The sequence below is a fragment of the Amycolatopsis sp. NPDC050768 genome, assembly GCF_040654155.1.
Classification (GTDB): Bacteria; Actinomycetota; Actinomycetes; order Mycobacteriales; family Pseudonocardiaceae; genus Amycolatopsis.
Genome location: NZ_JBFAHL010000012.1, coordinates 1 through 56,177, shown reverse-complemented (window position 1 = coordinate 56,177; position 56,177 = coordinate 1). Strand labels below are relative to the sequence as shown.

Here is a 56,177-nt window from a genome sequence, read left to right as displayed (position 1 = left end):
CGTTCCTCGGGATCATGGGCGTCGCGGTGGCCGGCGACCGACGGCCTCACAGCGTCCCCCCGGGGCCACACGGCGGCAACCTCGACATCCGGCTGCTCACCACCGGCGCCACCCTGTACCTGCCGGTGCAGGTCGACGGGGCCCTCGCGTACGTGGGCGACCCCCACTTCGCCCAGGGCGACGGCGAGGTCAGCCTCACCGCACTCGAGGCCAGCCTGCGCGCCACCGTGCGCTTCGACGTGATCCCGCACGAGAGCGCCGTACGGGACTTCGGCGACCTCGTGGCCCCGATCGCGGAGACAGCGGAGTTCCTCATCCCCACCGGCCTCGACGAGGATCTCGACGTCGCGATGCAGAGCGCCGTGCGGGCCGCGATCGCCCTGCTCGGCATTCGCTACAGCATGGACGCACCCACCGCGTACGCCTACCTGTCGGCCGCCACCGACTTTCGCATCTCCCAGGTCGTCGACGTCGTCAAGGGCGTTCACGCCACCATCCGGAAGGCGGACTTCCCCGGCACGTGAGGGCCATCGCGAGCGGAGACTCTGGGCCAGGCAATTTTCGCTGGGAGGAAACAAGATCGCGCCAACGGTGCGTAGGTGCGTAGGTGCGTAGGCAGGAAGCGGTCGCAGGGGGAAGGTCGCTCAGTGCTCTCGACGGTGATACCGGCTTGCGCTGGACCAGGTCGTTCGACGAACTGTGGCTAGCGCGGCCACCAGCGTCGCCGGGCCAGCGCCGCCGCGTGCCGGCTCTTCGGTGCTGCGGTTCCGCGTACCCGTCGGCGGACTGACCCGTCGGCCGCATGTGGGGTCGGATCGCTCAGGTGGTGAGTGCGAGTTGAGGGATGCGAAGGATGCTCTTGTAGTACGGCTGGGCATTCGGTGGGAACGCGTCGATCGAGCGCTGAAGTTCGTCAGCAGTTCGTGTGCGGCCCGGGCCAAGCGAGTCCGGTCCGGTTCGGACAGTGAGCCGGTGGATGCCCTGGTTGCCCAGCCGTAGATGTCGGCATCGATCATCACCGCATCTACTTCCCCATAGGTAACTCCGACCGACTGCCAGTTCTGCGGGGTGCGTCGTCGTGGCGGTCGCACCCCGGCGACCGGGACGTAGGGGCGGGAACGTGGTACTGCGGGAGGTTGCCCGTGACCTTCGGCAGGTCACGTCGACCGGCCGCCGAGGTGCTGGTGGAAGTTTCGTGCTGTGGCCAAGCTGCTGAAGATCACGGTGGAGGAGCTCGACGAGCTGTTGCACGACGTCGTCGAGGTAGGCGTCTCGAAATCTGGAAAGTCTGCCTCCGAGCCGAGCGCCGGCGGGTTGGTCCCCGTTATGGTCGAAGGACAGGCGGTGTGGCTGCCGGTCGACCCCGGCGTGTTCGCCGAGTCCAAGGCTGGTGCCTGTTTCGGCGGCGGAGGCGGCGTACGTACGGTCGCGCGGGTGGCAAGCGTTCGAACAGGAGCTCACCAAGCACGATCCTGATCTCATGGACCCGGGTCGTCCCGAGCTGTTTCTCGCCTGAGTGCTTCAGGATTGGCCGTTGTGACGTGGGCACCGGTCGTGCCGCTCGGCAGTGAACCCCGCTATCGGCCAACGGCATCAAGATCATGCTTCGCCGACGCGGGTGAGCATCGCCTCTTCGTTCGCCGGCTCGCGGACCTCCCTTTCGCGGCAGCGCATCGACAACAGGTAACGCGCTACGGTGACCTTCTCCTCACGACGGGGCGGGTTCCTCCCGCATCGACCGCCTCGACCGGACAATCGTTGGCTGACAGTGTCCCGGCTACTTCCCGCAGCGACGCGCGGGACAAGCCCGAATCGGCCCCGCGCCCGCCGGGCACGTGCGCACTGTCTTCGCTACCAAACCTGCACTGGTCAGGCGATCGACGTTGAGGGCGCAGGAGACGTCGCGGCGAAAACCTCCCGCGCGTAGGCATCCAGAGTGCGCGGAGCGTGGCCGGTCAGCCGCCGCACATCGTCGGTGACGCCGTCGAAGACGTCGGCGCGCACGAAGACGAACAGATCCATCATGTGGTCGACCCACGCGTTCGGACGACCCGAGCGGGCGAAATGCGCCCGGTGCGCCTCGAGGTCGGCGTCGACGTGACGGATGGCCCGCCCTGACGCGCTGGACAGCGTGTCGGCCACTTCCGCGAACGTCAGGGACTGAGGGCCGGTGAGGTCGTAGCCGTGGCCGTGATGGCCGTCGGTCGTCAGGACCGCGACGGCCGAGTCGGCGACGTCGCGGGTGTCGACGAAACCCGCGCGATGGCCTCCGCTTCCCGCGTAGAGCTCGGCGTCGTCGCGGATCGCCCTGGCGTACACCGCGTCGTCCTCGTCGAAGTTCTGCATGAGCCAGTTGGGGCGCAGGATCGTCCAGTTCCGGCCCGACTCCCGCACCACGTGCTCGACTCGCGCGCGGGGAGCGGCCTCCGGTGCCTTGTCGACCCCGAAGGCGGACATGAGGACCACGTGATCCGCCTGCGGGGCGGCGGCGATGAGACGCGCGAACAACGAGGCCGCGTTGTCGAGGACGTCGAGACCCTTCAGGAACAGGGCGTCGGCGCCGGCAACGGAATCCGCCCACGTGGACTCGTCGGCCCAGTCGAACAGGACCGGGGTGACACTCGCCGTGGGTGCGCCCGGATGCCGGGACGCCGCCCGCACCGAAACGCCCGATGCAGCGAGCGCAGCCGCAACGCGCTTGCCCGCCTTACCCGTTGCGCCTTCAACCCATACCGTCTTCATCGTCATCTCCAGTTCGCGATCAATGAACACTGACGCCAGATTATGACGATCCCAAGAGACAGAAAATGATTGATGGTCGTGTTTCTTTGTCTCATCGTCTCGCAGTTGTAGACTTCCGGCATGGACGTGCTGGCCGACATCCTGACGGCGATGCGAGCGGGTCGGCCGGTCGCCGCTCTCACCGAGGTCCACGCACCGTGGGGTCTGCGCTTCGATCAGGTCCTGGGTGCCGCGTTCCACGTTGTACTGCAAGGCAGTTGTCAGCTGGCTCCCCTGGACGGGGCCGCGTTTGCGGAGGTTCAGCTGGGGCCTGGGGATGTGGTGCTGCTCGGCCGGGGTACTCCGCACGCGATCGTCTCCGCACCGGGCGCGGACCTCACTCCGTTCGCTCCCGTTCGTGACACGCCGGGCGGATCGTTCGGGCGGTTCGTGCTGCCCGGGCCCGGGGCTCGGTCGACGATCGTGTGCGGCGCGTACAAGCTGGTCCGCCGCCGTCCTCATCCGCTGCTGCGGGATCTGCCGGAGGTTGTCCACCTGCCTGCCGCTCCCGGACGTGATCCGGGTCTGCGGGCAATGGTGGACCTGCTCGGCGCCGAGCTGTACGAGGCGCCGCCCGGGGCGGCCGCCGTGGCACCGTCGCTTGTGGACGCTCTGCTGGTGTATCTGCTCCGCGCGTGGATGGCCGGCTCCGAAAACACTGCAACGAGTTGGTCGGCCGCGTTGACCGACGCCGTGATGTCCCGGGTGCTGGCGGCCATGCACGCCGAGCCCAGCCGAGCGTGGACGGTGGAGCAGCTCGCCGCGGTCGCCGGGCTTTCGCGCGCGGCTTTCGCGCGCAGATTCGCCTCCGTGGTGGGCGAACCGCCGTTGACGTACCTCACGCGCTGGCGGATGACCACCGCGGCTCAGCTGTTGCGCACCACCGACAAGACGCTGGCGCAGGTCGCGTCCGCCATCGGGTACAGCTCTCCGTTCGCCTTCGCCAAAGCGTTCCGGCGAGAGTACGCGACCACCCCCGGCAGTTACCGGGCCGACGCCGCCGGATGACTGCTTTCCCGTACGGCGCAACTGCCATCGTGCGTGAACTGCACCTGGTCAGGGTCGTCGGGAAAGCCCGCCGCGCCGACCAGTTCCGGGTCGAGGAAGGTCGTGATCGACGCCAGGTGCGTGGTGTCCGCGGTCAGCACGGCCAACCCGAAGGGCCGGAAGGGCTCGTCGGTCCGCTCCCGGTAGTAGGCCACGGCGGCCGGCTGGTCGTTCGCGACGGTCGGGTACATCCGGTACAGCCCGGGCGCGGTGAGCACGTGCTCGGCCAGGAACGGAACGCACGAGCGTTTCCCGGACAGGGACAACCCGGACGGAACCACCTCGAGGGTGGCGTCGTCGCGCAGCAGGCGGGTCAGGGCCTCGACGTCGGCGGTTTCGAAGGCGGCGATGTAGGAGTTCAGGACGTCGCGCGCCGCGGGCGAGTCCGGCTCGGCGAAGTTCTCCGGCGTCGGCGTCAGTTCGTCGAGCCGGGCGCGTGCGCGTTGGAGGGCGCTTTTGACTGCGGGCACGCTCGTGTCGAGCACCTGGGCGATCTCGGTGGCCGGCATGGCCAGCACTTCGCGCAGCAGGAACGCCGCGCGTTGCCGCGGCGGCAGGTACTGCGCGCTGGCGACCAGGGCGAGCCGCAGCATCCTGCGTTGTTCGGCCACCTGGGCCGGGTCACCGAGCCACGGCGTGACCCAGAGGACCTCGGCCGTGGCCAACGGGACGTCCGGGTCCTCACCCGGGGCGCCGAGTCCGGCCGGCAGTACTCGGCGGCCCCGCCCTTGCAGCGCCGTCAGGCACACGTTCGTGGCGATCCGGTACAGCCAGGTACGCACCGACGCGCGTTCTTCGAAGGAGGCGCGGCTGCGCCACGCTCGCAGGTAGGTCTCCTGCACCAGGTCCTCGGCCTCGTGCGCCGAACCCGTCATCCGGTAGCACAAGGCGACCAGCTCCGGCCGGTACTCCTGGAGATCGTCCCATGTCTGCGGCATGTCCGTCATCCTCGTCGTGGCCGGTAGTGCAAGGACACCAGTCCCGGATCGGCGCCCGGGCCCGCGCTGAGCATCTCCCAGGCGCTCGGCGCGTCGCCGGGGTCGGAAAAAGAGGCGCCGTCGGGGACGATCACGGGCACGACGGTCACCGCCAGCTCGTCGACCAGCCCGGCCGCGGTGAGCGTCCGCCCGAACCGGCCGTGCCCGTAGACGATCAAGTCCCCGCCCGGTTCGCGCTTCATCGCGGCGACGGTTTCGGTGATCTCGGTGTCGAGCACGGTGGTATTGGTCCAGTGCGGATCTCGCAGGGTCGAGGAGAACACGTACTTCGGCATGGCGTTGAGGTGGGCGGCGTAGTCGCCGGGGGTGTCCGGCCACTGCCGGGAGAAGTCGTCGTAGGTCCGCCGGCCCATCAGCATCGCCGAGCAGCCGCGCAACGCCGCCAGCGACGCCGTCGCGCTGCCCGGGCCGAAGTAGGGCCCGGCCCATGCCATCGGTTTGCTGATCACGCCATTGAGCGAAACCAGAGTGCTGAGCACCAGGCGTCGCGAAGAGAGCGTCGTCATGGGTGGTTGGACCCGGCCGGGTCTGAAAAGGAATCGGTCCGGCCCCGGTTCCTTCGCGGATCGAGTGGGTTACTCGACAAGAACACACGAAGGTCCGATCCCCGACGCTCTGAGGGCGCGTCTCGGCCTCGACGCCGAACCGATGCGCCACCGCGCAGGCAGCACGCTCAGCGTGCTCGAGCTCGTCGCCGCGAGGGTCGGTATCGCGCTGGTCCCGGATCGGGCCGACCGGATCGCGTTACCCAGTGTCGTCTACCGCCCACTGTCCGGACTGGGGGCGAAGGCCGAATTCTCCGTCGTCCAACGCGCCGACGAGACGAACCCGGCCGTCGTCGCCTTCCTCGAGAACGCCCGGCGACGGTCCGGCGGCACCCGGCCGCCGGGGAAATCTCGGCGGCGCTCGGCACCGGCCCACCGGAGGGCTCCAGTTGCCGCGCGCGGTCCACTCAGGCCGAGTGCGCCGTCCGCCTGGCCGGCCAGATCGGCAGCAGGCCCCGTCCGCTGACGTCGTTGAGGACGATGGCTGAGCACAGGTAGAACGCGACGAAGGAGTCGAGGAGGCCGACCCAGCCGCCGGCCTTGGTCAGCGCGATCGCGGTGGCTCCCGATCCGATGAGGTTGGCGAGGCCCAGCAGCACGTAGACCACGACCAGCAACACGAACGCGGTGAACGCGGGTGCGTTGACCACCCGTGCCCCCACGGCGAGCATCGCGGTGAACAACGCCCACACGATCAGGTAAGCGCCGAACATGCGGGCGAAGTTCGCTGCTCCCGCCGTGTCGGTGATCATCGGTGCGTAGAACTGCACGATCAGCGCCGTGGTGAACAGGAAGCAGGCATACGCCGAACAGAACGTCGCACCGAACAGGTTGTTGCCGCGGAACTCCCAGATCCCGCCGACGAGCATGGCGAGCGCGCCAGTGCCCATCGCGACGGGAACGAACAGCGTAGCCGTCCGCTGGTCCACGACACCTGTGTTGGCCAACGACAGAATCGTCAATGAGAATCCGAACCCCGCCAGCGCCAGGGGCACCCCGCTGGCTGTGGGGGCGAAGGCGGTCGTGGCGGGCTCACCCGCACGCGGCGGCGGCACTTGCGGAGCGGCTCCCGGAGGAGCGGTTCGTTGTGCGTATTCTGCGCTGCTGGTCATGATGCTCCCTCCAGGCTGCGCAGGAATGCTCCGACACGGACCGGGTGGAACCGCGTCGAGGCCAGGCGGATCAAACTTCCGTGGCGAGCAGTTCCTTGAGGCCGTTGTCGATGAACCGGGTGTCCTCCGGGTTGAGGCCGCCACCGGCGAAATGTCCCCACGCTCCCGGGATGACGCGCAGTTCCGCCCGGTGCATGTGCTTGACTTCCCACTCGTTGTCCTCGGGCGGGAAGTACAGGTCCTGCTGCGCAGGCATCACGATCGCGGGCGCCCGGATCGCGCCGAGCGCGTCCTCGACGCTGCGCATTCCCGGCGTGTTGCCGATGTCGGCGTGCTGCCAGGTCCACAGCATGGTCAGGAGGTTGTTCGCGTCGCGCTTGAGGAACAGGCCCTCCCAGAAGGCCACGAGGAAGTCTTCCAGGGACGCGTAGCCCAGTGGCTCGCGCTCGTAGATCGTCTCCCGGTAGAACTGCTGGCAGAAGCCCCAGCCGGCGTAGACCCGCGCCATGGCGCGGAGCCCGATGTCGGGTTGCTTGTCGTACCGGCCGCCGTTGTAGGCCGCGTCCGCGGTAAGCGCCGCCCTGACCCCTTCCAGGAACACGAAGTTGTGCAGGCTGGTCTTCGCCGATCCGCAGAATGGCAGGATCCGCTTGACCATGTCGGGGAAGCTGACCGCCCACTGGTAGGTCTGCCCGGCGCCCATCGACCAGCCGGTGACCAACTCCAGTGTCCCGATGCCGAAGCGCTCGGTCACCAGCCGGTGCTGGAACTGGACGTTGTCATACATGGTCACCCGGGGAAACGACGCGCGGTCATGCGGCGCGGGCGTGTTGCTCGGCGACGATGACAACCCGTTGCCCAGCATATTCGGAATGATGATGAAGTATCTCGCCGGATCGAGCGCCATCCCCTCGCCGATCAGCCATTCATTGTCGTAATGCTGCCCGGAGTACCACGTTGGGTAAACGATCGCATTGCTCTTGTCACCGTTGAGCTCGCCGTATGTCTTGTACGCGAGCTTGGCATCGCTGAGCGTGGCGCCTTCTTGTAACCTGACGGTACCAAGGTCGAACATTTCGTAATCCACGAGAGCCTCCTTGCCGGCTTCTCCGGCTGCGCGCTCCTCGTGGTCCACGATACGCCGCCACCGGGTAGGCGGTGCGGGCCAGTTGAACTGTATCGCGCCAGTTCCCGCCCCGGTCGACCGGCGCTGGTACCGGTGGGATTCTCGATGTTCAAGTTGTGCACGTCGAGCAGTTCGCGGTCCGTCCGCGACGGACTTCGACCGTCCCCAGGACCCAGAGCGACGACCTGTCACTCTGGGTCTTGTTCGAGCTCACCAGGTGCCTCCACGCCGGTGCCGCTCAAGCCTTCGGCCCCGTTGAGACGGGCCTCGCTCTTCGCCACGCGTTCGGCCGTTCGAGTGCAGGTCTTGCAGCAGGCGCAGTGGCCCGTGACCCTCCCGATCGGGCGTGGGCGGTAGTAAGCAGCCGCCGCCGCGGGGGACCGCACGTGCCTGGATGTAGCCCTCACTAAAGGGGGTGGTGTCGGGGGCGATCCGATAGTCGCATATCAGCGCCATGTCCACCTGGCTTCGAAAGCGGGCCACGGACGGCGGCGGTCAAGGGCTTGCTGAGATCCCCACCGGCGCAGAACGCTGTCCCGGTGGCGCGCAGCACTGCCATGCGGATGGCGCGTAGGTCGTCGAGCGATCGCGCGATCGTTGATCTGTTCAGGGCGGTGCTCGCTCGTGTGTCGTCATTGGTCAATCTTTGCGCGGTTTCGGTTTGGGACCGGCGGAAGGAGAGGTAGTGGGCGGGTTGACTGGTGCGGGGTTTGCAGGGGCTGTGGCTGCTCGGCGTGGTGTGGCACGTACGTCCGAGCGGGAGCCAGGCGGTGTGCGTTTTGCGTTTTACGGGCGGATGTCGACCAGCGAGTTCCAAGACCCGCGGACGTCTCGTGCGTGGCAGCGCGCGGTGGCGGATGAGTTGGTCGAGGGTGTCGGCGAGGTCGTGGTCGAGTTCTTCGATGAGAGCCGGTCGCGGCGGTGGTCGTGGCCGGACCGTCCGGCTGCGTCTGAGTTGTTGGCGGTTGCGGAGAGCCGGGATCGTGCGTTTGATGCTGTGGTGGTGGGTGAGTACGAGCGGGCTTTCCACGGTGACCAGTTCCGGGAAGTGGTCGCTCGGCTGGATGCGGTGGGTGTGCAGGTGTGGTTGCCTGAGGCTGGCGGCCCGGTGTAGCTGGGCAGTCCTGTTTATCGAGGGTTGATGACGCTGCTGGGCGCTCAGGCGCAGCGTGAGGTCGTGCGGACTCGGTACCGTGTCATGGCAGCGATGCGTGCGCAGACACGGTTGCAGGGGCGTTTTCTTGGCGGTCATCCTCCTTATGGGTATCGGTTGGCTGACGGCGGGCCTCATCCGAACATGATCCACGCGCGATGGGGTCGGCGTTTGCACAGACTTGAGCCGGACCCGGAGACCTCGCAGCGGGTGCGATGGATGTTCGCCGAGCGCGCCTGCGGGCCGGTCGATCGCGTCGTTGGCGCGGGAGTTGAATGAGCGTGGTGTTCCGTGCCCGTCGAGCGCGGATCCGGCGAGGAACTCCCACCGGTCGGGGGCGCGGTGGATTGTTCGCACCGTCGGGATGATCTTGGAGAACCCGAGGTACACCCGACCCCCGGTATCGCCGGTAGTTGATCACGTTGTCGCGGTGCAGGTGATTGCGGCGTCGCAACCTGAGCGGTTTGCCCGACCACCGGGGCCCAAGCCGAGCCAGGTCCGTCGGCACGTGCCGGCCGGACGTTCATCGAAGGTCGAGCTAACCCGAGGCAGGCGCTGTCATCCCGGACCATCGGGATGGGCGAGGTCATGGGCACGGGAGACCTTCTGCGGGACCACCATCCACCACGAGCTTGTGAGCCTCGGCAGGATCCAGCGCAGCAAGCTCGACGTGCACCCAGTTGAACCGCATATCCGACTTCGACGGCAGCCAGAACTTCCCCGGCTCACCGGTGACCAACGCGGCGCGCTCCTCTTTCGGGAACGCGAACCCCATCACCGTCTCGTCCAGGAAACGCGACATCCACGATCTGCTTGACCCGGAACCTCAACCGGCCCCGCACGTACCCCGGATAAGAACGCTCAAGCTCCGAACCCAGAGCATGAACATCCTCGATCACCGCCAGGACGCACCTCTCCACCCCAAGGCAAAAGATGCCAGGCCGCGAACAGCGCGCGGGATGCCGGTTGCCCTGATTCGTCCCAACACCAGGGCGCCCTCGACCAGCAGACGCAGCCAGATGCCCCCACTCGACGCCGGCGTGGCCCTCATTCTTCCCGCCGGTGGCCGGCGCCGTGATCCTGCCCGTCGCGCTGGCAAGCTTTCTGGCACAGTGTTCGGCCGGTGGATCGGCGACGAAGACGCCACACTGGGAGCTGCTGGCCGCCCCTCTACTGAACTCGATACTCGGGGTCGTGTTTCCCGCCCTGGGCGGCAGCCAGGCGGCGTGAGTGCAGGTACTTGACGCGGTGGGGGTGCGGTGGGTCTCTGGGAGTGGCTGGCTGAGGTAGCCACGTGGTTGGGCCAGTCAGGTCCGGACATCGCGGTGAACTTGATCGCGGCATGCATCGGCGGTATCGCCGTATGGGTGACCGGTCGGACGCGGCGGCAGGCGCGACGGTGGCGTGCCCGACGTTTCTGGAAGAACATGGGCGACCGCGGCGTCACGGTCGTTGTCGGTGTGCACGAGCGAAACCAGCTGTACGTGTGGGAGCGATCCGGGTTGATCGGCCTCGGTGACGCAGAGGCCATGGCCTCGGTTGAGGAACAGTTGCGGTCGTTCGGTTTCGATTCGACGGTGAGGCCGACGGGCGACATGCCGAGTTCGGAGTTGCGCCGCGATCTGGTACTGGTCGGCGGTCCTGACGGCAACAGGGTAACTGCTCAGATGATTCCGCGCCTCAGGCCGGCGTTGACGTTCGGGTTCCCGCGTTGGACTTCGCATGAAGTGGCGGTGGCGGATAGCGCGACAGGCCACGAGTACTACCCGGAGTATGACGACGATGGAAGTCTTGCCGCCGACTACGGCGTGGTGGTCCGGGCATCGAATCCCTTGGCCGATGACGGCACGGAGATCGTGATCCTGGCGGGTTGCTGGGGCAACGGCACTGCCGCCGCGGCGGATTCGTTGCGTGGCATGGCTGTCCATCGCCATGGAGTCTCCACCCGCCGTTCGTTCGAGGCGCTCGTGAAAGTAGCCGTCGTGAACGGGCGCAACCACGTCATCACTGTGGTCGACGTGCGCGCCCTTCAACATGCTGATATCAGCGCTGTGTGAACAAGCGCGAAGCTATACAGACTGGACGGCGGCCAGGTGACGTCGGTGCGACCGTCGTCCGGGCAGCTGCTCCGTGGTCCGAGCAGGCCCATCACGGCGTCGGCGGTGTGGAGCGCCGACGGCGTGCCAAACACGAGGTGTGTCAGCCAGAACACGGGGTTGGACCACTCCGCATTATTCGGCGGACTCGATAACGGCCCTGGTCAGCACTCGCAGGCCAACGCACGAGTGCGTGGCGATCGCGAGCGCGGCCATCACGCAGACGAACACGACCGTGGCCACTGTCAGGCCCGACGCGGAAGCAAGCAAGCCTGCGGCAATCGGACCGAGCCACTGAATCGAAGTCGACGCGACGCTCATCGAGCTCTGCACCCGTCCAATCAACTCGTTCCGGGATGATCTCCATCTCGTAAATCGCGAAGACGACGTTGAGGGGCGAGAGGAGGAACATCATCACGGCAACGAGCGCACCGGGCTGCGGTCTCGCACCGTTAAAATCGATCGCGAGAGCGGCGGAGCATCGATTCGTGGCTGGTTCGTTCGTCGTAGAGGCAGACGGGCCGAACGGAGGCCCCGAACCGATGGGATGCGTGAGATGGCGAAGTACCTGCTCCTCATCTATGGGGACGACCAGATCTGGGAAGCGGGCTCCCCGCAGGAGAGGGCGGAGGTCGAAGCGGGACATGCCGCGTTCAACGCCGCGGCCGGCGCCGCAGTCCTCTCCGGCCACGAGCTTCTGCCGACGGCGACCGCGACGAGCCTGCGCGGCAGCGTGAGTGGCCGACCGACGCCGACCGACGGACCGTTCCTCGAGTCCAAGGAAGCGCTCGGCGGCTACTACGTGGTGGAGGCACCCGACCTGGACGCCGCGGTCAAACTCGCCGAACGGCTTCCCGAGCTCAGGGTCGCGCACAGCGGGGTCGAGATCCGGCCGATCAACGAGCCGGGCTAGACCGGTTCGGCGCGCCTTGACCGGGAACGTCGACGTCACGGAGGCGGTCGCGCAGGCGCACCGTCGCGAGTGGGCCAGAGTGCTCGCCGCGACGGTGCGTGTCGTGCGCGATCTCGACCTTGCCGAGGAGTGTGTCCAGGACGCGTACACCCAGGCTCTGCGGAAGTGGACGGTGAGCGGAGTGCCGGCCCGGCCGGGCGCGTGGCTGACCAGTGTCGCGCGCAACCGGGCGAAGGACCTGCTGCGGCGGGAGTCGGTCCTGCGCTCGGCGTTGCCGTTGCTTGTCACGGACGACGTTGTGACCGGGCCGGAGGACGGGGCCGACCCGCAAGCCGTCGGCGACGACCGGTTGCGGCTCATTTTCACCTGCTGCCACCCGACCCTGTCCCGCGATGCCCAGGTGGCGCTGACCCTGCGACTGGTGTGCGGGCTGTCCACGACCGAAGTGGCTCGGGCCTTCTTGGTGCAGGACGCAGCGATGGCGGCGCGGATCACGCGGGCGAAGAGGAAGATCAGCGGTGCTCGGATCCCCTACCGGATGCCCGACCCCGGTGACCTTCCCCGACGTGTGGACTCCGTTCTCGACGTCGTGCACCTCGTCTTCACGACTGGCCACGTCACGCCGGTCGGCAACCAGCTCGTACGGCGAGACCTCGTCGACGGTGCCCTCCACCTCGCCCGCACCCTGCACCAGCTGCTGCCCCGCAACACCGATGTCGCCGGCCTGCTGGCGTTGCTGCTGCTCACCGACGCCCGCCGGGACACCAGGATCTCCGAGGACGGGGAGCTGGTCCTGCTCGCCGACCAGGACCGGCGACGGTGGGATGCGCGGCAGATCGAGGAGGGCACCGCCCTGCTGACCCAGTCGTTGCGGCGCGCGGGGCCGACGAGGTACTCGGTCCAGGCCGCGATCGCCGCGGTGCACGCGGAGGCGGCGACCTGGAAGGACACCGACTGGGTGGAGATAGTCGGGCTGTACGAGGTGCTGAGCCGCTTGTGGCCGTCCGCGGTCGTCGACCTCAACTGGGCCATCGCCGTCGGATTCCGGGACGGTCCGGAGGCCGGCCTCGCCGCACTCGCGCCCCTGCTGGACGAACCGGCTCTGGCCACCCACGCCTACCTGAGCGCGGCCCGCGCCGACTTCCTTCGCCGCCTCGGCCGGTGGCCGGAAGCGGACCTGTCCTACGAGGAGGCCCTGAGGATGACCGACAACGAGGTGGAACGCGCCTTCCTGCTCAGACGGCGCGAAGAAGTCGCGCGCCATCTCGACTGATCCAGTGAGCGTCGCGGGCTCAGTGTTCGGCACACCTGCACACACGTGGTGGTGCCAGCCTCGGGAACTGGGGGAGTCGACACGTTCCCGCTATGAAGTGGCCCACTAGCCAGCCGCGGGTGCCGGCAGAGTCTTCGTTGGCGTTGCCAGAGGTCCAGCCGCCTGACCTGACCCGGTTACTCATTCCGTCACTCCTGTGCATGTATCGGTCGACGCCAGCCCACCGCTAGTTGTCGTGACAAGCTGGTCCGACCCGCAGTTTGATCCCGGACATGAACGGCCACAACTTGAGTTGCCAGCCGGACGACGAAGAGCCGCTCCGGACCTAGTGAGCGCTGACGGAAGCTTGCGACGCAGCGGCTGAGATCCGCCGTCACATGCCTTCGTGGGAGCCTGTCACGCCGTCTCATATGGTGTGACAGCAAAAGGTGTCGATGATCAGAGGTAATACGCCTGTGACGGCTGTGACGACTGCCGTGAGCGCCGTCATGGTGGGCCGTAACGACCTTCGCCGGCTGGTGTTCGAGGCCTCGCGGGTGGCCGTCACCTGCTCGGTGTGGCTTGGGGACTTGAGGGTGCTCCGTAGAAGCTCGGCGGCGGCGCAGGTGATCCGTCCGAGCGCAGAGACGTGTTCGGCGAGCCGGTCGTAACCAAGGTGCGTCAAGCGGAGGTCCGCGCTGTGCCCCCGCAGGTATCCCGCCGCCTTCAGGCACTCGACGTGCAGCCTGAAAGGTCGTTCGGTGAGCTGCAGCGCGCTCCCGCACGGCGGCCTCTCCGCGCCACTTTCCGTCGGCGAGCACGCATGCGATCAGCAGCCGGACCGGTATGTGTAGGAGTGGGTCAAGTTCCCGCTGAAACGCCGGCACTGAGGCCTGTACAGGTCTCGTCACGACTCGACCGTTGGTAGTTCGCTGTTCGTGCGCGGCGAGCGCCGCAGGCAGAGCACGCAAGGCATGCCGACCGGTCGTTCCAGCAACTCCAGTTCGTGCGGGCCGAATGTGGCGTCGCAGTACGCGGTCAAGCGGTCCGGCATTGTGGCGTCCGCAGGCAGCGGGAACAGGTGGACGACGCGACGAGTCTCTCCGACCGTGCCGGGCAGCGGGCGAGCGATGATCATCCGTACGGTCATCGCTCGCTCCGGAGGGTGTGGAGTCCGGCGGAGGCGGGTGCGGTCGGGACGCGACCCGCCTCCGCCGGAGCTTGGTTGCCGGCGGCGCGCGTCGGTTGGAGCGCGCGCTCCGCGGGCCGCTGTGTGGCCCGGACCTGCGGGAACACCTGGACGTCGTTCGCGGCCGGCGAGCCTGCGTCGATCGTCCTGCACTCCGTCCCGCCGATCGTCGTATTCGTCGCGGTCGAGGCGATCACCGATCTTCGGGACAAGCTGACCGACGCGGTGCTTGTCGCTGCTGCACGTCAAGCCGTTCACGAAGGCGAGCCCGTGAACTCGGGGCGCAGGGTGCTGTTCGCGGACTACCTCGCGATTGCTCGGGAGAGCTGGACGCCGGACGTCGAGATCACGCCGGCATGGGTGCGGCGGGCAACCGGCTGCTCGCGCGGGTTGTCACCGCGATTGGCGCGGGCGTTGCGCGCGGAGGTGGCCGATGGCTGACTCGCTGCCGATCAAGGCGGAGCGCACGTCGGACCCCTCCATCGGAGAGGTCGTGCACGTCGGACCCGTGCTGGAAGGCGAGCTGATCGACGACTCCCTTCCGCAGCCTCGACAACGGAAGTTGCGACGCGGGTTCGCTCGGCGGTGGAAGCACGCACAGAGGGCCGAGCCGGTTACTCGAGCACGGTCGGTGGTCCTGTACCGGGTGCGGAAAGCCCCGCAGGATGTTGCAAGGCTGGTGTGGTTCGTGCTGCGCGGCAACTGGCGGTGGCTGGTCAAGTTCTGGACCTGGGCGACCTACGCCGACCTGCGCGCGGATGCCCGGCGCGCCCGGCTCACCGGTGACATCGAAGCACGACGCACCGCGCAGGAGCTGATCCGGTCGGACGCTACGGCGAGGTGGGCGAAAGCTGGGATTGTCTTGCGCAGGCTCGCGATCACCGCGCGAACCGTCGCTCCCGTCGTGGCCATTCTGTGGACGGTTGACGAGTTCATGAACCGTGAGGACATGTGGCCGTGGCTCGCGGAGTTCTATGCCGAACTGGAGGTGCTCTGGTCGGGTGTGGCCCGGGTCGCGCCCCTGGCGCTGTGCGCCGTTCCGGCGGTGTGGGCACTGGCGGCGGCTTTCGAGGGCCGCGACCGTGATCCCGGCGCCACCTGGCTGGTCCACCCGGAACGGCAGGACGCCGCCTCGTGGGTCGACGAGCGGATGGTCTCCAAGGCGTTGGCACACCTGGGAATCAGCGCGCTCACCCGATTCTTCAAGGAAGGTGGCGAACTCGCCTACATCGTCGCCGCGCGAAAGGATGGCGACGGCACCTACGTCCAGGTTCGGCTCCCCCTCGGGGTCACCGCGGACATGGTGACCGCACAACGTCCCAAGCTGGCCGCCAACCTGGGGCGGGCAACGCTGGAGACGTGGCCCACCACGGGCGAAGAGGATGGCATCCTGGACCTGTGGATCGCCGACAAGGGTGCGCTCAACGGCGGCGCGGGCGTCTGGCCCCTACTGCCCGCGGGCCGGGTTGACCTGTTCAACGGTGTCCCCTTTGGACTGACCCAGCGCGGCCGGATCATCAACGCGCCGCTGATCGGTGTCAACTGGCTGATCGGCGGCCGGCCGGGGCAGGGCAAGTCGTCGGCCCTGCGAACGTTGTTGCTGGGCGCGGCACTCGACCCCACCGCCGAGCTATGGGCGTTCATCATGGGCGAGTCGCCCGACTTCGCGCCGTTCACGCCCCGGCTGTCCGCTACCGCATGGGCCTGGACGACGCGGTCGCCGAGGCCACTCTGCGGGCCCTGACCGACCTGCTGACCGAGATGGAGCGCCGGGGAAAGGTCCTTGGCCGGCGGCCCGGCAGCCCGCCCAAGGTGTCGCGGAAGCTCGCCGATGACCGTAGCCTCGGGCTCCACCCCCTGGTCTGCGCGATCGACGAATGCCACGAGCTGTTCCAGCACCCTGAATACGGCCCGGCAGCCGCAGAGACGGCGGTGAAGCTGATCAAGCGGGGGCGCAAGTACGGCATCGTTGTGCTGCTGGCCACACAGTCCCCTACCAGGCACAGCATCCCTCGGGAGATCACCCGGAACGTCTCGTGCAGCGTCGCGTTCTCCGTCGCCGACCAGATCGCCAACGACGGGTTGCTCGGCTCCGGGAAGTACCGGGCCGGCATCCGGGCCACGGAACTGCGCCCGAACGTCGACCGCGGAACCTGCGTCGCCGTCGGTGTCACGGACGCCGCGTTCGAGCTGATCCGCACCTTCTACATACCGTTCGAAGATGGGATCGACCAGGTATCACCGGTCGTCACGCGCGCGGTGGAGGCGGTAGCCGAAGACGGCAGAGAGATCGCCGCTGCCGAGCGTGAAGCAGCTTCGATCGACCACCTCGCCGACGTCGCCCAAGTCCTGCGTGGCGAGCCGCGGATGCGTACACAGGAGGTGCTCTCGCGGCTCGCCGACCACAACCCCGCCGATTACGACGGTTGGACACCCAGCCGGCTCGCCGGCGCCCTGGCCGAGCACGGCGTCCGCCCCGCCAAGTCGCACGGGTTGATGGTCATCCGCAGCGACGACGTCGCTCAGGCGCTCGCCGCCCGCGACTCTGAGTAACACGGGAGACGGGGAACTTTCTGGGGGAGGCACGCGGCTGTCGGGGAGGTTCCGGCAGCTGATATTCCCCCGCTTGACCTGCTGAAACGTTGCGATGGGGAAGGACGGTGAAGGATCGCGCGTGCAGCTAGAAAGGCGCCAAACGAGTCGATGCGACCTTGGCTGGCCCTTCCCCTTCCCCGGCAACAGTGGCTACTCCCGGTTACTGGACACCTTGACGCCCACACCGGGATCGCATCGCTCCGGGCGGCAAGGTGACCTCGCCCGGGAGCCTTCGCCGGGAAGTCTCAAACCGAACGTGCCTTCAGGAGGACTCCATAGCCGAGTGGATCGTCTTCGATACCGCCCCGAACGTCAGCATCACCCGGCGTGCGAGCCAGCTGAGCCGCCCACAGGCTCTCTAAAAGATGCCCTGACCTGGCGATACGCTAAACAGTCACCATCATGGACAAAACACATGATCGTCCCATCCGCTCCATGAGCATCAGGTGACACCCCCCTGAAAACAGCCCTCCAGGGGTCGTATACTCTCTTTATCAGCAAGTCCGAGTGGCGGAATGGCAGACGCGCTAGCTTGAGGTGCTAGTGCCCTTAATGGGCGTGGGGGTTCAAGTCCCCCCTCGGACACACACGTTAACCACACGGGGAGAGGCGGTCACCACGACCGCCTCTTTTTTGTTGTCGTAGACGACTTGCAGGCCCAGGTCTCGGTAGACCTGCATGATCCGGTCCGGGTTCCGCGAGTTCAGGTGCCGGGCGACGTCGCCGAGCGCATCGAGCATCGCGTAGACCTCCGCCACGTCGAGCGTCTGCGCTTCTGGTAGGTGCTGAAGCTCTTCCTTGGCAGCTTGCCGCTCGGCTTGGGCGACGTTCATCGCGTCGACCAGTGCCGCCGGGTCCACTCCGGCCTCGATAGCGGCTTGATGCCTCCGCAACCGCGCCTCCGCGTCCTTTAGTCGCTTCTCCACGGCCTCCCGGCCTGTACCCGGCTGGCTGCCCTGCGCGCCGACCAGTGCGGCCACGGTCTCGTCACGGTTGGCCGGATCGAACACCTGACACAGCCAGTCGTTGATCGGCGGAGTTACGACGTCCTCGCGCAGGTTCACCGTCTTCGGATGATCGGCCAGCGCAGCCGAACCCGGCGCCAGCGTCCGGGCGATGCACCGGTAGTAGACGCCTTTCCGAATCGCCGCACCCTGCATCTTCCTTGTGCAGATCTCGCAGCGCACCAACCCTTTCAGTAGATAGGTGTGCTTGGTGGCGCCGCGTTCTCGATCTAGCTTCGCGATGCCGCGCATTCCGCCGGCCGCGCGTGATCGGCGTACCAGCTGTGCCTGCGTGAACGTCTCCACCGAGACAATTTCTGGATGTGCGGGCCGGCGCGATCGAACGACGCGTTCTGGCTCCGCGCGGCGGAATCGCACGACGTGCCCCGCGCTCACATCATCAGGGTTCAGCAAGGTTTCGTGCTTGGTCCAGCGCCCGAAGATCGCGTACCCGGTGTAGCGCGGATTCTCCAAAATGGATCGAACGGTGCTTCCTTGCCAGCCATCGGCGAGCCGGTGGCGGTTCTGGTCACGCCGACGTTCCGAAGGGCAAGGCACTCCGTCTTGATTTAAGCCCTTCGCGATCGCGCGGTCGCCCACACCTTCCAGGTACTCGGCAAAGATCCGCCGGACGACGCCGGCCGCCTCATCGTCGATCGCCAACACGCGTAGCCGGAACCCCTCTGCGGCCTTCCGCGGGTTCGGGTGCGGCCCGCCATCGACCACGACGTATCCATACGGCGCCCGGCCGCCCTGGTGCCGTCCTTCGTTCACAACCTGGGCGTCCATCGCCGCGCGGACACGAGCCTGGACGTGCTGCCGCTCCGACTCGCTCATCCCGCCCAGCACGCTCATCAGCATCTTGTGAGACGGGTTCCGCGCGTCGTACTTCCCGCCCAGCTCGGGCACCCATAGATCTACGCCGTAGGCCGCGAATCGGGGCGCGATCAGCGAGAACTGATTGCCGAACCAACAGCGGGTGCCCTCGCCGACCACAACGGCATTCCACGTCCGCCGTGGGTTCTTCAACTCGGCCAGCAGTCGCGCGGCTTCGGTCCGCCGGTCCCACGGCACCGAACGTGACTGCCCGATGTCGAAGAACTCGGCCACGACCCGGCCGCCGAGTGGCTCGACGAACTTTCGCGCGTTCCCGAACTGCCAGCCGCGGGAAGTCTCGGGGTCCTGGTTGTCCTCGGTAGAGCACCGGCCGTAGACGGCCAGCTCTCCGATCCCGTCGTCGACCGGGTCGGCAACTTCGAGACCCAAGATGTCGTCCAGCGTCGACCATGGGTCACTGCTGATTTCAGCCGTCACGGTCCACCTCCTCCGCCGGTCCGTCCAGTACCGGCACCTCGGTAAGCTCGATCAGGACGGCCAGCAAGCCGCGCGCGACAGCAGGCGTCAGGTTTGGCAATCCTGCAGGTAGGATAACTCGGATCGGTCGATCCTCGGAGTGATCGGTACTCATGGCTGATCTTCTTCAACATCCGGCTCGTTACCGCTGGTCGCTCGACTGACAGCGTCCCTGATTTCAGCCGTCAGGTATCCGCGGACCTGCCGAACGTCGCCGTCTACGCTGGTCACCCGATCCCGGGTCGGCCGGCATCCCAGATCGGTCATCTCCTGGGCGAACGTCCGTCGGTCCATCTCCAGCGCGTCGAGCAACTCGGCCGTCGGTACGAAGTCCCGCCCGTCTGGCCCGAGATCGTCGCCCAGGTAGTCGACGATCGACGCGAGCAGCGCGGGTAGCTCAACCGCCTCGACCGGCTGACCTGCACTGATTGCCTTCACTGCCGCGGCGTGGTCGAGCACTGGCATGGTGTCCTGCCCTGCTGCGTGCCCGGTCAGTGTCCCGGCTGCTTCGCGCAGCGCGCGGCCTTGCTCGCAGATGGTCCGCCAGTCCTCGTTCGGCATGTAGTAGGTCCGGACCGTCACGGCCAGGACGTCGGCGCCGGCGGCGGTGTCGCCGTCCGGCCGCAGGATGCCGACACCCTTGTGTGAGGGCAGCAGCCGCGAGGAATCGAACCCTCGCGTGTTCATCTGCTCGCCGAGCACGATGTTCGAGTCGCGCCAGTCCATCACCCGCAAGGCGAACCGGGAGCCGAGCACCGCGCGCAGCCCGGACGGGATCGTCTTCGAATCCGGCCGCTGCGTCGCGAGCACGAGCACGATTCCCGCGGCCGGCCCCTTCTTCGCCAGCCATGTCAGCAGCTCACCGACGTACTCACCCGCGGGAAGCTTCTTTCCTTGCACGTCAACGGGTGTGCGGTCCTCCAAGGGAACCTGGACCTCATCGATGAAGATCGCTGTGATCGGCATGTTCAACGACTTGTCCCGGGACATCTCCGGCGTGACCTTCGACTCCGGGCAGGTGAGGTCGTCTAGGTCGCGCATCCGCCGGAACCGCGTCTGAACCTCGCCGACCAGCTCGATCAGCCAATCCACCAAGGCCAGCACGTGTTCGGGTTCGTCGCCCGACATGAACCGGTGCGCCACCAAACCGGCCGCGTCCCAGTCCTTCCCAGCTTTGAAGTCCGCGACGTACAGCCGGACCCACGCGTCCAGGATGAGCCCGGCTGCGGCGAGCCGAGCGGAAAATGTCTTGCCCTGCCGCGGAATCGCGCCGACAAGCAGTGACGTCCACACCAGCGGAAGGTCGATCCGCCGATCCCGCGCGTCGCGTCCGAACGGAATCGGCCGCCACGCGTCCCACTGCGTCACGCCGAGCAGCGGCGTCCGCAACGGCGGTGATGCGTACGGGTCTTCATCAGCCACCCACATCGCCACCCGACCGGCGTGCCCGCTGTTGCCGCGCACCCGCTCGACGATCAGCTGGACTTCATCGACTGCGAGCGCCGACGCGAGTGCGTCCCGGTTCTTCACCACGTCGGCCGCCTTGCGCGTGGCAGGAAGGTCGACGGTGACCGCCCAGCCGTCACCGACGCGCGTCGCGCGCTCGACGAGCCGCAACGTCTCGTCCTTGCCGATCAGCTTCGCGTCCCGGAACGCGTCCACCAGGACCTGTGGGTCCATCGTCCACGTGAGCGTCCGTGGTCCGGCGAGCGCCGGCTTACGCCCGGGACTGCCGTCCTTCCTGCGTCCGAGAACCGCGAGCGCTACCGACGCAGCCGCTCCGGCGATCCACAGTGGATCGTCTCCATACACCAGATCGACGACGGCCACCGCAATGGCGACAACGACCGTGATGGCGCCGCTAACCTTCCACCGGAACAACGTCAGCGCCCGGATTTCGATGAACTTGTCCGCCAGCTTCTCCGACTCCTCGGCGGCCGTCCGGTAATCCCGGACAGTTACCCACCTGCGCCACCACCGCGCACCGACGACGACGCCGCGCACAACCGCACCGAGGAACCGCAACGGCGACAGCACCAGCCACACCACCGCATCCTTGAACGCCTGGACCGCCTGCGGCTTGGTCTTGAGCCACAACGGCACCCGTGGCGAGTGCAACCACCACAGCACGAAACGGTTCCGACGTCGCTCACGCCGACGCGGTTGCGGCAACGTGTCGTCGACCAGCTCGCCGTCGAGCACGGGATCGGCCTTGACCGGCAATGAGTCAGCCATTGGCCACCTCCGCGCGCAGCGCCCGCGCAAGCCGCGGTGACAGCCCGCGCGAACAGCCGGTCGCTCGCCGCACCCACGCCGGCGTGATCTCGACGTCCGGCGCCCAGCTCTCCCGGGCGATCGCGAGGTAGTCGCCGAACAGGACGCGCCTACCGGCGTTCACGGGCTCCTCGTGAACAGGACGCCGTTCAGCAGCCACGAGCACGGCGTCGGTGAGCTTGTCCCGAAGGTCGGTGATCGCCTCAACAGCGACGAACACGACCAGCGGCGGCACCGAGTGCAGGACGATCGACGCAGGCTCGCCAGCCGCGAACGACGTCCAGGTGTTCATGACATACGTCGCCGCGAGCGTGAACCACTTCGCCCGCCGCACCCACGGACCCGTCCGGACCTGGTATCGCGCGGTCACTTGCTCTGCGCGCAGGATCTCGAGCAGGACCAGTGAGACGGTCGGGTCCAGTACCCACGCCGCCAGCCACGGCAGCGAGCCCGGCCGAATTCCGGCAGACGCGAAGCCCTGGACGTTGGTCATCGTGAACGCCAGTCCGAGCACGATCCCGGTCCAGCACATCCAATCGACCTGCCGCCGAACTCGCTCGATCCGCAGCGCGACGACGTCCGGATCGGTCTGGTAGGCGCGCACCTCCGCTGCTTCGGCCGCGTCCTGCGCGAGCCGTTGAGCACGGTTCATCGCCGACCACCCCGCTTCCGCGTGTCGACGGTGGTCACGGTCATGGCGCGAGTCAGCGCGTACGACGCGAACAGCGCCGGCAGGCCGAGCACGGCGACCAGCAGCCATGAGCTACCCGGGTGCGCGATCACCACCCACTGGACGGCGACGATCAGGCCGGCGTTGAACAGCACCCGCCCGACCAGCGACACGATTCGCGCCCCGCTCCGAGCGGCTTCGGCGGCAGCCTTCGCCCGGCGGGCGCCGGCCCGCCAGACCCAGAACAGCACGATCAGTACGCCGACTCCGGCGATGATCTGCGTGGGTGTCACGGTCAGCCCGTTCATCGCTCACCCCGATCGATCCGCTCGCCGCGCCGCAGCCAGTGCGGGTGTAGCGCGCGCCGATCGTCGTCGGTCATCGCGCCCCAGACGCCGACCGTCTCGGCGCCGGCAGTCCGAAGCTCCAGTTCAAGACACTCGTTCTGGACCGGGCAGCCACCGCACACGCGCTTGGCGAACTCCCGATCATCACGAGCGTCCGGCGGCCCGCCCGCCGCCGGGGTCATGCAGGCTCCATCGCTGGTCACGATGTCGGTCAGGACGTCGGTGGGCACCCATCGCAAGCGATCCAGCCGCCACGCGATGCCGATCAGATGGAGGTCGTCCATGCCGCACCTCCGTCCTGAAGCGCCTTGGCCAGCTCAGCGGAGGAGACGCGCAGGCCGGTCCGGCATCGGGTGGCGCGCAGGGCGCCGGTCCGGATCGCCCTGCTGACCGTGTTGCGGGAGACGCCGAGAATCCACGCGGACTCGGGAATGGTGTGAAAGGTCGTTTTGGTGTTCATGAGAGAACCATTCTGTTGATTTCAAGACTATGTTGTTTATTTCAGCTGGTACGCGGACGTGTTTGTCCGCGCGCCGCGGCAACACGCACCCGTGGCGCTAATGAACGGTTGAAAAGCCGCTAATCTCGGCGCTGAGGCGGAGCGCGGAGGAATACGTGACGGAGGACTGGGCGGCGGTCGCGAAGGCGATCGACATGCGCGTGCGGGAACTGGGCTGGCGGCAACGCGAGCTGGCCGAGCGGTCGCACGTGTCGCAAGCGACCGTGCGCGAGCTTCAGCACCACGTCGTCGAGCGGCGCCGTAGTGCCCGGACGCTCGAAGCGCTGTCGACGACGTTGGGCTGGCACCCGCGGCATTTGCTGGCAGTGCTGCAGAACCGCACGCCGCCGCACCCGGACGAGCCGGTCGACGATGGCCACGAGCTCGCGTCCCGATTGGACGCGCTTGAACAGCGGTTGGCCGAGATCACAGACCGACTCGAAGACGTTCAAACAAGCCTGGCGACCGTGGTCGAGCACATCCGGCCGAAGCGTTAGCGAGGTCTTTTCCATGCCTTCAATTCAAGGCTGGAACGGCCTTGCAACCCATGCACAAGCACCGCAGCATCACCGCACAACCACCGCAGATCACCGACATTCGGGAGCGCAATGAATCCGGCCGGGGGATGGACGGGACGCACGGCGACGGCATTGCAGTCGGCATTGCGGCTGAGTCAAGAGCGCTTCGCCGAACGCCTGGGAATCAGCGCGCGCACGGTCGGGTCGTGGCACAAGAAACCGGATCTTCGACCGCAGTCAGACATGCAACAGGTCTTGGACACGGCGTTGGCGCAGGCGTCGGACGCCGAGCGCGACCGGTTCGGCGCCTTGACCGGCGACGCACCGACCAGCGCCTCGCCGGCCGCGTCGAGCGAGGCTGATGAACGCCTGGACGCCGACCCGCACATCGGCGCCGCACTGGAGTGGCTCGACCGTCACGCGCACTGGGCGCCGGGCACCGCGCGTCGCGCCGTCGCCGATCGCCTCGCCCGCATTGATGTCCAAGAGCTTCAAGACCGTGGGACGCGGCGTGGTTGGGTCAGGCAACGTGACGTCGCCGCCGCACTCTCCACTTACTACGGCAGCGGGCTCGACGACCACAGCCTGTACACCGCGCAATGCGGCGATCTCGCCATGAACACCAGCGTCCTGACCTGCGCAGACTGGCTCGACCTGAAGTGCGAACTGCGTCCGCCGTACGACCAGTTCCGGGTTCCGAGCGCGCAGCCGGAACCCGACCTCGACCTGGAGGACCACGCCGCCGACCGCGCCGTTCAGCGACTCGCCGAGACGCTGTCCATGAACACCCGACTCACGGACAGCCCGATCTACCGGCTCACGAGCACGGACATCCGTGAACACCAGCTTCGCGGCACGTTCGGCGTGTCCCAGTTCGTGCACTACGCGCTGACGGCCGACCTTCTCGAAGGTGAACTGGCCGACGCGGTGGCCGCGGGCTCGACAGCCATGCCGCTCAGGGACCGTTACCTGCCGGACCTCCGCTCGGTGCTCGACGTCGGCGCGCGGCTCTGCGCGGGCGGCGTCCTTGCGCTGACGGCGATCGCCCGGCCCGCCGACCCGTACCGCGGAGACGCCGACTACTTGCTACTGGTCCAAGAGCGGTCCGGCAACGTGCTGAACGCGGCGCGTCGGCTCGCGGTGATACCGAAGGGCTTCCACCAGCCGCTGACCGACCTCCGCCGCGACGCGCAGGTGGGCATGACACTTCGCCGTGAGATGGAAGAAGAGCTGTTCGGCCGGCCCGACGTCGACAACACCCTGGGCGACATGCTGGCGGCGGACCCACTGCACCCGACAAAGCTCACCGAGCCGATGAGCTGGCTCATGGCTCAGCCCGGCCGGCTGCGGATGGAGTGCACGGGGTTCGGGCTGAACCTCGTCAGCGGAAACTACGAGTTCGCCAGCCTGATCGTCATCGACGACGAAGAGTTTTGGGCACGCTACGGGGGAGTGGTCGAAGCAAACTGGGAATCCGCAACTCTTCGTCAGTATTCGACTACCGACGACGAGCTCGTCACCGAGTTGCTGGGTGATGTAGCGTGGAGCAACGAAGGATTGTTCGCCATGTCGCAAGGGCTCAGGCGCCTTGCGGAAATCGGCGGAACGCGCGTGAAACTACCTGCGATCGAATGGGAGATCAGCCAGTGACTGACGGTTGGACCGCCGGCAACGCGAACGAAGACGCGGCGGACACGCGCGGCTGGCTGGTCGGCCACTTCATCGATCCGTCGCAGGGCGTCCGAGCGTCCAAGGACGTGGAAGTCAAGTGGGCCAACCATCCTGCGGGCGACAAGCGTCCCGAGTGGACGTCCGACGACCAGCGAACCACGCTGGTGATGCTTGTCTCAGGCGAGTTCCGAGTGGAAGTCACCGGCGGTAGCAAAGTTATGAATCGGCCCGGCGATTACCTCATGTGGGGCCCGGGAATCGACCATTCCTGGGAAGCGTTGGCAGATTCCGTCGTCTTGACCGTCCGCTGGCCGTCAGCGACCTAATTCGACTGCGGGAATCCGCACCCGATCACCGCCGATCTCGGAGAGTCGACGCAGACCCTGGAGAAACGCAAACAATCCCTCGTTACTCCAGGTTTCGTCGCCGATCAGTTCAGTGATCAGGTCGCCGTCGAGCGTCGAGTACTGCCGTAGCCCGGCGGCCTCCCAGTTCGCTTCAACGTCACCGCCGAACCTCGGCCAGAACTCCTCGTCTTCGATGACGATCAGACTGGCGAACTCGTAGTTCCCGCTGACCAGGTTGAACCCGAACCCAGTGCACTCCATCCGCAACCGGCCGGGTTGTTCGGTCAACCACCGCATCGGCGCCGAGAGCCGGGCCGGGTGCATCGGATCGGCGGCCCGCTGGACGCCGATTGTCCGGTCGACATCGCCCCTGCCGAACAGCTCTTCTTCCAGCTCACGTCGTAGCGTGGCACCGATCCGCGCGTCAGCGCGTTGATCAGCGAGCGGCCCGTGGAAGCTCTTCGGGATGACGGCCAGCCTGCGCGCCGCATTCACCACGTGCCGTGAACGCTCCTGCACCAGCAAGAGGTAGTCCGCTTCACCTCGGAACGGATCGACCGGACGCGCAATCGCCGTCAACGCGAGCACGCCACCGGCGCAGAGCCGTCCCGGAAGGTCAAGCACAGCCGCAAGATCCGGCAAGTACCGATCCCGCAGTGGCATCCGACCCGGCTGTACCGCCCGGCTTTCGTATAGCTCCCGTTCGAGAAGATCCACGCTCAGGGCGTACTCGACGAACGGCACCACCTGGACGTCGCCGCCGACCATTCCCGGCCGGATCTGCACGTCCGTGAGCCGATACAGCGGCACGTCCGCGATGCGCACGTCGTCGGCCGCGGCTTCCGCCAGTCGCCGAACCGCAACGTCTCCGTCTACCGGCTCGCGCGCGGCATTCTCGTTGGCAGACAACACAATCCGGTCGTTCTCGGCCGTCAACGGGCAAGCAAGGTCCAGCCAGTCCGGCCGGGTCAGGACACTGGTCGCGACCTCAACCTGTCCGCAGCGCGCGGCATACAGCACATGCCCGGGAACGGAGTCGCTGTAGTAGTTTGCCAACGCGGCAGCAACACGGCTCCGACCGGCCGGCGCGTCGAAATGCGGCTTCGCCGACGCGGCGGTTGCCACGCGTCCGCGTGCAGTGCCGGGGGACCAGCCGGCGTGCCGGTCCAGCCAGCCGAATGCAGGCTCAAGCGCCGAGCCAAGCTCCGCCGTCCCGTTCAGCGGACGCAGGCCGATCAGCTCGCACAGCTCGTCTGCGGTGCGTCCGAGAACCTTGGCCAGCTTCGGCCACTGGTACGGCAGGGGCGCGTAGTCGCCAGCTTCCCACCGGATGACCGTCGTGCGGTCGACGCCCATCACCTCGGCAAGGTTCTCCTGAGTCAGCCCGGCCGCCTTACGCGCTGAAACAAGCTCCTCGCGCCGACGAACGCTGACCACTCGACCACCTCATCCCGGTTGACGCGATCAGAGCGTAGCAGCTGTCATTGCAGGTAACGGCTCGAAGTGCCACATCACCGCCGCGAAACATCAACGTTTCCGCTCTGGGCCACGCCCGCCTCTCCGGATTGGATGATTTCAACAGATCCAAAGACCAGGGGGTGGATGTGACCAGCGGCGAACACGGCTCGCGCTTGTACGTGACCTGGCACCGTTGCGTGGCCGACAACCTGGACCACGCCGTCACCGACGAGGCTCTGGCCGATGGCATCGCGCGCCACGAAGGCCGCTACCGCACGCTCTGCGGCCGCGATGTGCTGTTTCACTCCTGCCTGACGCCTCCTGGCCGGCCGTGCGCTACCTGCAAGTCGCTGGTCTGGCTCCGCACGGCCACGCCGTCGCCCGAACCCGCGTCCCATCGCAAGCCGTCGTGCTGGCGTCGCGTCGTCGGTCGCCTCCAGACTCCGGCCGTCCTGCTGCCGCGTCCGCCTCAACGCGTGCGGCTCGTTCCCGAGCAGGACAGCCGGACCACCACGTCGGCGGGAACGGGCAGCACCCCGAGCGCGCCCGTTCCCGCCGACCACCAACTCCGACGGCCGACCCGATGACGGTTTTCATCGCGCGCCCGCTGCCTGGCACAGTCGGCGAATCCCGCCGCGTCGTACACGTCTTCCCGCTCCCAGCAGAGGGCTTGGCGCCTGAACGGCTGACCGCGTATTGCGGCGCGACGTTCGTCCGCGGCGAGCTTGAGTTGTTGGAACGCCCGGTCGGGATGCCGTGCGTGACCTGCCTCCGCCTCGCACCCGCCCCGGGCGACGCCGACCGGCAGGCGATCGAGCGATGACGCCGAGCCCGCCGATCGCGGCGGCGTTTCAACGCGAGCTGGACCCACTGCTGCTCCTGCCGGTGCGGCTGTTCGTACTGTGCGAGCTGGCGGACATGTGCTGGCGCAGGGCTGTCGTGGTCGGGACCGCTCTGGGTGTGGATGGGCGGAGTCTCGCGCCGCACCTGGTGACCCTGCGCGCCGCCGGATATGTGGGGACCCGATTCGAAAGAGGTCGCCTGGTGCTCCGTTTGACGCCGCTGGGTCTCGACCGGCTGACCGAGCACGTGATGGCGCTCCGGTCTGTCGCGAGCACAGCGGCCGAACTCGTCACTGCGCGGCGCGCTCCGCCGATCCGGTGTGCTGTGACGGGTGTGGCCCGATGCGTTAAACCGTCTGAAGACGGCTGCTCGTGACGGTTGTGACGGGACTCCCGTCGAGCTGTCACAGCCGTCACGCAGACGTTGTCGCAGGTCAACCCACGTTTGTCGCTGTCACAGGCCGTGTGACGGCCGTGACGGCTGACGGGAGGAACGCCGCCCCGGCGACAAGGGAGGAAAGACCACCAATACGGCCCGGTGACGGGCGTTGAATCTTGGCTGTTCCGGCGTCGCTCCCCTCGCGACCATCCGAGCGGAACGGCCGAGCCGGTCCGGCCGGCGCACGCTGACTGCGCCGGCCGGATGCTGGCTTTACCTGGCTGCGGCGAGGCCGTCGTGGGTGAGGTTGAGCGCGTCGATCAGGTTAATACGGTTGCCCGCACACATGGTGGCTTCCAGATCATCGTCGTCCGTGTCGCTGGTGAAAGCCAGGACTCGGCCTGCGCGGGCGAGGTCGTACACGGTCAACGGGGTGCTGCGGACGCGGTCGCCGTCCCCGTCGCGGATCGCGGCGTAGAGCTTGTGCACCGCTACACGCTCGGCGCGCATCAGGTACCGCATCTCGTCGGCCACTCCGGACAGCTCCGACATCGGATCAGCGTCCGTGCCTTCGAGGTAGGCCGTCGACACCCTCAGCTGCTGGATGCGGGCGGGCGCGCACTCCGGCAAGGTGTCCACCAGGCTGGCCGCTACGTCGCGGGGCCGGATCGGGTCGAGCTGGATCGACCGGTTGTCGGTGATCAGCCGTACCGCGTCCGGGCCGGCTGTGGCCACGAAGATGGCGCCGTTGTCGTCCGGGTGGCTTCCAAACGCGGTCCACGAGTAGAACTCCCGCTTCGGCACGGCCAGCAGGCTGAGCGTCGCGCGGAACTCCGGGGTGAGCCGACCGTCATCTGCGGCCAGGCGCAGCGCGGTGAACCGGGACAACGAGCGCCTGGTGAGTTCCTTGGCGAACTCAGCTGTCGAGTAACTGTCGTCCGGGTCGACCACAGCCGGGAGTTCGCCCAGCTCGGCCAGCTTCCACGCGACGAAGAACGCCGATCGCGGCATCCGGACCGGCTTGTCGATGATCGTCATCGTCGTGTCTCAGCCGCCGATTGTCGGCGGGGTCGGCGGGAGCCCCGTCCACGGGTCACGCAGCCGGCCGTCCTCGTCGTCGACGATGTCGAACGCGGAGTCGTCCTCCAGCACGTACTTGCGCTGGTGCTCCTTGTCCTCCTCGCCTTTGCCGCCCTTACCGGCACTACCCATGCCGCCCATCCCGGACGAACCCCGAGCGCCGGCGGCACCGCGCGCGCCCGCACCGGCTCCTCCACGCCCCATCGATTCCTCCGCACCAGCACCGGCGCCGGACCCGGCGCCCAGTCGGCCGGCAGAGCCGCCCGCGCGGCCACCACCGCTCACGCCGCCCGATTCACCACCGAAACCGCCACCACCAAACCCGCTGGTCGGGCCGAACCCGCCGATGCCACCCGGCGACCACGAGTTGCCGCCGCTGCTGCCGCCACCAGGCGGCAACGACGACGGACTCCAGCTCGGGCCGCCCATCGGATTCGTGGACGGCGGCGTCCACCCCGACGTCGTCGTCCCGTCACCCGGCCCGCTGCCGGGCTGGTAACCAACGGGCGCGGTCGCGCCAGGTCCGTTAGTTACCTCGACCGTCGAACCCTGCCCCGGCGTGGATGTCGGCGACGCCCCGCCGTTGCCCGGGCCACTGCCAGTCTCGCTGCGGGCGCCATTCTCGGCCTGCTTGCTGGTGACAGGCTGGCCCGATCCGATCGTGACCTTGCCGTCGTCGAACGCGGCAAGCTGGCCGTAGTCGATCTTCAGCCCCTGGCCGCTGGCCTGCGCGTGAGTCGCGTACCCCTGGTACTTCTGGAGGTTCTGCTGCCCGATGTTGTTGTAGTCCTGGATCTGTTTTTCGGTGTCGGTCTGCCACCAGGCCGCTTCGTCGAAAAAGTTCTTGTGCGGCGGAGTCGGCGGCATCGGCTGCAGCGACTGTTTCATCTCGTCGAACCCGTGCGCCAGGTCGCTGACGTTCTGCGAATTGGACGTGAACGTCTCCGACGCCGATTGAGACACGTCCGCGAGCGGTCTGATCCGAGCCTGCGCCGCATCCGCTCCGCCGCCGGTCCACACCGACTCCAGATTCGAGCTAAGCTGCTGCACGCGCCCGCTGATCTGGCTGTGCTCCGAGGCGAGGTCAGATGCGTCAGAACTGCCGTTGTGCCAGTCAGGCGCACCTTTGCTGGCCATGACCTTCTGGACCAGGTCCGACGATGGCACGGTCAGCTCGCCGAGGCTCCCGTGGTACAGGTCTCCAAACCAGTTGCCAACGTCGCTGAACCGGTCACCCGTCCATTCGGCTGCATCTTCCAGGCCGTGCCCGACCGCCTTGGCGGTATCGCCGGCCCAATCGAAGAAGCCCATTACGAGCCGGCCTTCTGCTTCAGGTTCGTGACGACCATGCCCGCCGCGATATTGGCCGCCTGACACGGATCGGTGCCCATTTTCGCAGGGCCCAGACCGATCGACACGTCGACGCTCGTCTCATCGTTGATGCCGATGCTGATCTGGCAGAACGTGCTGGGGTCACCGACTGAGGTGACGTGCGCGACCGCTGGGAACCCTTGAATCGCAGGTAGTTCGCGCCACACCACAGCCTTCGGCTTCGTGTTCTCGTACCAGCCGCTCAAGCCTTCGCGCGATTCAGAGTCGTACGCCACGTCGACGTGCGAGCCTTTTTCGCTGTTCGTCCAGGTGCAACTCGGGCCAAGCCCGGCGGTCGTGTCGGGTGAGCCTTGCGGGGCCTCGCCCAGAAGGTCGGTCAGCTGTGCTGCGGTCAGGCCACTCTGGCACGGTTGATTGTCGAGGATCGACGACGCGACTGGGTTCGGCACCTTGGGCGCGCCGCTATGGGGCAACGCCTGCGAAGTGCTCGATGGTGCACTTGCTGACGAGCTCGGTGCGGATGGGGAGTTTCCAGAGCTGCAGGCGGTGAGCCCAGCTGCCAGCGCGACGCCGAAGATCACAAGAGCTGATCGGGCCGTCATCCCAGAACTCCTCCGTTACCCGCGGTCTTCTGAATGTCACCAGTGGCGCTCTGATCGCTGGAGTGCGTCAGGTGCAGCGCATCTTCAAGCCGGCCGATCAACTCGACGACATACTGGTGTTCGAGCTTGATGTGCCCCAGCCCGTAGTCGAACGCTCCAGGCCTTCCCCCGTTGCTGGCGAGAAGCGCGTTGTAGCCGTTGCTTGCAGGCTCGTCGGCTGGGGGCTTCAGCGAGGTGAGCCGTTCGGCCTTGGGGATGAGATTCCACAGGTCGTCTCGAATCCCACGGGCAGTGTTGAGCATGGTCATCGCTTCGTCGTGGTTGAGCGTGAACCCCTGCCCACTCGACGTGCCGGCCCCGCTCGCGCCTGCTGCTCCGCCCATCGCGGACCCTGCGGCGGCCGCTGCGCCGAAAGCGTCGGTAATGTTGAAGTCCAGCCCTGCTAGCCAGCTGCCTGCCGCAGGCGCCTGTTGCGCCATGGTCCACCCCTCGTTTGACACACGTCAGCCACGTCGGAGCCGCCCATCCGATGGCAGACTCCGCACGTCAGCGTAACCGATCACTCACGGTGGGGTGGTCAAACTGCGCAACCCGTACTGGTCATCGGCAGGCTTGTCTCTCCGGCGTATATCCGTCCGTGACCTGTGCGAGCGGCTTGAAGACGTATCGACGGTCATCGCTCAGCTGAATCCATACACCGACGCCAGACACGGCCGTCCTTGAATGAAACGCCACGTACCCATGCACCGATAGGATCGACGCAACTGCCGATGGCGACATCGCGTCGGTGGCGCGAGGCCTTCCCAGCGCCTTGGCATGACCGTTTGTACGATGGGGCGCGTGCCCTGGGGAGAGGCGCAGCTGACATTGACGGACAACCAGGTCAGAGGAGTGCAAGAAGCTTTGGCGGCAGGCTGCGCAGCGAGGCAGACACAGGTCGAGAGCGGAATGCTGGGGGCACCGTGTCCACTGCCGCGGTAGGAGGTGGGTCGGGGGCCGTCGCAGCTTCGACTCACGCCGGCTGTCCAAGGTTCCGTGGTACCGATCCGCTCATCACGGGCAGGTCGCGTCGACGACTGGCACGCGACGTCGGTCATGACGACGAATTCGGAGGCATCCCGGACGCGCGCTGGATGCGCGCGATGACCTTCGAACGGCTCGTCCGTGACGTGAGATTCGCCAGCGAGGTTGCGACCACTGCGGTGGGCCGGGTCGGCTTGGCGCGACCGACCCAGGTGGTAGTCGCTAACGCTGGTTCGACAACGGACACAACGGCCTCACAGCTGGCCCGAGCGCACGAACGGGCCGTTGCACACGGCGCGGCGACGATGATTCACACGTTGGCGGTGCCGTTCACAGGATTCGAGGACCGCAGTGCGACCGACGTGAAGCCGGATTTCGCCGTGGTCGCGCCGAAGGCTTCGAGCGGTGGAGCGGTTACGGAATCCTGGCTCATCATGGGAGACGCTAAGGACTACGAGCGGGTGCGGTCCTGCGTCGACGACGCACGGTTGCTGAAGGGCTTTCTGCAGGTCGCGTTAGGTGCGGAGTCGGCGGAGGCTTGGCGCGAGCTGCCCGTCGGCATGAGTGTCCACGGACACGGGGTTCTAGCTGTGCCGCGTAACGCGTTCCTGCAGCCTGAGGCGCTTGTCGAACCGTTGAACGACCACCGTGCCGAAGTACGGATGCGTGTTGCGGAACGTCGCCGAGAGGCCGGTCAAGCTAAGCTCGAAGGACCGTTGAAAGCCCACGTTCAGCACTTGCAGGCGGCCTTCGACCCCATTTCCTGCACGACGTGCACGCTCTTCTCGTTCTGTCGGCAGGAACTGCGTGACTCCGCCGACCCGACGGACCTCCTGGTCGAGATCGGCGTGAGGCCGGAGGAGCGCCAACAGGTTGTCGGTCTCGTAGACGGCAGCGGCGGAGGGTCCAAAGCGTCGGAGTCGACCATGGCGATGGTCACTGCTTCGGTCGACGGCGTAGCTCGTCCGACCGGGCAACGGCGGACTGACCCGGCGGGTCTGCCGGGAACGATCAACGTCGTGATCGCGAAGTCGGACAGCGCCGCGCTGGGCGTGTACGGCGTCGGCGTGCAGCGTGTTGCCGCCGACGGTCCAGGCGAATGGAGCATCGAGGTGTTCGACGATCCGCAAGGGTCTGAGACGCGGCGTCAGATCATGAGAATCCTGGGGTCCGAGATCATCGCCGCGATGAAGGATCGGAATCAGGCGAAACCGGAGACGCCGAGTCCAGTGCACCTGGTCGTTGCGGACGGCCAGAGTGCGGACGTCCTGGCTTCCATCGCGGACAACCTGGCGGGGATTGAACTGAGCCGGATCCGGTGGCGTCACGACAAGGCGATGGGGCGCACCCCGCTCACCTTCAACGGCGAGGAAGCGACGATTCCGCCCGCGTTGAACTCGAAGATGCGCACCGGAGTGTCGTTTCTGCTCGAGGAGGATCGCGCTCGCGCGTTCACGCTGCGCTCGCCGATCGTCGACATTCGTGGCGTTTTGGCGCGTCACATCGTGGCTGGCGGCCCTGCGGCCAACTCGCTGCGTCTGGACTACCTGGTCAGGTGGGCGGAGGCGACGTCGTCGGAGCCGCTTGATCACCGTGCCGTCACAGACGAGATCGAGGCGGAGATCCACACTCCTGGTGCCCGGCTGACGAACCGGCGCTCCAACGAGATCCACACCGCGTTCACCGGACCCCGACGAACCGAACAGCGTCCGGCGGAACCGGCCCTGTATGACCAGCTGATCCGTGACGAGCTCAGCTACAAGATCGACGTTATGGACCGCGCCATCGCGGCGTTGGATCGGCTCGTGCCGTCGAGACTCCGCGAGGTGTACCGCGCGATCGAGGGTGATGCGCAGGCGGTGTGGCGACGCCGGCACACGCTCCACGCCTCCGATTTGGTGAGATTCGGCAGAACATACCGCCACTGGCGCAACTCACTGGTGGAGGTGATCGAAAGTGACGCTCAGTGCGCCGCCCAGCTGTCCGCGCTCGGCAACCCGCAGGTGGCGCTGGACGCAGCCCGCGACGCCGGCAACCGAGACGTGGCGACGGCTCACGTGCTCGCCCTCGCGCCCTTGACGCTGCGCGTGGACTCGCGTCGGATTGGCGCCGGCGATCGTGTCGTGCTGCTACACGTCGGAATCCGCATCGACGTCGAACGCGCCACCGTCAAGATTCAGAAGGGCGGATTCCGATTCGCGGGGATGTCGATCGGGCCGCTCACGTCGACGGGTGATCCTCACACGTTCGTATGGTCCCCGGACGTCGATCCCGGGCTCGCGGTCGGCGACGAGCTGGTCATCGCCAACTTCTCGTGGTTCGGAGAGCAGAAGGGCAACAACCAGCTTCCGGTCGACCGTCCGAAACCTGACACTCAATCCGCACCGAAGGTCAGCTGCGACGACAGCAGCTACGCGGGTGATCCGGAATCGCACCAGTACTGTTGCCGTCCGCACGAGGATGCCGAGGCCGAGTGGGCCGACGAACTGGCTGCGCGACGAAACCGCGGCGAGCTCAACCCGCAGGTCTGGCCCCCGGTCGTCGACACCGACGGATTCGAGGTTGCGCCGGCGGGCGCGGCGACGGGTGACCCCTCCGACCGGCCCGCAGAGCCGGTGCCGGAGGAGCATACGATCGACGACCTGGACTGACCGATGACGCTGGAATTTACACCCCCGCAGAACGGCACCGCCGGCGCGCTGCACCACGCCCGTGCAGCTGCGCGAAACTCCGCTGTCGCCGACAAAGCGACCGGTCAACTTCGCGACGCTCTCTCTGGCTCCGTCGACCTTCAACGGATCCTGCTCAAGGCTGCTGCCGGCGCGGGCAAGTCGTACGTGCTGAAGACGATGGTGGCCGACGCGGTGATGCACCACCGCTGCGTGCGAGTCTCCGTGATCGCGTTCCAGAACCGCCAGCTCTGGCCGATTGCCACCGCTCTGGGCAAGGCGCTCGGCAAGGACCAGGTGTGTCTGTTCTCATCGGAACGCGCGTACGGGGACATCCCTGCCGACGTTCACCGGCACGCACAGGTGGCCACGAGCACGTCGGCCATCCCGAGTGGGTGCACCGTGGTCGTCGCGACTTCCCATAAGCTCGGCGCAATCGGCGAGCCCAAACGGCTGCTGCAGTACCTCGGAACGGGTGCGAACGGCGAGGCTCCGTTCGATGTGCTCTTCGTTGACGAAGCTTGGCAGTTACCGCACCACCGCTTCGACAGGGTCGCGGGTCTGGCGCCGATCACCGTCGGCGTGGGTGACGTCGGTCAGCTGCCCCCGATCGAAATCGGCACCAACCCGTGGCGCGGCGACTCGGGCTACAACCCCTACCGCGCCTGGCCGACCCAGTACGACAACGACCCGCACACCTGGTCTGCCGAGCTGCCAGCCGTGTGGCGGCCGGCTGCCGAGCAACTGCCGCTGTGGCGAGCGTTCTACCCGGAGTGGGGCGAGCTCAACTGCGTTGCCGCGACTGGCGACCGCGCCGTGCACACCGATGGGCTCGACGGTCTGGCGGCGAGCGTGTGGCGACAGGTTGCGTCGGGGGTGCCTACTCTCCTTGAAGTCGACGGCCTGGAGCAGCCGGAAGCTGCCGACGTTGACCTGCCGCTGATAACGTTCGTCGAGCACCTCGTCGATGAACTGTTCGCCGTGGACTTCAGACTCGACACGTGCCAGTACGACGCGGCCGGCTCGCCGAACGGCGAAATCCTGACCCGCAAACCGGGCGACGAGACCGACGACCCGCTTGTCGCCATTCTCGCCACCCGCAACCAGGCTGTCGACGACGCAACGGACGCGGTCGAGCGGCTGCGCGAGAAGCACGGCCTCGCCGACACCGACCTTATGGCGTCTACAGTGGACTCTTGGCAGGGGCAGACGAACGGCATCACCATCGCGCTGCACCCACTGACCGGCGCGTCTGAGCTGGACGAGTTCAACTCCGCGTTCGGCCGCCTCGCCGTCACCTGCACCCGCGCGACGCATGGCCTACTGATGGTCGCCCGACCCGGCCTGGACACCCTGCTCAACGAAGCCCCGGCCAGACCGGGTACGCCGTTCGGCGAGCCGGGAAACCGGCACCTCCCGCGCCAGACGCACCAGCGGATCCTCGCTACGTTCGCCCGCGGCACCATCAACGTCATCAGCGAGAAGTGAAGGAATCGCGTTGTCCCGCCTCAACGACCTGATCCGCCAAGTCGGTCTCACAAACCCGACACTCGCCGCCGACCTGCAACGCGAAGTCGGTGCCCTCGCGGACCGCCGGTCGTTCGGTCTCAACTTCGAACGCCACGTCCCGGAAGTCGTCGAGCTTCCTGGTCGACCTGTCCGCCGAGGCGACAAGGTGCACGTACTTCCCGGACGCGGCACGAACCCGACTAAAGAGAACTCACGTCTATGGCGAGTCACCGCAATCAAGCGAGCCGCCGGTATCGCCACCATCGAGGATGGCGACGATACCCAGCAGCATCCGCTGACTGAACTGCTCGTCGCCGCCGAGTTCCGCGACCCGATTTACCCCGGTCTGGTCTCCACCGGTCGCATCGAACGCGGCGGAGACAAGCCGTTCCACAGCGTGATCAACGCCGAGAACTACCACGCACTGCAGACGCTGCTCTTCACTCACCGCGGCCAGGTCGACTGCATCTACATCGACCCGCCTTACAACACCGGCAACGAAGGCTGGATCTACAACGACAAGTACGTCGCCAGCGACGACCACTACAAGCATTCCAAATGGCTCGCCTTCATGGAGCGTCGGCTGCTGCTCGCCAAGGAACTACTCAAAGCAACCGGTGTGATCATCGTGGCGATCGGTGATGAGGAACACCACCGGTTGCGAATGCTGATGGACCAGGTCTTCGGGACGGAGAATTATTTAAGTCAGGTCGGTTGGCAAGGCGGACGAAAGAACGACTCCCGGTACGTATCAAACGGAACGGACTACATGCTCATCTACGCACGTTCCGAGGCTGAGTTGGCTGCCCGAGGAATACGATGGCGGGAGTCGAAGCCGGGTATCGCCGCTGTCGTCGCCGCGGCCCATGAAGCGTGGGAGCTATCTGGGCACGACGTAGAGGAAGCGACGAAGCGACTCCGCGAGTGGTGGCGCTCGCTTCCGCAGGACCATCCAACCCGTGCCTCGAAGCATTACGACAGGGTTGACGGAGCCGAAGGCCGGCCCGGCTTCCCGTACTTTGCGGACAACCTTCGTAGTCCCAATCCCCGGCCGAATCTTTGTTATGATGTCCTACATCCAATCACCGGCAAACCGGCCAACATGCACCCCAACGGCTGGGTATACTCGAGTGAGCGCATGGCAGAACTGGTGGCTGCAGGTCGCATTCGGTTCGGCGCAGACGAATCAACCCGACCCACGTTCAAGCGGTATCTGGACGAGATGGATGGGCAAGTGCCACTCGACGCCTTTTATGTCGACCGCCGGGCGGCATCAAGACGAATCGAGGGTATCTTGGGCGACAAGCGTTTCCCAAATCCCAAGGACCACGAGGTTCTCGGACGGTGGATTCGAGTAGTCGCCCCAAAAGACGCTGTAGTGCTCGACTTTTTTGCTGGCTCCGGGTCCACTGCGGAAGCTGTTATGCGAGTCAACGCTGAGGACGATGGCACCCGACGATGCATCCTCGTTACTAACAACGAGGTTTCCGCCAAGGAGGCCAAGGCTCTTCGCAAAGCCGGCCACCGGCCGGGCGATGTGGAGTGGGAGTCCAAGGGAGTCTACGAATTTGTTGCTAATCCACGGATTAGCACTGTAGTGACGGGAATTCGACCGGACGGCTCGACGTACTCCGAGGGCCTGGAGCAGAACGTCGAGTTTTTCGACCTGACTTATGAGGCTCCGCTGCGGGTGTCCAGTCACCGGGAGTTCGAGCGGATCGCGCCGTTGTTGTGGCTGCGTGCCGGATCGCGCGGACGTCGGATCGACAAACTGTCGAAAGGATGGGACGTCGCCGAGGCCTACGGGGTTCTGGCGGATTTGGATCAGGTGGACGCGTTCCTGCACGAGATGAAGAGGCAGGAGTCGGCGCAGATGGCTTTCATCGTGACCGACGAGGATCGGCTGTTCGAGTCTGTCTGCCGCGACCTCCCAGATAATGTCGAGCCGGTGCGGCTGTATGAGGCGTACCTGCGGAACTTCGAGATCAACTCTGGACGGGGTGCGCGGTGAAATTCACGCTCAAGGACTACCAGGCCGACGCGGTCGACGACGCCCTGCGCGCCCTAGAACGCGCGAAGGGGATCTACGAGACTGAAGGCAAGGAAGTGTCGGTGTCGCTGAGTGCGACGACCGGCGCCGGCAAGACTGTCATGGCCGCCGCGGTGATCGAAGCGCTGTTCTACGGAAACTCGACGTTCGACTTCGAGCCGGACGACGGCGCGGTCGTGATTTGGTTCTCCGACGACCCGAATCTCAACGACCAGACGAAGTTCCGCCTGATGGAGGCGTCGGAGAAGCTCACTCACTCCGACCTGGTCACGATCGCGCCGCCGTTCGCGAAGCCGCAACTCGACCCGGGCAAGGTGTACTTCCTAAACACGCAGCGTCTCGGCAAGAACTCACTGTTGACCCGGGGCCACGTCGACGGCGTGGATGGGCAAGAGTCGTTCGAGTCGATGACCTCAACGGCACAGCCGGATATGCAGGGCTGGACGATCTGGGAAACGATCGCCAACACGATCACCGACCCGGACCTGACCGTCTACTTGATCCTCGACGAGGCGCACCGCGGCTTCAACACGAAGGCGACACGGGACAAGCCGACGCTCGTACGGAAGCTGATCAACGGCCACGCTGGCTACCCGCCGATCCCGATCGTGTGGGGCATCTCGGCCACCATCGACCGGTTCAAGGAAGCGATGGAAGAGGCTCACGCCGACAAAACCCGTCGCCAGCTGCCGCCGGTGACCGTGGATGGGTTCCGCGTTCAGGAGTCCGGCCTAGTCAAGGACACCATCTTGCTCGACATTCCCGCCGAGGCTGGAAACTTCGACACGGTCCTTGTCCGGCGGGGCGCGCGGAAGCTTCGCGAGTCCTCCGAGCGGTGGCAGCAGTACGCCGCCGGCCAGGGCAGCGCCGACGTCGTGCAGCCACTGCTCGTGTTGCAGGTGCCGAACAAGGCCGACCACGACCAGATCGGCGTCGCGCTGAACGAGATTTTCCGTGAGGTCGGCGAGCTGGGCGCTGATGCGGTCCGACACGTGTTCGGCGACCACGCCCCGCTGCGGTTCGGATCATGGGAAGTCGACTGGATCGAACCGCAGCGTGTGGAAGACGCCGCGAAGGTGCGCGTGTTGGTCGCGAAGGACGCCATCTCGACCGGGTGGGACTGCCCGCGAGCGGAGGTGATGGTGTCGTTCCGTCCGGCGAAAGACCACACGCACATCACGCAGCTGCTCGGCCGGATGGTGCGCAGCCCGCTCGCGCGCCGCGTGCCGGGGGACGAGAAGCTCAACGCCGTTGAGTGCCTGCTGCCGTTCTTCGACCGCACGATGGCAGGCAAGGTCGTTAAGTTCCTCACCGGGCAGATCGACGAGATTACGGCGCCGGTGCGGAGGACTATCATCGAGGAGTGCATGCTCAAACCCAACCCGAAGCTTCCCGAATCGGTGTGGGACAGCTGGGACGCGATGCCGACGATGACGATCCCGAAGCGTGGCTCGTCTCCGGTGCGACGCTTGGTGACCCTCGCTCTTGCGCTGTCGGCTGACGGTGTGCGTCCCGGCGCGCTGCGAGACGCCACTGAGGATATGCATAACGTCCTGGAGAGTCAGCGTCGTCGTCACCCGAAGCTGCTCGACAAGGCCGTCTCGGAGATCTGGGCGGTCCGAGGTCAGACGATCGGCGGTAGGACCGGCAGCTCTCACCTGTCGTACGAGGACTTCGTCGAGCGCGCCGACGACCGCGCCATCCAAGTCGGGTTCACCGACGCGAAGAGGGCGTTTGGCGCCGACATCGCGCAGTCGTACGTGAACTTCTTGGCCGACCAGGACGAGGAGGACGACTCTCTACGCGAGGCGTACGTGACTACGTCTGCGCTAGCGATCGTTCCGGAGGTTCGCGCGTACATCGACAAGGAGGCTGACAGCCTTTCGGACAAATGGTTCGCGCGTTATCGGGTGCAAATCCGTGATCTCTCCGACGAGCGTCGCCAGGTGTACGACGACATTGCGGCGCTGGCCACCGAGCCCAAGGTGTCCGAGCTGATCCGGCCGAGGACCCGGATCGAGGACTACCTCGAGGTCCAGCCCGACGGACAGTACGCCCGGGCGCGCATGGTCGATCGGCACCTGATGTCCGACGAGCACGGCATGTGCCCGATCAGCTCGCTAAACGACTGGGAGCGGAAAGTCGTCACGGCAGAGCTCGCCCGCGACAACTGTGTGGGGTGGTACCGGAATCCGCCGCGGCAAGCCGCCGACTCCCTCGGCATCGCGTACCGAGACGAACTCGGCAATTGGCGCTCGATGCATCCGGACTTCGTGTTCTTCAACGATGTCCGCGGCGAGGTACGACCGTCGATTGTCGATCCCCACGGCCACCACCTCGAAGACTCGCTGGCAAAGCTCCAGGGACTCGCCAGGTTCGCTCAAGATCACGGCTCGAAATTTCACCGCATCGACGCCGTGTCAAGCGTCGGAAACGTGATGCGCATCTTGGATCTGCAGAATCCGTTGGTTCGCAAGGCCATTCTGCACGATCAGAAGTCGCCTATGGAGTATTATGAATCCGATATCGCAATCGACTACGTGTGGGACGGACACAGCTGAGCGTAAAATTGTCTCGGCCATGCAGGCTCACACGACCTCTTCAGCGGATCTGGAGATGCTCACGATTTCGCCTCTGCCGTTTGGGACGTCGCACGGCTCGCCCTCCGGGGTGCGCTGGGCGAAGTGAAACACGCGCCACTGGTCACGCGTGGGTTGGTCATGGAGCCCAGCTTCCGAGACTACGATGGCGGTCAGCCCAGCTCAATCCTTCTGAGGAGCGAGCAAGATCGTTTTCCGACACACGCACCAGCCCCTGCGGGGTGGGGGGATGGTCACATTGACTGTTCGCTCCCTTTCGTTGTATCGCACCTCTAGCCCGCTCTCCTCGTGCAGCTCCTGAAGCCTCACGGCACTCGCGTACATCACCTGCCGCCCGGGTTACAACGAGCGAGTCCATTGCCTCAACCTCCGCCCGATCAATGGTCACTCTGACGGCAGCCGCGCCAACTCTTCCTCCGCCATATCGATCTCCGCCTTGGCGCGGTTGGGCGGCTCGACCAGCGCGGCCGGATCGGTGCCGGCCCCGGTCGCCTGCTGAAATCTGGACAGCTTCGTCTTTGTTTGCATCAGCGGCCGCTCAACGTCCAGGGTTCGGTCCGGCTCACGTTTACTTCGGGGGCGACGTCGGGCATCGCGCATACCGTGGCGTCGCGTTGACCAGGCGAAAAGACGTGATGGATGTAGCTGGTGCCGTCCTAGGACCCACAACGGTGCACGTCAGTGAATCTCGGAGGGAGCGACTTCGCGACATGCCGCGATCAAACCCCCGCCGGCGATCACAGCCCTGCCCTTCGAGTGGGCGCCCGGCGACCGATGGGTCGCACGTGCGGCCGTTAGAGTGATGGCGCAGCGCAGTCGGCGGGTTGTTGATCGTCGGGCCCTATGATGTCCCGATGTCCTCGGGGTCCTCTGTTTCTTCGCCTAGAACCGCTGACGGTGATCGGTCTAGATCCGCCGTCGAAAGGGTCCTCACAGCTACTCCGCCGGATGATTCAGGTGCGGACACCGCCGACCGTTATGAGTGGCAGGCCGCGATGGCGGCCGCCGACAGTTTGGCTCTCTATCTGCGGTCGCTCGATGAGCACGGGCGTTTGCCGCAGGACTGCGACGGTCGCGTGTTGTGTGAATGGCAGGAAGACTGGGTTCTGCTGGAGGATGAGGACGCCGAGCTTGTTTCTGGTAAGCACCGGGACCCGTCCGTGAGTGCCTTTACTACGGTGAACAAGCTCGCCGACGAGGGCGGGCTCGCGCATCTGTTTGAACGCTGGTCGGCGTTAGGGGAGAAACCGCTGTGTCGGCTGGTGACCACCGGCGGAGTCGCGGCCGGCGATGCACACGATGTTCTGGCAGCATGTGAATATTTTCGTAAGCTGCGGCTGTCCGGCGCCGCCGTGGTCGTGACGGATGAACGCCGCGAAATTGTTGATATGCTTCGAGCCGCGATTGCCCGCTATCACACCGCTGTCGCGGCACGCTGGAACGGCGGCGCGACGGTGCCGGCCGATGAGCAGCGTGCGGAAGTCGCCCGTTTCATGTCGATGTTGCGTGTCGATCACAGCAAACCGCAGCGAGCCTACATCGAGTACGCAGCACCGTCGATGTTCGCTCAGCCCGTGCTGGACCGGCTAGCCATAGCTGGAGCGGTCGTGGTTGTGTGGGAAGCGGTGATGCGGCTGTTTCGGGCTCGTATGCGGGCGAAAGGACCGATACCGAGCGCGGCGTTGCCCGCGGTGATGGCGTATCGGCTGGGCGCTAGCCCGCCGACCTACACCGAAATCGAGCGGGAACTCCTCAGGCGGATCGTGACCATGAGTGACATCGACTTAGCCATCCGGACGGCGTTGGCCATGCCGGCCGGATATGAGCCGGTGCAGCGGGTGCCGCTGACCACGCGACTGGCCGTGAAGATGAACACTGGTGGCTGCTCCGACAACGCCGTCGAGCGGGCGGAGCACTTACGTATGGAGTACCAGGACTACTGGCGCGAACGGATCGGCGGGGACGCTTCAGCGCGCGTGGAGCAGAAGAGCTTCGAACGTCGGCTGCTGCGCATCAACGATGAGGTCAACGACTCCGTCTCCGTCGCAGGCGGAGTGCTGTGGCGTCGCCTGCAACAGCGCATGGACGACCTGCCCGGTGACTCCTTGCCTGCCGGCATGGACGCCGACATCGCCTTGGGTGGGCTGTGTGAGTGGGCCAACCGGTGCAAGGTGTGGTTTGGGCAGCGATTCGACGTAGACGATGTGATCGCGCGGCTGCGTGCGGAGCGGGAAGCGACGTCATGACCGAACCCGACGGCGTCCTGGAACGTACGCTGCTGCGAGAAGACCTCGCCTATCACCAGGTGCGGGTGCTGCTGCTCGTGACCGCGGTGGCGGCAACGAAGGGACACGCCAACAAGCTCGACGGGCTCACCAAACTGGCGAAACTCGACTTCCTCGTCCGGTATCCGGCTCTGGCTCCGCAGGTCCTTGACCGGCTGGATCGCCACGACCCTCGGCTACACCTTGGCGTGAATGAGTTCTCCGCACCCACCGATGTTGAAGCCCCGATGACCCGGTACAAGTATGGGCCGTGGGATGACCGGTACTACGCGATCATCGGCGCCCTCATCGGCCGCGGTCTGCTCCGCTACACCGCCGCACGTAAAGGAAGCGTCGCGGTGACCCCCACGCCCGCCGGACGGCGCCTGGCCGGCGAACTGGCCAATAGTCGACAGTGGACCGACACCAACGACCGCAGCCACGCGATCGCAGAGGCGTCGGCGAACATGACAGGAAACGCGTTGAAGGACCGTATCTATGAGCGGCTGGCAGACTTGATGGACCGCCCGCACCGGCAGGTGATCCGATGACTGTCCGGTTCCGTGTTGACGTCTTGACTCTTGACACCACCGAAGGTGAGGTGACCTATCAGTTCGCCTCCGACCTCACTGTCCTGGCCGGCCCGACGGGCGTGGGAAAGACCACGCTGCTGGAACTGATCAAGTTCGGGTTCGGCGGCGATGCGCGCCTCGCGCCCGTCGCGATCGAGCATGTCGAAGCCGTCGCGCTGGACGTGACGATCGGTGAGGACAAGCTCCGACTGGTACGCAGCCTCGATGAGGCCAAACGTAAGACAGTGCGCGTCACCGACCGCATCGCGCAGGAACGCCAACCTGACCACAACGTGGGCGAGGAACAACCAAGCCTTAACACCCTTCTAATGCGCTACCTTGGCCTGCGCGACGACATGCGCGCTGCCGCGGGTGGCAACAGCTCACGCGAAGGCAACCGCATCACCTTCTACGACATCTTCACCTATCTCTACATCCCTCAATACGAGATCAACCGCGACATCGCCCACAGCCAAGACAGCTACCGCGAACCAAAGCGCCGAGCGGTATTCGAGCTGCTGTTCGGGTTGACCGACGCCGACATTTTAGCCATGCGGTCGCGCGTCAACAAACTCAAAGGCGACATCGACAAGGCAGACAAGGAACACTCCACCGTCGTGGAATTCCTGCGCACCAGCGGAACCACCGCCCGCAGTGACGCGGTCGAGATCTACGAGGCAGCCCGGGAACATCAGGGAGCCGCCGAGCGGGAACTGGCCGTGCTGCGGGATGAGATCGAGCCAGTCGCTGATCGGGAAACTCAAGTGGTGCGGGATCTGCTGGCCGAAGCAGAACGCGCCCTCGCTGACGCCCGCGCCGCCGATGTTGACTTGGCCAGGCGACAAGCCGAGTACATCGGTGAACGTCGCCGCGTCGAGGGCGACCTTGCCCGGTTGGACAGGCTACGTGTGGCGGGTGCACGGTTGGCCGACATCGAATTCACCACCTGTCCTCGCTGTATGCAGTCTCTTGATCGGCACGTCTCTGAGGGGGCTTGTCGGTTGTGTCTGCAACCTGATGCGGTCGCCGAGACGGGGGAACTCGACCAGTACGAGGTTCGTCAGCTGACGTCGCAGCTCGCGGAAATGGAAGACCAGATCCGCGCTCTCGGCGCTCAGCGGGAGGTGTTCACGCGTGCCGTCAGCGATCGAGAACAACTGATCGACCATCTGTCCCGGACGCTTGAGAATCGCACGGCCGAACGAGTCACCCCACGCCTGCAGGCATTCAGCGACGCCTCGCAACGCCTCGCCACGGCACGAACACAGCTGGAGCTCCTCGAAGCCACGTTACGTCAATGGGATCGTGTCGCAGATCTGGAAAGGGCCGCAGATGCGCTTCGGAGCGAACGGGAGCAGCTGCGGGGCCAGTTGAAGCGGGCGACAGCGCAACTGGAAGAGCGACGTACGCGCATCATCGATGAGATCAGTGAAGAGTTCGCCAGCACAGTGGCAGCAGTCGGCATCCCTGGGGTGCAGACCGCGTCCGTGCACCGGGACAGGTACCTGCCGTACCTCAACGGCAAGATCTTCTCGCAAGTGGTCCAAGTCGGTGGCGGCATGGCCACCGCCACGCAGGTGGCCTACTGGTCGGCAGTGCTTGCGGTGGCGCTACGAAACCACGACACCAACTATCCGGCATTCCTGCTCATCGACAGTCCGCGGCTGGCGCTCAACACAGCAGAAAAGCTCACCGCTGCCCTGTATCGCAGGCTCGTCACGCAGGCCGACGCCAACCCCGGCCGTGTCCAGTTCATCATCGCCGACAACGAATTGCCCAGCAGCTACCGTGGGCACTACGCGCAGGTCGACTTCGGCTATCTCAACCCCACCGTATCCACTATCAATCACCCGGGAGAATCCGAAGTCGTCACCATCGACGCCGTGCCTGCAGAATAATCACCTCAAGGAGTATCGGCAAACTGGTGGTCTTCCCCGCGGACGCCCTGTCACGTCCACGTCGCCACGGACCGGGCGAGGCGGCAAGCGCCGGCCCCGTCGACGGCGGTAACGACGTCGACCACCTGCCGGGTCGCGGTCTGGTCGCTACGATCGCCTGATGCAGGTTTCGGTCCGGATTCCGTTGGTGGTCGTGATACTCGGCATCGCGGTGTGGTCGCCGGGCAATGGGTGAACGCGGCTCGGGAATCGCGGCGGCTGCGCCACGCCGCCGACGTCGAACGGCAGAACTGGGCACAGGCTTTGCTGCTGGACAAATACACCGTCCGGACTACCACGATGCGCCGCTGCCACTGGCGACGTGACAATGGCTTGCCCGCGCTGCCGCCGCACCCCCAAGGGCATCGCCACTCGCCAGATTGTGAGCGCCTGCCGGGCCAGCCTCGCCACTGTCCACGACCACCGCGCTCAGCCGGCACCCAGTATGCTGCATTTCGGCGAGCGGCGGCCGGCCTGATGATTCTGCGTGGCTAGGGCGGGGTGAGTTCCGCGTCGAATTCGATTGCGACCTCGTTTGCCAGCTTCAGCGCCCCGAAAAACGCCGAATAGGGTTTGATGCCCCATTGTGTCTGGACTATGGTTGCGCCGCCTCGAATCCTGCGGTCGTCGCTGACCGTGGCCAGCACGGTGATCGGGTGTGACTGGTCCATGATGGTCAGATTGCCGTCGACGGTGAGCGATTCGCCATCTTGGATGACTCGCGTCGAGTGGAACGTGATTGCGTGATATCGGTCGGTGTGCAGAATCTTCGTCTGAATGTTTTTCTCGATCTCGGCGCGGTCGGAGTCGGTGAGCGGTTTGATTCCGCCGCTTCCGGACCGCACCCGCAGCGAGCCGGCGACGACGTCGACCGAGACCGAGGACAACGCGGGGTCCGCCGTGTTCACCGACACGGCGGCAACCCACTCTGACGCCTCGATCGTGAGATCGTGCCCGACGCGCGAGCCGAGTCCAGTGCGCCGCGTCTTCACCAATAGCTCGGCCGACTGCGGACCGGACCGGTACTGGCCCTCCCGAAACGACATAAACTCGACGTTACGCCGGGACGCTCAGCCGTCCAAGTCGACGTCGCCGTCCGGGTCGCGGCGCGGGCGCTTCCTGGCCGGCGCTGGGTCCCTACGTCGTCCCGGTCATGGTCGAGATCGACTGCGACAACGACACGATCGACCGGATCGCCACCCGGCCCTGCCGGGCGAGGTGGCGACTTGTCAGCGGGCGAACTTCTCGATGGCGGCCAGCGTTGTAGTCCCCATGGGGGGGTGTGGCTGGGGTAAGTGAGAACCTACAGGTCAGCCAGGGATCCGGAGCGTTGTGGTTAGCGTGCAAGATCGTCTCGGACACATACTTGGTTCTTTGACCTGCGGTTTTGTCAAGACTTCTCATTGGTTCCTCTGTGGATCCGCTGGTCATGGGCGTGGGGGTTCAAGTCCCCTTCCGATACGCTCGCTAAACGCACATCGTGGTCGCCGGTCAGCGGGCTCACTGGGTGGGGTGCAGGAGTAGTTCGGCGATAGCTTGGATGCGAGCTCGGGTGATGCCGGCCCGTTGTTCGACTGCCAGCGGGTGGTCGGTGGGTTCGAGTTCGGCAGTGGGCCGGACGCCGACGGGCTGGGTGTGCAGGTTGGTTTTCAGGTTCAGGGTCGTCGGCTCGTAAGAGGGCAGTTCGGTGGAGAGCCAGCCGAATTGGGGTGGTTCCTGGACTCGTTCGGGCTTGTCCCACATTTCGATGACGCGGCCGAAGTTGGCCTTGCTGAGCGAGACCCACACGCCCCATTCGAAGTCGTCGCTGGTGTCCAGGACGGGCAGGACCAGGCGGGCCTTGACGAAGAAGTGCTCGCGGTCAATCACGCACTGCTCGTCGCCGAGGATGCTGTCCGGCTGGCCGTTGAGGCCGTCGTGCCAGTAGGCCGGGGCGAAGGTGCCGTAGGCCAAGGGCAGGTCGTCGTGGTGCCGGCCGCAGCAGGAGCAGTCGAACCCCAGGTCCGTCATCATGACAAACAGCATAGTCACGCTTTACTTAACCTTGATCAATATGGTCTCCGAACACCGGCCGGTCACCAGGGCGAGTCAGGGCAAAGCGCGTGCCATAGCCGCAGCGAGGCGGTGAGGTCTCCGGGGCGGTGGGCGAGGGCGAGTCGACCGCGAGGTCTGGTTGGTTGCCGGTTGGCCACTTTGGGTCCAGCGCCGCGGCGCTGACTCGGACAGCAGAACCGTACGACAGCTAACGACGAATATGACTGTGTGATCGCGCCGTTGCTGTCGCGTTTGGCGGCTGGGGCGGGACGCCCGGAGATCAGCGAGTTCCTCTGGCACGAACTTACCGATCACTTCGGGTTGAGCGATCCTGCAGCCAACTGTTCTGACCGGATGGCAGACCAGTTGGTGGCGTGGTGGGCTGCGCTCAGCAGGCCCTCAGCAGAGCAGAACCGGCTTTCGCAGTAGGCGTAGCGCCCACCGACCGGTCAATCACCATCAACGATACCTGCCGGGGCCCTGGAGCGACCGTCCTGCCGTTGCGCAATGGAGCTCGGGATATTGACCTGCTCGATGCTTGGGGACGGCGTGTCGACGGAGCGCGCAGAGCGCGAGGCTAGCGCGCTGGGGCTCGAATGTGGTCATCGGAACCGACCTCGTGCTGCTCGCCACCGAGATTCGGCCCGGGTAGAGCTCGCGGAGAGGTGGCGCGCCTCGCCGACCTTCTGACCCCCACGCCTTCGCGTCCAGCTGTGACCCGGCGGCCGTAACAAACGTTCGTCACCCACCGATTCGTGGCCGTACGGATCTGATCAGATGAGGGGGGCTGACGTCGGTCTTTAACCCGCTGGTGGTGGTGACGCTGCCGCTGCTGGTCGCGACCCTCGTGATGCTCGTGGGTGGCTGGTGAAGATTGGCCGGTACCTTCGACCACGACGCCGGGTTCGACCGGCCAGTAGGTGAAGTCCTCGCGACGTCGCTGCCGAGCCGGGGTCCGGAGCTGTCGGGCTCCGCGAGGTGTGTTGCCGTAGTCGAGCACCAGCGGGAACAGTCGGTGCCCGGGCAGCGCTCAGGCGCGTTCAGCCGCCGGCTGCGCCGTCGATTCCGCATGGGGAACCTCCGGAAACTGTCCCCGGACCGGGTCGCCGAGGGCTGTGAACATCGCGCCTCACCAGTCACCGGGACGAAAAGAACCACCGGTATGAACACCGTATGTCGGCATCGGCTCACGAATACGAACGTCCCGACGTCAACAGCCGGATGGCCTACAACCGCCGGAGTGAACTACCCAGCACGATCCATAGCGGGCACGCCCGTGCGCACCCTGCTGGTGGCCTCACCTGAAGTCCCGGGACGTCGTCGCCAGCGATTTCAGGTCCAGCGGCGTGACCTTGTCGGCCACGATCGAGACGGTGCCTTGCCCGACTTGGGCGATGCCGCGCACGAGCAGCGCTGGGCTGGACAGCCATATTTGACGGTCGCGGCGCCACACCGTTGACCGGACTACGAGGCGACACGCCGGTGCGTCGTCAGCTGACCCCGGACGCAGGGTTCGAGACTTCGGTCGTCGTGATCGCCGAAGTCGTCGGAGTGCGTTGTGCCTGCTCAATCGCCGCTGGATTTTGTGCGGTTGCCCCGTTGGGGGCGGGTTGTTCCGTGGTCGAGTGGCCCGGCGTGGATGGTGGTTGATCCGGACGACGCGGTCGTGCCGGCGATCGCGGAGTTCCTGGCCGATCTCGCGGCCCGGCCCACCAGCGCGGCCAGTGTCCGCAGCTACGCCTACGACCTGTTGCGCTGGTGGCGGTGGTTGCGGGTCTGCGGCGTTGAGTGGAATCGGGCGACCACGGCGGAGGCTCGCGGGCTCGTGCTGTGGCTGTCTCGGGCCGTCAAGCCACGGAAACATCCACGGACGGTGTCGGCGTCGACGGCGGGCACGGTCAACCCGATCACGCGTAAGCCGCACCTCGGGAATGGGTATCAGCCGCGGACAATCCGGCACAGCAACGCGGTGATCCGCAGCTTCTACGAATTCCACCGCGAGGATGGCCGGCGCGGACCGCTGCTGAACCCGATGCCGTTGGACGCGCACGCCTGGCGCGGCTACGACGGCGCCTTCGAGGGCCGGCCCCGGACCGAGGGCCGGATCCGCTTCAACCCGCGGATCCCGCAGCGGCTGCCGCGCGCCATGCCAGATGAGCAGTGGAACACAGTGTTCGGCATGCTGCGCTCGCACCGCGACCGCGCGATCATCGCCATGGGCGTGAGCTCGGCGGCCCGGCCGGCCGAGTTACTGGGCATGACGGGCCCGGACGTCGACTGGGGCGAGCAGCAGATCCGGGTCGTGCGCAAGGGCACGCGTGCTGAGCAGTGGCTGCCCGTCAGTGCCGAGGCCCTGGTGTGGCTGCGGCTCTACCTGGCCGAGCTCGGCGAGCTCGCGCCGACGGTTCCGTTGTGGCAGACACTGCGACGGCGCGACCGCGGGTGCGGGCTGACGCGCCAGCCGCTGAGCTACGACTCGCTGCGTGCCGTGTTCCGACGGCTCAACGCGGCCCTGGGCACGAACTGGACGCTGCACGACTTGCGCCACACGGCGGCGATCCGGATGTCGCGCGACTCGCGGCTGTCGATGCGCGACGTGCAGGTGATCCTCGGACACGCACACCTGAGCACGACCGCGGAGGTGTACCTGGTGGAGGACCAGGCCGAGGTCCTCTTGCGAGCTGCGGAACACCTGGCCGCTCTGGCCGCCGCGCCTGCCCCGCAGCCGAGACCGGCCGCTCCGTACGCGGCCGCGGATCTGCAGGTGCTGTTCGGGGGCGAGCTCCGGTGACGTCGATCGAGACGAAGCGCACGAAGGACTGGATGATCGACCTCGCGCACCTGCTGGATCGTCCCCGCGTCGGCCGCGGTGACCAGCTGACGATCGATGAGGTGCTCGAGCTGCCGACGCGCTCGCCGCTGTGGGTCGCGGTCGACGTCAAGGCGAACAACGCGACGATGGTTGAGTTGCGGCGCCTGATGAGCTGGCTGGCGGGCTTCCCTGGCGCCGGTTGGCAGCACCGGTGGCAGGCGTCGGGCGCCGATGCCGGTCTGGATTGGCTCGGTACTGTGCCCGATCACCGTCCCTTCACCAGGGCGGTCCGCGAGGCGCGGATGCGGGCGTTGTCGTGGCTGCTGCTGGAACAGGTGGTGCTGCCCAGCTATGACGCGCTGCTGGCCTATCGCCCGCACGACTTGCTGGTTCGCTACCGCTTTCTGCATGAACCCGAGTCGTACGAAGCTCTTGCAGCCGGCACGGACAAGCTGAAGCTGCAGCAGAAGTACAGCCTGCCCGCGCTGGTGGTGATCACGAAGATCGCCATCCACACGGGACGCCCGCCGAGCCAGATGACGGCCGACGACGTTCTCGAGATGTACGCCTGGGCAATGCAGTACACCGGCCGCTCGGGCAAACCGACTCAGGGCATGCACGCCGCGTGGCAGATGCTCACCACGATCGGTGTCACTCCGGGAGGCAGCACGTTGCGGTACACCGTGCTGCACGGCCAGCGCCCGACCGCCGACCTGGTCGACGCCTACCGCGTGCAGTCGGCTGAGATCCGCGACTTGTTCATCCGCTACCTCGACGAGCGGCGCCCGGCTCTGGACTACACCTCGTTCCGCGGAGACGTGAGCCTGCTGGTCGGGCAGTTCTGGGCCGACATCGAACGCCACCACCCGGGCATCGACACGCTGCACCTGCCCGACGACGTGGCTGCGGCGTGGCGCGATCGCGCGCGCGTCGTGACGCTGCCCGACGGCACCACCCGCCCACGTGAGGAACGGCTGGGCCTCCTCTCGCGCGTCCGCAGTTTCTACCTGGACCTCCAGCGTTGGGCGGTGGAAGACCCGTCGTGGGTGCGCTGGGCAGTGCCCAGCCCGGTGCGCGCGAGCGACTGCCGAGGGTTCGCGCGCAGCCAGCGCGCCGCACGGTCGCGGATGCACCAGCGCATCCGCGAACGGCTGCCGCACTTGTCCCAGATCGCCGATGTCGCAGACCGTCTCCGCGCAGAGTCGGCGACCCTGCTGCGCGCCACATTGGACTGCGCGCCCGGTGAGGAGTTCACCGTCGGCGATCGGCGATACAGGCGCATCTTGCCCAAGATCGCACAGCGCACCCGCCGCCTGCGCGACGAACTCGTCGGTGCTTACGTCATCGAAGCCGGGGCCACCGATGTGGTCGACGTTGCCGCCCGCGAGGACGAGTTCTTCTGGGCGTGGGCGGCGATCGAGACGCTGCGGCACACCGGCGTGCGTGTGGAGGAACTGCTTGAGCTGACCCAGCTCGCGATCGTGTCGTACCGGCTCCCGGACACCGGCGAGGTGGTTCCGCTCTTGCAGATCGTGCCGTCGAAAAACAACCAGGAGCGGTTGCTGCTGGTCAGCCCCGAGCTGGCCAGCGTGCTCGCCACGATCGTTACCCGGCTGCGCGTCGGCAACGGCGGCGCCGTCCCGCTCGTGCCGCGTTATGACCACCACGAGCGCACGGTCGGCCCGCCGCTACCGCACCTGTTCCAACGCCAGCGCGGCAGTCGCCGCACCGTCATCAACCAGAGCACGATCAACAGTCTCATACGCGGCGTGCTGCGCGAAGCCGGCGTCCGTGACGCGGCCGGGGAGCCGATTAGCTATGCCGCACACGACTTCCGCCGGATGTTCGCCACCGACGTCGTCACCAACGGGCTGCCCGTCCACATCGCCGCGCGCCTGCTCGGCCACGCCTCGCTGGACACGACCCAGGCCTATGTCGCGGTGTTCCAGGACGACCTCGTCCGCACCTACCGCGCCTTCCTCACCGACCGCCGTGCCGCCCGCCCCAGCGAGGAGTACCGCAGCCCCACGGAGGAGGAATGGCGCGAGTTTGAGCAGCACTTCCAGACCCGCAAGCTGGAACTCGGCACCTGCGGGCGTCCCTACGGCACCCCTTGCCAGCACGAGCACGCCTGCGTCCGCTGCCCCGTACTGCACGTCGATCCGCGTCAGCGCGGCCGGCTCGCCGAGATCATCGCCAACCTCCGCGACCGGATCACCGAAGCCCGGATGAACGCCTGGCTCGGTGAGGTCGACGGGCTGACCGCCAGCCTGAACGCAGCGACCACGAAACTAGCCGACCTCGACCGGTCCACCCGTGCCCGGGCGGGCGGACCCGTCACGATCGGGATGCCCGTACTAAGGCAGTCACCCCCGCCGTCGGGCACCCCCGTCACGGACCGCTGATTTTCCGGAGTTCGCCGGCGTGGGTGAGGTCGTAGCCGCCGAGGTTTGCGATGGTGGTGCGGACGGTGGGGTTTCGCAGGGCTGTGCGCAGGGGTTGGGCGACGCCGAGGGCGGATTCGGGGAGGGCGATGTCGTAGGACTCCCAGGTGAGGGGGATGAAGCCCAGTTCCAGTTCTGCGGTGTGGGCGCGGATGCCGAGGCCGGTGTCGGCGGTGCCGGCGGCGATGGCAAGGGCGATTTCGAGGTGGGAGTTCAGTTCCGGGCCGGTGATGGTGTGGGGCGGGATGTTATGGGCGATGAGGAGTTGGTCGAGCAGGACTCGGGTGCCGGCGCCTTGTTCGCGGCGGGCGACGAGCAGGCCGGCGAGGTCGGCCGGGCTGTTGAGGTTGCGGGGGTTTCTCCGTGGGACGAGGAGGCCTTGTTCGCGGCGCCAGAGGTGGAGCAGGTGCGGGTTGTGGTCGTGGAGCAGGGCTCGGGCGAAGGGGGCGTTGTAGTCGCCGTTGCGGTGGCGCAGGTGGATGGCGGCGCCGTCGGCTTCGCCGCGGGCGAGGGCGCGCAGCGCGTGGAAGCTGCCGCGGGCGCCGACGGGTGTGACGGCGGATGTGGTGTGGGCGAGCAGGATTTGCAGGGCGGGGTCGTCGCTGCCGGCGAGGCGGAACACGCGGTCGGCCTCGAGCAGGCGCGCCGCGGCGACCTGGGCGCCGGTGGCGACGCGGGCGCGGCGGCGGTCGGCGACGGTGATGACGCGGGCGTCGGCGAGGTGGCGGTAGGCGCGCACGATGGTCGAGGAGGTGGCGCCGAGCTCGGCGGCGTAGGTGCGCACGGCGGGTAGCTCGGCGCCGGGCGGCAGGTCGCCGGAGCGGACGCGCTGCGCGATGTCGGTGGCGATGTCGAGGTAGCGGGCCACGTTCCCTGCTTCGGTCAGTAGGAACACAGTTCTGTTCTGGTCTTCATCCTAGTGGCTGGTGAGCTGCAGAAGTAGTCTGCCGATTCTGTCGCTGCTGCTGTTGTCTATGGCTGTGAGCGACGCGGTGAAGACGGCGAAACGGCCGTGGTTGACCCCTGGGGTTGGTGGGATCGGCACGGCGAGTTTTCTCGCGGACGTGGGTCATGAGGTTCCGACGGCGCTGATGGCGAGCTTCGTGACCAGCACCTTGGGCGCCCCGGCGGCGGTGCTCGGGTTGATCGAGGGCATCTCCGAAGGGCTGGCCGGCACCGGCCGGTTCGTCGGCGGAGCGCTGGCGGATGACCCGGGACGACGGCGACGGGTCGCGGTCGGCGGCTATACCGCGACCGCGGTGCTGTCGGCGTTGATCGGCGTGACGTCGTCGGCGGTGCAGGCGGGTGTGCTGCGCGGAATGGCGTGGGCCGCACGCGGGCTGCGGGTGCCGGCCCGCAACGCGCTGCTGGCCGACGTCGTACCCAAGCACGCCTACGGGCGGGCGTATGGGTTCGAGCGCACGATGGACAACCTGGGCGCGATCGTCGGGCCGTTGCTCGCGCTCGGGTTGGTCGCGTTGGTCGGGGTCCGGACGGCGATTGTGCTGTCGGTGATCCCGGGAGTGATGGCGGCGGGCGCGATCGTCTTCGCCATCCGGCAGGCCCGGTTGCCCCGCGTCGCCGAGCGGCGCAAGCTGCGGTTCCGGATCCGCCCGGTGATGAGAGGCCGGCTGGGTCGGGTGATGGCCGGGTTCGCCGCGTTCGAGGTCGGCAACGTCGCCGCGACTCTGCTGATCTTGCGGGCCACGGATCTGCTTGCCCCGAGCCACGGGACGCAGAACGCGACACAGCTCGCGATCACGCTCTACATCGTCTACAACGTGGCGGCCACGCTCGTGTCCTTTCCGGCCGGGAGCTGGTCGGACCGTTTCGGGCCGCTGGTGGTGACGGCGGCCGGGGTCGCGGCCTTCCTGCTGGGCTACGTGGTGTTCGCGGTGTCGAGTCCAGCGCTTGTGGTGCTGGGGCTGGGTTTCGCGCTGGCCGGGATCGGGATCGGCTGCGCGGAAACAGCCGAGCACGCCGCGGTGGCTGCGCTGGCGCCGAACGAGCTGCGCGGGTCGGCGTTCGGGCTGCTGGCCACCGTCCAGGCGCTGGGCAACGTGGCCGCGAGCGTGGTCGCCGGGGCGCTCTACACGTTCGTCTCGCCCCCGGTGGCGTTCGGCTACCTCGTCGGCTGGATGGGAATTGCGCTGGTCCTGCTGGGATGGGCAGGCCGCCGCGACCGCTGACTCGGCGACACCAAACGTTCGGCTGGCTAGCGGAAATCGCGAGACTTCGTCGCCAGCGACTTGAGGTCCAGCGGCGTGAACTGGTCGGCGACAATCGACACGGTGCCTTCGCCGACCTGCGCGATGCCACGCACCACAACCGCAGCGTGATTCATCAAAATCTTCCTACTCCGGTGAAACAGCCCGACCGACACGATGATGTTGGCCATGCCGGTCTCGTCCTCGAGGTTGAGGAATTGATGCCGCCGGCGGTGGCGGGGCGTTGTTTGTGGGTGACCGCGCCGCCGACCGTGATCCGGGTGCCGTCGGGGACGTCGAGGAGCTGGCCGGCGGGAATCGCGCCGAGCTCATCGAGGTGGATGCGCAGGAATTCGATCGGGTGGCGATCAGCGGTGATGCCGGTGGCCCACAAGTCCGCCGACGCCAGCTCGAAGGTCGTCACAGAACAACGAGAACCCGGACACGTGCGAGGAGCAGGCGACAGCGGACCGAGCACCATCACGGGCACGGACAATTCCAGTGCCGACGGGATGGGTGCTTTCAGGCCCGCTGCTGGACGATGAGGAACGCGCCGCATCCTCCCCGCGCCGAGGTCCCTCATCGTTCGCGCAAGATCGGTATGCCGCGAAGGCGGCGCACCGCCGGACCGGAACGCGCGAAATACCTCAGCTCTCGCACTCTAACGCCCGCAGCACTACCCCGCGGCCCGGACGTCACAGGAACGAGCCTTTCCGCGAGCAAGATCGACGACGCCTGTTACCGCGGCGAGCTGGTACCCGTCGTCGGCCGAGGACCTCTAGTGTCGCGTGTCTGAAGTAATTTTACGGTTGATTTTGGTGATGATGTCGTCGTCGGTGGCGGTCCAGGTGAAGGGTTTGGCGCGGTCGTTGT

The 56,177-nt window shown here is 66.6% G+C and carries 52 protein-coding genes, 1 tRNA gene and 2 pseudogenes (1 of these 55 running past the window's edge); 29 read left to right on the top strand and 26 right to left on the bottom strand.

Translation table 11 applies throughout. The features are described from left to right. Window positions 1–524, top strand: partial view of an acetamidase/formamidase family protein gene (locus tag AB0H62_RS31170; protein ID WP_360589980.1) — the final stretch only. 547 nt of this gene lie to the left of the window's left edge; only the last 524 of its 1,071 coding nucleotides appear in the window; its start codon lies beyond the left edge, outside the window; its stop codon occupies window positions 522–524. A 676-nt stretch (window positions 525–1,200) separates the two neighbouring features. Next, complete coding sequence (locus AB0H62_RS31165) at window positions 1,201–1,476, top strand: hypothetical protein (protein ID WP_360589978.1); 276 nt, start codon at window positions 1,201–1,203, stop codon at window positions 1,474–1,476. 393 nt (window positions 1,477–1,869) lie between these two features. Here the strand turns inward: AB0H62_RS31165 and AB0H62_RS31160 are convergent, their stop codons facing one another. Beyond that, on the bottom strand, window positions 1,870–2,994 hold the full coding sequence (locus AB0H62_RS31160; RefSeq protein WP_255637900.1) for an NAD(P)H-binding protein: 1,125 nt from the start codon (window positions 2,992–2,994) through the stop codon (window positions 1,870–1,872). On the opposite strand from AB0H62_RS31160, the gene AB0H62_RS31155 reads away from it, so the two are divergent. Next, on the top strand, window positions 2,893–3,789 hold the full coding sequence (locus AB0H62_RS31155; RefSeq protein ID WP_360589976.1) for an AraC family transcriptional regulator: 897 nt from the start codon (window positions 2,893–2,895) through the stop codon (window positions 3,787–3,789). The two genes, AB0H62_RS31160 and AB0H62_RS31155, sit on opposite strands and share 102 nt — an antisense overlap. Here the strand turns inward: AB0H62_RS31155 and AB0H62_RS31150 are convergent. Both AB0H62_RS31150 and AB0H62_RS31145 read right to left on the bottom strand, forming a co-directional pair. After that, window positions 3,765–4,766, bottom strand: coding sequence for an RNA polymerase subunit sigma-70 (locus AB0H62_RS31150; RefSeq protein WP_255637902.1), 1,002 nt, complete (start codon window positions 4,764–4,766; stop codon window positions 3,765–3,767). The two genes, AB0H62_RS31155 and AB0H62_RS31150, sit on opposite strands and share 25 nt — an antisense overlap. A gap of 5 nt (window positions 4,767–4,771) precedes the next feature. Continuing rightward, window positions 4,772–5,332 (bottom strand): dihydrofolate reductase family protein, encoded by a 561-nt coding sequence (locus tag AB0H62_RS31145; protein WP_255637903.1) that lies wholly within the window; start codon window positions 5,330–5,332, stop codon window positions 4,772–4,774. Between AB0H62_RS31145 and AB0H62_RS31140 the strand changes: the two genes are divergently transcribed. Continuing rightward, window positions 5,331–5,837 carry a LysR substrate-binding domain-containing protein gene (locus tag AB0H62_RS31140; RefSeq protein ID WP_360589974.1) on the top strand — a complete coding sequence of 169 codons (507 nt, stop codon included), beginning with the start codon at window positions 5,331–5,333 and terminating at the stop codon, window positions 5,835–5,837. The two genes, AB0H62_RS31145 and AB0H62_RS31140, sit on opposite strands and share 2 nt — an antisense overlap. Here AB0H62_RS31140 and AB0H62_RS31135 read toward each other — a convergent pair. Next, a complete protein-coding gene (locus tag AB0H62_RS31135; RefSeq protein WP_220239887.1) occupies window positions 5,779–6,483 on the bottom strand; it encodes an acetate uptake transporter in 705 nt (234 codons plus the stop codon). The genes AB0H62_RS31140 and AB0H62_RS31135 overlap by 59 nt on opposite strands. A 70-nt stretch (window positions 6,484–6,553) precedes the next feature. After that, window positions 6,554–7,570 (bottom strand): alpha/beta fold hydrolase, encoded by a 1,017-nt coding sequence (locus AB0H62_RS31130; protein ID WP_255637904.1) that lies wholly within the window; start codon window positions 7,568–7,570, stop codon window positions 6,554–6,556. A gap of 835 nt (window positions 7,571–8,405) precedes the next feature. On the opposite strand from AB0H62_RS31130, the gene AB0H62_RS31125 reads away from it, so the two are divergent. After that, window positions 8,406–8,723, top strand: a complete 318-nt coding sequence (locus AB0H62_RS31125) for a hypothetical protein (RefSeq protein ID WP_255637905.1) — start codon at window positions 8,406–8,408, stop codon at window positions 8,721–8,723. Window positions 8,724–8,943: 220 nt separating this feature from the next. Further along, window positions 8,944–9,096 (top strand): annotated as a pseudogene (locus tag AB0H62_RS31120) (hypothetical protein); the annotation flags it as partial. 252 nt (window positions 9,097–9,348) lie between these two features. Here the strand turns inward: AB0H62_RS31120 and AB0H62_RS31115 are convergent. Next, the gene (locus AB0H62_RS31115) at window positions 9,349–9,564 is read right to left on the bottom strand and encodes a hypothetical protein (RefSeq protein WP_255638881.1); all 216 of its coding nucleotides are present in this window, start codon (window positions 9,562–9,564) and stop codon (window positions 9,349–9,351) included. Window positions 9,565–9,824: 260 nt separating this feature from the next. Here AB0H62_RS31115 and AB0H62_RS31110 point away from each other — a divergent pair, with 260 nt between their 5' ends. Together AB0H62_RS31110 and AB0H62_RS31105 are read left to right on the top strand one after the other, a co-directional pair. Beyond that, a complete protein-coding gene (locus AB0H62_RS31110) occupies window positions 9,825–9,992 on the top strand; it encodes a hypothetical protein (RefSeq protein WP_360589971.1) in 168 nt (55 codons plus the stop codon). 95 nt (window positions 9,993–10,087) lie between these two features. Further along, window positions 10,088–10,819, top strand: coding sequence for a hypothetical protein (locus tag AB0H62_RS31105; protein ID WP_220239889.1), 732 nt, complete (start codon window positions 10,088–10,090; stop codon window positions 10,817–10,819). Window positions 10,820–10,993: 174 nt separating this feature from the next. On the opposite strand, the gene AB0H62_RS31100 is transcribed toward AB0H62_RS31105, so the two are convergent. After that, entirely contained in the window at window positions 10,994–11,179 is a 186-nt protein-coding gene (locus tag AB0H62_RS31100; protein ID WP_220239890.1) for a hypothetical protein, read from the bottom strand. 235 nt (window positions 11,180–11,414) lie between these two features. Here AB0H62_RS31100 and AB0H62_RS31095 point away from each other — a divergent pair, with 235 nt between their 5' ends. Then, entirely contained in the window at window positions 11,415–11,771 is a 357-nt protein-coding gene (locus AB0H62_RS31095; RefSeq protein ID WP_220239891.1) for a YciI family protein, read from the top strand. A 16-nt stretch (window positions 11,772–11,787) separates the two neighbouring features. Next, on the top strand, window positions 11,788–13,044 hold the full coding sequence (locus AB0H62_RS31090) for a DUF6596 domain-containing protein (protein ID WP_220239892.1): 1,257 nt from the start codon (window positions 11,788–11,790) through the stop codon (window positions 13,042–13,044). Window positions 13,045–13,930: 886 nt separating this feature from the next. Here AB0H62_RS31090 and AB0H62_RS31085 read toward each other — a convergent pair. Further along, a complete protein-coding gene (locus AB0H62_RS31085; RefSeq protein ID WP_220239893.1) occupies window positions 13,931–14,173 on the bottom strand; it encodes a hypothetical protein in 243 nt (80 codons plus the stop codon). 141 nt (window positions 14,174–14,314) lie between these two features. Between AB0H62_RS31085 and AB0H62_RS31080 the strand changes: the two are divergent. The 4 genes and pseudogenes from AB0H62_RS31080 to AB0H62_RS31065 all read left to right on the top strand — a co-directional run. Beyond that, window positions 14,315–14,653: pseudogene (locus tag AB0H62_RS31080) on the top strand (hypothetical protein); the annotation flags it as partial. Next, window positions 14,646–15,956 (top strand): hypothetical protein, encoded by a 1,311-nt coding sequence (locus AB0H62_RS31075; protein WP_360589968.1) that lies wholly within the window; start codon window positions 14,646–14,648, stop codon window positions 15,954–15,956. The pseudogene AB0H62_RS31080 and the gene AB0H62_RS31075, both read left to right, overlap by 8 nt. Further along, window positions 15,911–16,765 (top strand): hypothetical protein, encoded by an 855-nt coding sequence (locus AB0H62_RS31070; protein WP_360589966.1) that lies wholly within the window; start codon window positions 15,911–15,913, stop codon window positions 16,763–16,765. The genes AB0H62_RS31075 and AB0H62_RS31070 overlap by 46 nt, the downstream gene beginning before the upstream one ends. 543 nt (window positions 16,766–17,308) lie before the next feature. Further along, window positions 17,309–17,392, top strand: a tRNA-Leu gene (locus AB0H62_RS31065). Here the strand turns inward: AB0H62_RS31065 and AB0H62_RS31060 are convergent. Genes AB0H62_RS31060 through AB0H62_RS31030 form a run of 7 tightly spaced genes read right to left on the bottom strand, consistent with a single transcriptional unit; the run spans window position 17,374 to window position 22,915 of the window. Next, window positions 17,374–19,125: a recombinase family protein gene (locus AB0H62_RS31060; protein ID WP_360589964.1), complete on the bottom strand. Its 1,752-nt coding sequence runs from the start codon at window positions 19,123–19,125 to the stop codon at window positions 17,374–17,376. The genes AB0H62_RS31065 and AB0H62_RS31060 overlap by 19 nt on opposite strands. After that, window positions 19,115–19,279 carry a hypothetical protein gene (locus tag AB0H62_RS31055; protein WP_360589962.1) on the bottom strand — a complete coding sequence of 55 codons (165 nt, stop codon included), beginning with the start codon at window positions 19,277–19,279 and terminating at the stop codon, window positions 19,115–19,117. Before AB0H62_RS31055 ends, AB0H62_RS31060 begins: the two co-directional genes overlap by 11 nt. Then, the gene (locus AB0H62_RS31050) at window positions 19,276–21,399 is read right to left on the bottom strand and encodes a cell division protein FtsK (RefSeq protein WP_360589960.1); all 2,124 of its coding nucleotides are present in this window, start codon (window positions 21,397–21,399) and stop codon (window positions 19,276–19,278) included. Before AB0H62_RS31050 ends, AB0H62_RS31055 begins: the two co-directional genes overlap by 4 nt. After that, a complete protein-coding gene (locus AB0H62_RS31045; protein WP_360589958.1) occupies window positions 21,392–22,090 on the bottom strand; it encodes a hypothetical protein in 699 nt (232 codons plus the stop codon). The genes AB0H62_RS31050 and AB0H62_RS31045 overlap by 8 nt, the downstream gene beginning before the upstream one ends. After that, window positions 22,087–22,416 (bottom strand): hypothetical protein, encoded by a 330-nt coding sequence (locus tag AB0H62_RS31040; RefSeq protein ID WP_360589957.1) that lies wholly within the window; start codon window positions 22,414–22,416, stop codon window positions 22,087–22,089. Before AB0H62_RS31040 ends, AB0H62_RS31045 begins: the two co-directional genes overlap by 4 nt. After that, window positions 22,413–22,739: a WhiB family transcriptional regulator gene (locus AB0H62_RS31035; protein WP_360589955.1), complete on the bottom strand. Its 327-nt coding sequence runs from the start codon at window positions 22,737–22,739 to the stop codon at window positions 22,413–22,415. The genes AB0H62_RS31040 and AB0H62_RS31035 overlap by 4 nt, the downstream gene beginning before the upstream one ends. Beyond that, a complete protein-coding gene (locus AB0H62_RS31030; RefSeq protein WP_360589953.1) occupies window positions 22,721–22,915 on the bottom strand; it encodes a helix-turn-helix domain-containing protein in 195 nt (64 codons plus the stop codon). The genes AB0H62_RS31035 and AB0H62_RS31030 overlap by 19 nt, the downstream gene beginning before the upstream one ends. 155 nt (window positions 22,916–23,070) lie before the next feature. Here AB0H62_RS31030 and AB0H62_RS31025 point away from each other — a divergent pair, with 155 nt between their 5' ends. From AB0H62_RS31025 to AB0H62_RS31015, 3 genes are all read left to right on the top strand, one after another. Beyond that, window positions 23,071–23,451, top strand: coding sequence for a helix-turn-helix transcriptional regulator (locus tag AB0H62_RS31025; protein WP_360589951.1), 381 nt, complete (start codon window positions 23,071–23,073; stop codon window positions 23,449–23,451). Between the two features lie 111 nt (window positions 23,452–23,562). Further along, window positions 23,563–25,122, top strand: a complete 1,560-nt coding sequence (locus AB0H62_RS31020; protein WP_360589949.1) for a transcriptional regulator — start codon at window positions 23,563–23,565, stop codon at window positions 25,120–25,122. Continuing rightward, entirely contained in the window at window positions 25,119–25,469 is a 351-nt protein-coding gene (locus AB0H62_RS31015) for a cupin domain-containing protein (RefSeq protein WP_204089413.1), read from the top strand. The genes AB0H62_RS31020 and AB0H62_RS31015 overlap by 4 nt, the downstream gene beginning before the upstream one ends. Here the strand turns inward: AB0H62_RS31015 and AB0H62_RS31010 are convergent. Then, window positions 25,458–26,846 carry a helix-turn-helix transcriptional regulator gene (locus tag AB0H62_RS31010; RefSeq protein ID WP_360590300.1) on the bottom strand — a complete coding sequence of 463 codons (1,389 nt, stop codon included), beginning with the start codon at window positions 26,844–26,846 and terminating at the stop codon, window positions 25,458–25,460. The two genes, AB0H62_RS31015 and AB0H62_RS31010, sit on opposite strands and share 12 nt — an antisense overlap. A 155-nt stretch (window positions 26,847–27,001) precedes the next feature. Beyond that, the gene (locus tag AB0H62_RS31005) at window positions 27,002–27,253 is read right to left on the bottom strand and encodes a hypothetical protein (protein ID WP_360589947.1); all 252 of its coding nucleotides are present in this window, start codon (window positions 27,251–27,253) and stop codon (window positions 27,002–27,004) included. Window positions 27,254–27,531: 278 nt separating this feature from the next. Here AB0H62_RS31005 and AB0H62_RS31000 point away from each other — a divergent pair, with 278 nt between their 5' ends. Both AB0H62_RS31000 and AB0H62_RS30995 read left to right on the top strand, forming a co-directional pair. Further along, complete coding sequence (locus tag AB0H62_RS31000) at window positions 27,532–27,771, top strand: hypothetical protein (RefSeq protein WP_360589945.1); 240 nt, start codon at window positions 27,532–27,534, stop codon at window positions 27,769–27,771. Beyond that, window positions 27,768–28,166, top strand: coding sequence for a MarR family transcriptional regulator (locus tag AB0H62_RS30995; RefSeq protein WP_360589943.1), 399 nt, complete (start codon window positions 27,768–27,770; stop codon window positions 28,164–28,166). The genes AB0H62_RS31000 and AB0H62_RS30995 overlap by 4 nt, the downstream gene beginning before the upstream one ends. Window positions 28,167–28,442: 276 nt before the next feature. Here the strand turns inward: AB0H62_RS30995 and AB0H62_RS30990 are convergent, their stop codons facing one another. From AB0H62_RS30990 to AB0H62_RS30975, 4 genes are read right to left on the bottom strand one after another with little or no spacing between them, the layout of a single operon-like run. Beyond that, on the bottom strand, window positions 28,443–29,207 hold the full coding sequence (locus tag AB0H62_RS30990) for an ESX secretion-associated protein EspG (protein WP_360589941.1): 765 nt from the start codon (window positions 29,205–29,207) through the stop codon (window positions 28,443–28,445). Between the two features lie 9 nt (window positions 29,208–29,216). Continuing rightward, entirely contained in the window at window positions 29,217–30,560 is a 1,344-nt protein-coding gene (locus tag AB0H62_RS30985) for a hypothetical protein (RefSeq protein WP_360589939.1), read from the bottom strand. Next, complete coding sequence (locus AB0H62_RS30980; protein ID WP_360589937.1) at window positions 30,560–31,183, bottom strand: DUF3558 domain-containing protein; 624 nt, start codon at window positions 31,181–31,183, stop codon at window positions 30,560–30,562. Before AB0H62_RS30980 ends, AB0H62_RS30985 begins: the two co-directional genes overlap by 1 nt. After that, a complete protein-coding gene (locus tag AB0H62_RS30975) occupies window positions 31,180–31,662 on the bottom strand; it encodes a hypothetical protein (RefSeq protein WP_360589935.1) in 483 nt (160 codons plus the stop codon). The genes AB0H62_RS30980 and AB0H62_RS30975 overlap by 4 nt, the downstream gene beginning before the upstream one ends. Window positions 31,663–32,523: 861 nt before the next feature. Between AB0H62_RS30975 and AB0H62_RS30970 the strand changes: the two genes are divergently transcribed. The 4 genes from AB0H62_RS30970 to AB0H62_RS30955 are packed head-to-tail and all read left to right on the top strand — an operon-like array spanning window position 32,524 to window position 40,995. Beyond that, a complete protein-coding gene (locus AB0H62_RS30970) occupies window positions 32,524–34,857 on the top strand; it encodes a hypothetical protein (protein WP_360589933.1) in 2,334 nt (777 codons plus the stop codon). Window positions 34,858–34,860: 3 nt separating this feature from the next. Beyond that, window positions 34,861–36,363 carry a hypothetical protein gene (locus AB0H62_RS30965; protein ID WP_360589931.1) on the top strand — a complete coding sequence of 501 codons (1,503 nt, stop codon included), beginning with the start codon at window positions 34,861–34,863 and terminating at the stop codon, window positions 36,361–36,363. A gap of 10 nt (window positions 36,364–36,373) precedes the next feature. Further along, complete coding sequence (locus AB0H62_RS30960) at window positions 36,374–38,395, top strand: DNA methyltransferase (RefSeq protein ID WP_360589929.1); 2,022 nt, start codon at window positions 36,374–36,376, stop codon at window positions 38,393–38,395. Further along, a complete protein-coding gene (locus AB0H62_RS30955; protein ID WP_360589927.1) occupies window positions 38,392–40,995 on the top strand; it encodes a DEAD/DEAH box helicase family protein in 2,604 nt (867 codons plus the stop codon). Before AB0H62_RS30960 ends, AB0H62_RS30955 begins: the two co-directional genes overlap by 4 nt. 423 nt (window positions 40,996–41,418) lie before the next feature. On the opposite strand, the gene AB0H62_RS30950 is transcribed toward AB0H62_RS30955, so the two are convergent. Further along, entirely contained in the window at window positions 41,419–41,562 is a 144-nt protein-coding gene (locus AB0H62_RS30950; RefSeq protein WP_360589926.1) for a hypothetical protein, read from the bottom strand. 467 nt (window positions 41,563–42,029) lie between these two features. Between AB0H62_RS30950 and AB0H62_RS30945 the strand changes: the two genes are divergently transcribed. Genes AB0H62_RS30945 through AB0H62_RS30935 form a run of 3 tightly spaced genes read left to right on the top strand, consistent with a single transcriptional unit; the run spans window position 42,030 to window position 45,768 of the window. Beyond that, window positions 42,030–43,280: a hypothetical protein gene (locus tag AB0H62_RS30945; protein WP_360589924.1), complete on the top strand. Its 1,251-nt coding sequence runs from the start codon at window positions 42,030–42,032 to the stop codon at window positions 43,278–43,280. Further along, a complete protein-coding gene (locus AB0H62_RS30940) occupies window positions 43,277–43,849 on the top strand; it encodes a hypothetical protein (RefSeq protein WP_360589922.1) in 573 nt (190 codons plus the stop codon). The genes AB0H62_RS30945 and AB0H62_RS30940 overlap by 4 nt, the downstream gene beginning before the upstream one ends. Continuing rightward, window positions 43,846–45,768: an AAA family ATPase gene (locus tag AB0H62_RS30935; RefSeq protein WP_360589920.1), complete on the top strand. Its 1,923-nt coding sequence runs from the start codon at window positions 43,846–43,848 to the stop codon at window positions 45,766–45,768. Before AB0H62_RS30940 ends, AB0H62_RS30935 begins: the two co-directional genes overlap by 4 nt. Before the next feature lie 530 nt (window positions 45,769–46,298). On the opposite strand, the gene AB0H62_RS30930 is transcribed toward AB0H62_RS30935, so the two are convergent. Both AB0H62_RS30930 and AB0H62_RS30925 read right to left on the bottom strand, forming a co-directional pair. Further along, a complete protein-coding gene (locus AB0H62_RS30930; RefSeq protein ID WP_360589918.1) occupies window positions 46,299–46,853 on the bottom strand; it encodes a YceI family protein in 555 nt (184 codons plus the stop codon). 454 nt (window positions 46,854–47,307) lie between these two features. Next, a complete protein-coding gene (locus AB0H62_RS30925; RefSeq protein ID WP_360589916.1) occupies window positions 47,308–47,820 on the bottom strand; it encodes a DUF2199 domain-containing protein in 513 nt (170 codons plus the stop codon). A 1,660-nt stretch (window positions 47,821–49,480) separates the two neighbouring features. Between AB0H62_RS30925 and AB0H62_RS30920 the strand changes: the two genes are divergently transcribed. Together AB0H62_RS30920 and AB0H62_RS30915 are read left to right on the top strand one after the other, a co-directional pair. Next, complete coding sequence (locus tag AB0H62_RS30920) at window positions 49,481–50,632, top strand: site-specific integrase (protein WP_220240059.1); 1,152 nt, start codon at window positions 49,481–49,483, stop codon at window positions 50,630–50,632. Continuing rightward, window positions 50,629–53,058 carry a site-specific integrase gene (locus tag AB0H62_RS30915; RefSeq protein WP_220240060.1) on the top strand — a complete coding sequence of 810 codons (2,430 nt, stop codon included), beginning with the start codon at window positions 50,629–50,631 and terminating at the stop codon, window positions 53,056–53,058. Before AB0H62_RS30920 ends, AB0H62_RS30915 begins: the two co-directional genes overlap by 4 nt. On the opposite strand, the gene AB0H62_RS30910 is transcribed toward AB0H62_RS30915, so the two are convergent. Then, complete coding sequence (locus tag AB0H62_RS30910; RefSeq protein WP_220240061.1) at window positions 53,045–53,965, bottom strand: helix-turn-helix transcriptional regulator; 921 nt, start codon at window positions 53,963–53,965, stop codon at window positions 53,045–53,047. The two genes, AB0H62_RS30915 and AB0H62_RS30910, sit on opposite strands and share 14 nt — an antisense overlap. Before the next feature lie 106 nt (window positions 53,966–54,071). Between AB0H62_RS30910 and AB0H62_RS30905 the strand changes: the two genes are divergently transcribed. Continuing rightward, complete coding sequence (locus AB0H62_RS30905) at window positions 54,072–55,286, top strand: MFS transporter (protein WP_360590298.1); 1,215 nt, start codon at window positions 54,072–54,074, stop codon at window positions 55,284–55,286. Between the two features lie 26 nt (window positions 55,287–55,312). On the opposite strand, the gene AB0H62_RS30900 is transcribed toward AB0H62_RS30905, so the two are convergent. Further along, entirely contained in the window at window positions 55,313–55,495 is a 183-nt protein-coding gene (locus AB0H62_RS30900; protein WP_360589913.1) for a hypothetical protein, read from the bottom strand. Window positions 55,496–56,177 lie beyond the last annotated feature (682 nt).

What these genes read in the sequence shown, in the direction of transcription:
- AB0H62_RS31100 (WP_220239890.1), bottom strand. Translation starts at nt 11,179, where the DNA reads ATGAGCGTCGCGTCGACTTCGATTCAGTGGCTCGGTCCGATTGCCGCA.
- AB0H62_RS31150 (WP_255637902.1), bottom strand. Translation starts at nt 4,766, where the DNA reads ATGCCGCAGACATGGGACGATCTCCAGGAGTACCGGCCGGAGCTGGTC.
- AB0H62_RS31035 (WP_360589955.1), bottom strand. Translation starts at nt 22,739, where the DNA reads ATGGACGACCTCCATCTGATCGGCATCGCGTGGCGGCTGGATCGCTTG.
- AB0H62_RS30905 (WP_360590298.1), top strand. Translation starts at nt 54,072, where the DNA reads ATGGCTGTGAGCGACGCGGTGAAGACGGCGAAACGGCCGTGGTTGACC.
- AB0H62_RS30990 (WP_360589941.1), bottom strand. Translation starts at nt 29,207, where the DNA reads ATGACGATCATCGACAAGCCGGTCCGGATGCCGCGATCGGCGTTCTTC.
- AB0H62_RS31010 (WP_360590300.1), bottom strand. Translation starts at nt 26,846, where the DNA reads ATGGGCGTCGACCGCACGACGGTCATCCGGTGGGAAGCTGGCGACTAC.
- AB0H62_RS31055 (WP_360589962.1), bottom strand. Translation starts at nt 19,279, where the DNA reads ATGAGTACCGATCACTCCGAGGATCGACCGATCCGAGTTATCCTACCT.
- AB0H62_RS30985 (WP_360589939.1), bottom strand. Translation starts at nt 30,560, where the DNA reads ATGGGCTTCTTCGATTGGGCCGGCGATACCGCCAAGGCGGTCGGGCAC.
- AB0H62_RS31030 (WP_360589953.1), bottom strand. Translation starts at nt 22,915, where the DNA reads ATGAACACCAAAACGACCTTTCACACCATTCCCGAGTCCGCGTGGATT.
- AB0H62_RS31125 (WP_255637905.1), top strand. Translation starts at nt 8,406, where the DNA reads ATGTCGACCAGCGAGTTCCAAGACCCGCGGACGTCTCGTGCGTGGCAG.
- AB0H62_RS30965 (WP_360589931.1), top strand. Translation starts at nt 34,861, where the DNA reads ATGACGCTGGAATTTACACCCCCGCAGAACGGCACCGCCGGCGCGCTG.
- AB0H62_RS31140 (WP_360589974.1), top strand. Translation starts at nt 5,331, where the DNA reads ATGGGTGGTTGGACCCGGCCGGGTCTGAAAAGGAATCGGTCCGGCCCC.
- AB0H62_RS30940 (WP_360589922.1), top strand. Translation starts at nt 43,277, where the DNA reads ATGACCGAACCCGACGGCGTCCTGGAACGTACGCTGCTGCGAGAAGAC.
- AB0H62_RS31085 (WP_220239893.1), bottom strand. Translation starts at nt 14,173, where the DNA reads ATGACCGTACGGATGATCATCGCTCGCCCGCTGCCCGGCACGGTCGGA.
- AB0H62_RS30975 (WP_360589935.1), bottom strand. Translation starts at nt 31,662, where the DNA reads ATGGCGCAACAGGCGCCTGCGGCAGGCAGCTGGCTAGCAGGGCTGGAC.
- AB0H62_RS31050 (WP_360589960.1), bottom strand. Translation starts at nt 21,399, where the DNA reads ATGGCTGACTCATTGCCGGTCAAGGCCGATCCCGTGCTCGACGGCGAG.
- AB0H62_RS30945 (WP_360589924.1), top strand. Translation starts at nt 42,030, where the DNA reads ATGGCGGCCGCCGACAGTTTGGCTCTCTATCTGCGGTCGCTCGATGAG.
- AB0H62_RS31095 (WP_220239891.1), top strand. Translation starts at nt 11,415, where the DNA reads ATGGCGAAGTACCTGCTCCTCATCTATGGGGACGACCAGATCTGGGAA.
- AB0H62_RS31075 (WP_360589968.1), top strand. Translation starts at nt 14,646, where the DNA reads ATGGCTGACTCGCTGCCGATCAAGGCGGAGCGCACGTCGGACCCCTCC.
- AB0H62_RS30995 (WP_360589943.1), top strand. Translation starts at nt 27,768, where the DNA reads ATGACGCCGAGCCCGCCGATCGCGGCGGCGTTTCAACGCGAGCTGGAC.
- AB0H62_RS31135 (WP_220239887.1), bottom strand. Translation starts at nt 6,483, where the DNA reads ATGACCAGCAGCGCAGAATACGCACAACGAACCGCTCCTCCGGGAGCC.
- AB0H62_RS30930 (WP_360589918.1), bottom strand. Translation starts at nt 46,853, where the DNA reads ATGTCGTTTCGGGAGGGCCAGTACCGGTCCGGTCCGCAGTCGGCCGAG.
- AB0H62_RS31000 (WP_360589945.1), top strand. Translation starts at nt 27,532, where the DNA reads ATGACGGTTTTCATCGCGCGCCCGCTGCCTGGCACAGTCGGCGAATCC.
- AB0H62_RS31070 (WP_360589966.1), top strand. Translation starts at nt 15,911, where the DNA reads ATGGGCCTGGACGACGCGGTCGCCGAGGCCACTCTGCGGGCCCTGACC.
- AB0H62_RS30920 (WP_220240059.1), top strand. Translation starts at nt 49,481, where the DNA reads ATGGTGGTTGATCCGGACGACGCGGTCGTGCCGGCGATCGCGGAGTTC.
- AB0H62_RS31115 (WP_255638881.1), bottom strand. Translation starts at nt 9,564, where the DNA reads ATGTCGCGTTTCCTGGACGAGACGGTGATGGGGTTCGCGTTCCCGAAA.
- AB0H62_RS31145 (WP_255637903.1), bottom strand. Translation starts at nt 5,332, where the DNA reads ATGACGACGCTCTCTTCGCGACGCCTGGTGCTCAGCACTCTGGTTTCG.
- AB0H62_RS30900 (WP_360589913.1), bottom strand. Translation starts at nt 55,495, where the DNA reads ATGGCCAACATCATCGTGTCGGTCGGGCTGTTTCACCGGAGTAGGAAG.
- AB0H62_RS30980 (WP_360589937.1), bottom strand. Translation starts at nt 31,183, where the DNA reads ATGACGGCCCGATCAGCTCTTGTGATCTTCGGCGTCGCGCTGGCAGCT.
- AB0H62_RS30950 (WP_360589926.1), bottom strand. Translation starts at nt 41,562, where the DNA reads ATGCAAACAAAGACGAAGCTGTCCAGATTTCAGCAGGCGACCGGGGCC.
- AB0H62_RS31040 (WP_360589957.1), bottom strand. Translation starts at nt 22,416, where the DNA reads ATGAACGGGCTGACCGTGACACCCACGCAGATCATCGCCGGAGTCGGC.
- AB0H62_RS30935 (WP_360589920.1), top strand. Translation starts at nt 43,846, where the DNA reads ATGACTGTCCGGTTCCGTGTTGACGTCTTGACTCTTGACACCACCGAA.
- AB0H62_RS30925 (WP_360589916.1), bottom strand. Translation starts at nt 47,820, where the DNA reads ATGATGACGGACCTGGGGTTCGACTGCTCCTGCTGCGGCCGGCACCAC.
- AB0H62_RS31045 (WP_360589958.1), bottom strand. Translation starts at nt 22,090, where the DNA reads ATGAACCGTGCTCAACGGCTCGCGCAGGACGCGGCCGAAGCAGCGGAG.
- AB0H62_RS31155 (WP_360589976.1), top strand. Translation starts at nt 2,893, where the DNA reads ATGCGAGCGGGTCGGCCGGTCGCCGCTCTCACCGAGGTCCACGCACCG.
- AB0H62_RS31020 (WP_360589949.1), top strand. Translation starts at nt 23,563, where the DNA reads ATGAATCCGGCCGGGGGATGGACGGGACGCACGGCGACGGCATTGCAG.